The sequence below is a fragment of the Vibrio sp. 10N.222.55.C7 genome, assembly GCF_041473335.1.
Lineage (GTDB): Bacteria > Pseudomonadota > Gammaproteobacteria > Enterobacterales > Vibrionaceae > Vibrio > Vibrio crassostreae_C.
The window spans coordinates 1-55,117 of sequence record NZ_JBFRSC010000003.1; the positions used below are offsets into that span (position 1 = coordinate 1).

A 55,117-nucleotide genomic window follows, 5' to 3' on the forward strand; every position below is an offset into this window, starting at 1 on the left:
CTGATTTGATCAACAACGCCACTCAGAATTGTCCAAACCCGTGTTAATAGGTGCGATTATAATAGCTTGCCAACCAACGAAGAATTCGTGATTGCTCAACAGTCGGTAGAACTTCTGTAATCTGAACTGAAGTCTAAGCAAGAAAAAGACAATCAAAAGCGAGCCCAAGTGGCTCGCTTTTTGTGTCTAGTAAAGATGCGTCTGAATGTTTTAACAGGGGGATAGCCTACAAGGCGATCGTGAAACAGTTTTAGAACAGAGCTTAAATTGCGACTCATCGGGTGATCTGGAAGCGCTAAGGTTATTTAGTCCCTGAGCGGTAGTTTGGATCTGTCCAGCATCGAGGTAACTCTTCCCCTGACATAAACATCAGTTCGGACTTTTTAAACATCTCAGGGTCTTGCTGTTCTTCGCCTGCTTGAAACCGACCTTCGATACTGTCTTGAAATAAGTTGGTTAATTTGGTCATTTCAGTTACATCAACGAGGTCACCGGTTTTTTCTCTTTTAGAAACATTTTTTTGCCCTCAATCTAATCGGTCACCCCAAATTATAATTGCTATTTGGAAAATGAGAGTCTTTTCAATTCCGGCACTTCTTGACTAAGCAGACCCCAGAGCTACGCTTATGATCATCGACAACCCAATCGATGAACAAACTTATCCTCAACAAATAAATGGAGTCGCGATGTCATCCGCCCATATTGCAAACAATCTCAGTGAACTGATTGGCGATACCGATCTTGTTAGAATCAACAGTCTTTCAGAGATATCAGGTTGTGAGATTCTTATTAAGTGCGAACACCAGAACCCGGGTGGTTCGATTAAAGATAGAGCGGCCCTTCAGTTGGTTATGGATGCAGTAGAAGCCGGTAAGCTTAAGCCGGGAATGACAATCGTTGAAGGTACCGCAGGAAATACGGGGATCGGCCTTGCTCTAGTCGCTAAATCCCTTGGTTACAAAATGTTAGTGGTGATGCCAAAAGGGCAGGCACAAGAGAAAGAGCGCATGATCTCGCTTTATAATGCTGAACTGTTATTGGTCGACCCTTGTCCTTTTGCAAATCCTGAACACTTTTACCACACGGCCAAGCGGATCGGTGTCGAAAATGAAAATTATTGGTGGGCAGATCAGTTTGAAAATCTCAGTAATTATCGAGCGCACTATTTAAATACTGGACCTGAGATCTGGCAGCAAACACAGGGGAATATTGATGCTCTAGTTTCAGTGGTGGGGACGGGTGGAACCATTGCCGGAAACTCACACTATCTATCTGAGCAGCAACCCAATCTCGAAACTTGGTTAGTTGACCCAAATGGGTCAGGCATTTATTCGTTTCTACGTAATGGACACTATCAATCAACGGGAAGTTCGTTCACGGAAGGCATAGGGATCATGCGAACGGTTGAAAATTTCAGGCAGGCAAAAATCAATCGTGCAATCACGCTTCCCGATCAGGATTTGGTGACGATATCCCGCCTTGTTGCGGAACATGACGGTATTCTTCTAGGAAGCAGTTCGTCGTTAAACGTAGCAGGCGCGCTATACGCTGCGGCTAGAATGGGGAAAGGGAAAACCATCGTTACATTCAGCTGTGACCTTGCTGAGCGCTCGTATTCGAAGCTGCACAACGAAGCGTTTCTGAAAGAAAAAGAGATACAGCTTAATAAAGAAAACCTTTCTCAACTATGGGCGCGTTATCAAGCAGAAGATGGCAGCATGGTCGTCAACGTATAGTCGTTCTAAGTGAATACTGGCCAGTGGTCTGCCAGCTCTTTCGTTAGCGCTGAATATCCGTTAGCGTTAAGCATCCGGTTAGAGCTAAACATCTGTTAGCGCCAGAACCGGCACTATTGCTTGTTATTAGGGTAGTGAATCACATTATGAAATACGGCGTTTCCTTCACCGATATTTTTGTAGGCATGGGTCTGGTTAGCATTAAAGCGAACAGCTTGTCCTGCGCGTAACGTATGCCACTCATCATCAAACATCACGGCCATCTCTCCTGAAATGCATAAGATGTGCTCAGTGACGCCTGCGTTATGTGGGGCGGATTCATGCTGGTAATCGGGTGCTAGGGTGAGTTCGAATATTTCAAATCCTAGTGCTTCCTCAAAAGGAAACAACAAACTGACGAAAAAGCCAATGTTGTATTCCTCATGTCTTAGTTCGTTTGCGTCTCTGAATAAACTCGTCAGTTCACTGTTTGGGCTAGCAGTGATAAAGCTTGAAAGTGACACCTCGAACCCAGAAGCTATTTGCCAGAGCTTAGCGACTGTCGGGCTGGATTCTCCACGTTCAATTTGTCCTAGCATTGCTTTGCTCACGCCTGTTGCTTTCGCTGTTTTGTCTAAGCTCCAGCCTTTTTGTTGGCGAAGGCGTTTCAAATTAACACCAACTTTAATTTCTGTTTGCATATTTTCTCTAAAAGTTGTTACAAATAAGTTGTGCGTTATAGCGCACAGTGCTAGGTTTGGTCTATGGACGTTATAACGCACGCAAGAAGAGATTAACATGACTAAGCTAAAATTTTCTCACGTCAGTACCGGCTTTATCGCTGTTTTCATTGGTTATGCGAGCGCTGCGGCGATTATTTTCCAAGCGGCAATGAGTGCTGGAGCAACCGAAGAACAAGTGGCGTCATGGTTTTGGGCGTTGGGAATTGGCATGGGCGTAACCACAATACTGCTCTCGTTTCATTACAAGAAGCCTGTGGTTACAGCGTGGTCGACGCCTGGAGCGGCGTTGTTAATCACATCGCTTGAAGGGCTGACAATGAATCAGGCTGTAGCCGTGTTTTTGTTCAGTTCGATGTTGATCACGTTAGTTGGATTAGCGGGGATATTTGAGAAAGTCCTAAAACAGATCCCAACATCGATTGCCTCTGCGATGCTCGCGGGGATTCTATTGCAATTCGGTTTGGGTTTGTTCACGTCGCTAATGGAAGAGGCACAAGTCGTAGCGGTCATGCTCGCTGTATTTATTCTGGCGAAAGCGCGGTTAGGAAATTTACTGATCCCAAGCATTTTCATCATCGCACTGGTCATGTGTGTGGGTTTTGGCAAACTCGATGTTAGTCAGGTAACTATGGGATTAACGACCCCGGTGTTCATTACGCCCGATTTTGAGTTCTTTTCGTTGTTCAGTGTCGGTATCCCATTGTTTATAGTGACGATGGCTTCACAGAACTTACCGGGATTTGCGGTTCTAAAAGCGAACGGATACCAAGTCGATTCATCGAAGATCATTACTACCACTGGGGTGACAGGTTTGATCTTCGCACCATTTGGCGGTTTTGCGTATAACCTTGCAGCGATTACGGGCGCTATTTGCATGGGCCCGAATGCGGATGGCAATCCAAAGACACGTTACATGGCGGGGATCTGTATGGGCGGGTTTTACTTGTTAGCTGGCGTGATGGGGATGTCATTTGTGTCGCTGTTTAGCGCCGTGCCCTCCGAGATTGTCATTGCGGTTGCTGGCTTAGCGGTGATGCCGACCTTGATGAATTGCCTTGCGGTATCAATGGCAGACAGTCATTACCGAGAACCCGCATTGCTTACTTTCTTATTCACTGCTTCTGGTACTAATTTACTGGGAATCGGCAGTGCATTTTGGGGTTTGTGTATCGGGTTGTTTTGTTGCTGGTTACACAATTACAAAGCTAAGTCACGTGGAGCAAGCAAGACTTCGCAAACTTCGTCGTAATGAAACGACTCAAGATTATGATCAGGTTCGCTGTGAATTAGAAACACCAGCAAGTTGTTTGAGTAGTAAGCCCAGTCATACTTGTGACTGGGCTTGCTTACAAAGGAATAAAGCTACTTAACTTCGTATCTCAGTAGCACTTCATTATCGAGAACGACATTTGTCGACCAGATAAAGCTTGCGCCAGCACCACTGAATTTTTCGATAAAGTTCATGTACGCTTTTTTATTGTTCACGCCAATATCGTCTTCTGAGTATACCGATGCTTGAGGCCAAGATGTCGAATCGAACTCTTGGTTCATCCAGTTGGTTGGTGTTTCCCAATGAGCGGCGTAGGCATCTTGACCGTGGTCAGTTCCTTCCGTGGTGCAGCTTTCAGAAAGACGCTTCCCATCCACTTCACTCAAACAAGTCAGATCATAAATCGGTGATGTATAAAAGGTATGTGCTTGCCATTCTGGTCCTGTCACGGTTCCGTCACTGAAGCTCGCGATAAAGCCACCATCACCAGCGTGGTATGCCTTTCCGCGGTTATCTTCACTGCCAAGACCTAGGTTTTCTTCCCAATCAATCACTTTCACCGCAATCGTGTAAGGCTTCTTCACCTTAAATTTGACGATGTTTGAGTTAAACGGTGTGAAAGGAACGGTGTCTACCGCGATTAACTTGCCGTTGATATAAAGTTCGAAATAGTTATCGGCAAAAATATAACCTGTTATTTCCTCACCGTCTTGATCCACAACAGCTACCGGTACAGAGCTTTGATCGACTTCGGCTAGGCTACTTGGCGTGGTGTTTGAGCACTCTTCATAAAGATCAAAGGCTTTTGGCCCTGTCGCAAAGTTGTTCTTGGCTGGAACCGTCCAAACCTTTCCTTCGGAGTCCGTAATTTCCCCGACGCCCGCCACTCGGCTACGTCCGTTTGCACACTCAAAGAGATTCGATTCAACGGTGGTCGCCACACCCTGAGTAATACTCGCTGAGCCTTGGTAATCACTGATGTTGCTGACCGAAGGCGTATCTGATGATGGGGAGCAGCCTGTAGCGAGCAAAGCAACCGATGAAAGGGCAAGGGCTTGATATTTTGTGATGAGCATTGATTGGGTATCCGAGAAGGGCTGATTTAAATAAGCGTGGTTCAAAATAAGCGAAGTGCAAGTAAATTAATTGAAAACAAAGCTATTTCAAACAAATCCGAGCTAAGTAGCTAAGTAGCTAAGTAGTTAAGTAAGCCGTGAACTCATAGCTGATAGCTGGAACGACGAAACTAAGCAAGAGCCAAAGCAATTGTGAGGTACCACGCTTATTATTTGATGAGGCATATATTACCCGTACAAATGTAAACAAGCGTAAATCTGAGTAAGCATAGGTAAAACAGCGCTTTTATCGAATGATCACATCAGCTTGCGCGGCGCTGGTAAAAATACTCAGCATGAAGCGGTTTCAGGTTGTGATTGAGATAGTATTTTGCTACAAAACGCGCATAATCTCGCTATACAACATTTAAAGAAGAATTTACCTATGACTACCTTTCAATACTACTTTCACCAACTGCCTTGCTTCGACTGTAAAAAAACGACAGTAAGTACTGATCTTGGTTGGTTAACGCCTGCGATGAAAGACGATGCTATCGCACAAGTGACAGCGACACTTGCACAAGGCGAGGTTACTCCTGATCTTTCAGCAGACGTGGTTTGTACTAAAGATGAAGCGCGTGAGTATTTACTGCTTAACTTCTTTGGTTATTCAGAAGAAGAATTAGAAAGCGGAATCGAAGCGGATGATGAAAAAGAAGTGGCAGACGAAATCGCAGAGCTACTTGAAGAAGGTAAAGACACCATCACCTTCGAACATGAGATTGCTCTTCAGTGCTGCGCAGACTGCGATGTTGAAGACGAGTCAAACTAAGCTCTTGTATTAAGAGTATTAAACTAAGTACTCTTATTAAGGTTCATCATGCAGCTATGATGTTCTAATGATGAAAGGCGTTAGCGAATTGAAGTTCGCTAACGCCTTTTTTGTCTCTCTGCTTCTTATATAAGCGACATTAAACCTTAAGATGTTGTGCCTTCTGTAATGCCTTGTTTGCTCAGTTGCGAAAGGATCTCAGCGGTTTTCTCTCTGAATAAATCTCTCAGTAGACGCACAGTAGGGGTGATGGATTGACGACTTGGACACACTAACCACAGCTCGGTAGGTGTCGGCTTAAATTCAGGCATAACTTTAACCACTTCGCCTGAAAGCAGGTGAGGAGACATGTCTAGACAAGATTTTATTGCCACCCCTTTACCTGCGATACACCAACGTCTTACAAGGTCTGCGTCGTTCGAAGCGCGATTTCCTTTTAGTTTCACTTTATGATCTTGAGTACCATCGTTAAACACCCACTCGTCTTGCAACATGTCATGGAGTTGGTAAAGCAAACCATTGTGCTGAGCTAAGTCACTCGGGTGTTTTGGTGTGCCCATTTCAGCCAAGTATTCAGGAGCCGCACACAATATCCTCGGCACATCGCATATCTTGAAACCATACATGTTCGCATCGGTCGGAGAGCCGTAACGCAGCGCCATATCGACGGAATCTCGGTAGAAGTCGATATTGCTATCGCTGATGCTAGTGCGAAGCGTCGCCTTTGGGTATTCAAGCAAGAACTCATCTAACCAAGGTGTGATTAGGTTGCGTCCTAGATCTGATGAAAGCGCTATGCGAATTTCACCGTCAAGAATACCAAGCTCTTCGCGCATGTTGAGCTTCGCTTGCTCCAACATCTTTAAGGCTTGTTCGCATTCCGGTAAATAACGCTCGCCAGCTGAAGAGAGCCTTAGGTGGCGCGTGGTTCTTACAAATAACTCCGCACCTAGTGCCGCTTCAACACGTTTTACCGCTGCACTTGCTGTGGCAGTGCGCATATCAAGGTTGGTGGCTGCAGCGGTGATACTGCGAAACTCCGCCACTTTCAAAATGACCTGTAAATCTTCAAGAAGCATGTTATCTACCTGTATTGAATTATGTTCTAAACATGGCGTTGGGATATTTCCCCATCACAATCTGCAAATGGGTTATCTCTACTTATCGCTTCTAAGTTAGCTTCAAATACTTTATTGTCAAAAATAATTTGATAATAATTCAAATATGAGGCTGTTTTTCATTAGTAATTTTCTCACTATCATTTCCCCATATCGACAACGTAGCGCAGTACACATCGTATGGACGAAACCTACGATCTAGGGGGATAAGATGACTAAGAAAATCACAATGGGTGTAACGGATTTGTCGTTCCACCGTACGACCGCATCATTGGTTGCCAATGTATTGAAATCCATGGGTTTTGAGGTAGAGCGTATTTTCTCTCCACATCAGGAGAACTTTGAAAAGCTGAAAGCAGGCCAAGTGGATATGCTTTCTTCTGCGTGGTTGCCATCAAGTCACGGTATCTACAAAGCGGGCGTTGAAGAAGTTGAGCCACTTATCGAGCTTGGGCTTCATTATGAACCTTATGCTTTGTGGGGCGTACCAGACTATGTGCCTGAAGAGGCGGTTTCTGAAGTCTCTGATTTATTAAAAGCTGAAGTGATCGAGAAAATGAACTCGACCATTCAAGGCATCAACCCCGGCGCTGGTATCACACGCTTCTCTATCCAGATGATGAAAGATTATGGCCTGAGCGATGCCGGCTACGAGTTCTTTCCTGGCAGTGAAGACGATTGTTTCAGTGCCTTTGAAAGTGCAGTCGCAAACAAAGAGTGGGTGGTAGTGCCACTGTGGAAACCTCAGTTTTTGCACTATCGTTACGATATTCGTGAGCTCAAAGAGCCAAAAGGCCTACTCGGAATAGTGGACAGAGCAGTGCTTCTTTTAAGAGACGACAAGAAGCATCTGTTCAGCGAACAACAGATTCAGAAGTTGGATTCCCTATGCTTCTCGAACGACATCATCGCAGAGCTGGATTACAAAGTTTGCCGTGAAGGTAAACCACAAGATCAAGTCACACATGATTGGTTGATTGAGAAAGGCCTGATTTAGCCTTTAAGCCGTTGGCAATGCAGTGAGACGTCTGCGTTACTCAGATAACGGCAATACCACTATCAAAAATTATTTGAGAATTATTCAAATATTAGGCGGTTTATCTAGAGTGAGAATTGACTAAGATTAACTCGTCTAATTCAAGGAGAAAGCACAATGTCAGTACCATCAAAAATGAAAGCTATCGGATTTACTCAATCACTTGCGATTACAGAGCAAGACAGTTTATTTGAGTTTGAAACGAGTCTGCCAGAACTAAAAAATAATGACTTGCTGGTAAAAGTGAGCGCGACTTCTATCAATCCTGCTGACGCTAAAATTCGTATTCGTAATGCCAAAGACAAAACTCTTGAGCAGCCAAAAGTGCTGGGCTATGACGCAGTCGGTGAAGTTGTTGGTAAAGGTGCTGACGTTGAAGGCTTCGAAGTCGGTGACCGTGTGTACTATGCGGGTGACGTAACACGCATGGGGGCTAACGCAGAATACCAAGCTGTGGACTACCGTATTACCGCTAAAGCGCCGAAGAGCCTTTCTGATGAAGCTGCAGCCGTTATGCCACTAGCAACGCTTACAGCATGGGAAGCGTTGTTTGACCGCTTGCGTGTTCGTCCTGAAGAGAAAAAGTCTATCCTGATCATTGGTGGAGCGGGCGGCGTTGGTTCAATTACGATTCAACTGGCTAAGCAACTGACCAACCTAAATGTTATCGCAACAGCTTCAAGACCTGAAACGGAACAATGGGTAAGGGATATGGGGGCGGATTATGTGGTGAACCACCGTAACCTTGTCGAGTCAGTGCGAGAGCAAGGCATTCAACATGTCGACTACATATTCAATGTTGCAGACACAAAAGGGCACTGGGATGCGATGGTTGAGCTGATTGCACCGCAAGGCATGATCAGTTCGATCGTAGAGTTTGACGGTGGCATTGACTTATCAGCGCTGCAAGGAAAATCAGCAGGCTTTGTTTGGGAACTGATGTTTACACGTTCACTGTTTAACACTGAAGATATCCAGAAGCAGCAAGACATCTTATTCCAAGCTGCGAACCTGATTGATGCGGGCCGTATTAAAGCGACGCTAACCAAGACCCTAAATGGCTTTAGTGTGGATACAATCAAAGATGCACACCAACGTATTGAAAGCAGTGCCTCGATTGGTAAAACAGCCATCAAATACTAATTGCTGATGTTTTAATCCGCCGTTGTTTTGAATTGTTGACGGTTTAAATAGAAGAAGCCCCTGATATCTGATTGCTAGTCAAAAGGTATCAGGGGCTTTTGTTTGTTTTCAGTTTAGTCAGTTTAGTCAGTTTAGTCAGCTTCTGGTGATGTGATAGGTTGCGATGTTTTGAAGTGAAGCTGTATTAGGTCTAGCTCAAAAGGCGATGGCTGTTTGTCTGCAATCAAAAAGCCGATTTGTTTGATGTCTCGTGCCTTAAGTTCCGGTGCATCGCTCAGTAGCCTACCTCTGAATACCGCTTGAAAATCATTGAAGTGGAACACCTTGTTAAGTTGCTGTCCCTTAAAGGTATCAAAATCGTGTTTGTATTGAACTCGATTGCCGTCCTTCAATGTTGTAAACCTCAGTTGGTAGGTGCGACCATCACCAAAGAATAATAGCTCTGCACTATCTATTTCATGGGCAGGTGATTCAATGGAGCGCTTTACAGAACTGAAACCACCATTGTTTTCTAACGATAGCTCGCCCCTAAATCGACTCATATCATCAAGATAAATGAGCCCGCCCGTTGAGATGCCACCCATTACATCGTCGTTGGTCGCTGTCCAATTCTTGTGTTCGTTCGGTTGTATAAAATCAATCATACCTATGCCTGCTACAGATACTTGAGACCATAAAAAGGAGAGGCTGAGTACTAGCCAAAAAGGGTGTCTTCGCTTAAGTAATGAAGCCGTTTCGTTCATGATTGTCTCCGTTACCCGTTAGTCTGTTCGCGTTTTATGGAGAAGGTTCAGTGGCAAGCATACCCATACAATGCTCAATAAATTCAGAGTAATTTGAAGCGTTGTCGTACTCAATTTTTAGCGAACCGTGAAACATCAGCGTCACCGTGACGTCTTTATAGCTTAGCCAACAGGTGTAACCGTCGTAATCATGCCAAGCCGTCATTTCGCCAACTAGATATTTGTTGTCCCGTTGCTCACCGGAAGAGCGAATAAACTCAAATACTCTGAGAAATTCAATAATGGTGATTCTGTTGTCCATGTGTTACTCCCGCTGCGTCATCTTTGAGAATAGGCTGATCTTTGGTGTTTAGATTGCCTACGTCTTTCTTTCATATCCTTACGGCTTACCTCTGTGCCCCGATCACTGAAAGGGTCTTACCTTCTCGATAAACCGCTGTTTTCTAATATTTCATCATCATTCCATACATCTGTTCAATCCAGAGCGAAGCGTGCGTAACAAACTCGAATAACAACGTTAACCCCCAAGATAAAGACGAGCTTAATTTGCGTTTATGGTGGTTAATTAAAATTAGAGTCGATAGGATAAATAGCATTGGAGCCTTGTTATTGGCTGAAATGGAATCTACAGAAAGTGCGTGTCAACATGATAGAAAAACTGAAAAAGGAATGGTTTCTTGTAGGGATGGTGGTGGCTATGGTCGTTGCTTTTTTTACGCCGGATTGGGGCAAATCGGGTGGGGTACTTCATCTCGATACGGTGACTGTTCTCGGCATCGCTTTGGTGTTTTTCTTACACGGTTTGGGTTTGTCTCCCAAAGCCATTCTTGAGGGGCTTTCGAATTGGAAGCTGCATGTTTTTGTACAAAGCGCGACATTCTTAGTTTACCCACTGCTTTGGGTGATATTCGGGCAAGGCTTTGTCGCTTATATGCCAGCAGCTCTGGCCTTTGGTTTCTGTTACCTCTTCGTATTACCGAGTACGATTTCGTCTTCGGTCGCGATGACGGTGATTGGAAAAGGAAACCTACCGGGTGCGATATTCAATGCATCACTTTCTAGTATTTTAGGCGTGTTCATTACGCCTTTACTGATCCAGCTCTTTATGGGGTTGGAAGGTGCAGAGCTAAACCTGATGGAATCGGTGATCTCTATATCTAAAATGCTGCTATTGCCAATGATTGTCGGCCAGTTGATGCGCCCGTTACTTTTTGAATGGACTCAGAAACACAAGTCAGTGGTCAATAAGTTAGATAAATACGTGATACTTCTGATCGTCTACAGTGCTTTCTGTGACTCTATTGAACACGGTATTTGGAGCGACTTTTCACCAATGCTGTTGTTGCTGTCAGCGGTGATTTGTTTAGTGGTATTGATGGTGATGGTACACGGCATTCAATGGAGTGCCCGAAAGGTTGGATTCAATCATCAAGATGAAGTCGCGGCAGTATTCTGTGGTACTAAGAAGACCTTAGCGGCAGGTATTCCTATGGCTAAGGTGATCTTTGCTCACAACCCTAATCTAGGGATGATATTACTACCAATCATGCTTTATCACCCGATTCAGATCTTTTACTGTGCAGTGCTAGCCAACCGTTACGCCAAGGTTGATACACAATCTAGTTAAACTTGTTTGTTGTTACAAGTACAACAGAAAAACGCCTTTCACTTCGCTGTGAAAGGCGTTTGTATTTGAATCTACTTCACTTTAATTAGAGTGCTTGAATCTGTATGAGCAAATGCGTTGTCGTAGATCTCTAAGCCTGTTGTTTGAGAGTACGTCAGCGTATCGTCTGAAATGCTAATGTTCATCGTGAAGCCCGTGGTGGTTGCGTTGTCCGTCATGTATTCGGACTCAGCGATGCCACGCTTAGACGCAACTAACGTCATTGTATCGCCAGCAGGGCCTTCTGCGGTGACACATGTGGTGCGTGGTACGCAGTAAGAGTTGTAGACGACCTGATTTTTTTGGTCGTAGATGAAGTAGCCACGTTGATCGTGGAACTTAGAGTCGTCGGCCTTTCTGAATACTTCTTGTTTGTAGTACAGAGCAACCAGATATTGATCGCTGGCATTGGTTGCATCTGCCGCAACCTCAAACGTCATTACTTCATAGAATGGTGTAACCGCGGGACCACCTGCACCCACTTCTGTGCCTTCTTGGCCTGGAGAAATATCAACGCCGCCAGTTTCGACTGATTTCCATGTGCCGACTAACTTTGCGAGTGGACCAAAATCCATACCATTGATTGTGTTGTGGTCGGCTACTGCTGGAGCCGAGATTACCGCTGCGATACCAAGTGCTAATAATTTTTTCACTTTAACTTCCTTTTTTGTAATTATCTGACCACATTAAAAGTAAGGTTACTGTGAAGCCAATTTATTAACCCAGATCAGTGTTCTTGGTTAATATGAAAGCGATTTGTAACTTGATGTATCAGTCAATAAGAGAATATTAATGCGGCTAAATATTGAACGAATAGCTGTGATTTGTTCATCGAGGTTTAATTCAAAATTGCATTAGTCTGAGCCTTATTAATTTTGCTATTACACATTTCAAATTCTCATGTATGATGTGCGCCCATAATTGTATGACAAATGTGTAATCTTACTTCTGTATGAATAAAGCTGTTAACCACGCCATTTTGCTTTTGGTGCTCGCAAACCTACTTGCGTCTTTTTCAGACGTATCATTGAAGATACTGAATGGCGAAGTCCCTACGTTCCAGTACGTGTTTATCCGTCAGCTATTGAGCGTGATCTTGTTGCTTCCATTTTGGTTAAAGTTACCGAGAGGGACGCGTATGAAAGGCGGTTGCCGAATCAACTTCTTAAGGGCTCAATTTATCTTAGTGGGGAGTGGCTGCGCGATGATCGCCATTACACACCTTACTTTGGCGACAGCAAACGCGATGTTCTACGTTGGACCAATCCTTATGCTGCCTTTGTCGATCGTGCTGTTGAAAGAAAGGCCGACATCTTCAAAAGTGATCGCGACCCTGATTGGTTTTGTGGGCGTATTAATCGTGTTACGCCCTGAACAATTTCATTGGGCGGCGATTGCTGGGCTAGGCAGTGCGCTTGCGATGGGCGTGGGTAATATCTTGATTAAACGCTTGAATGCAGAGCAACACATCATCTCAACTCTGTTCTGGACCAGCATTATGACTCTGCCACTTGCACTGGCATTAGCGCTGCCAACTTGGTCTGCGCTCGAATGGCGTCATGTTGGTTGGATCATGGCAATCAACTTGTTCGTACTTGGATACCATGCGCTTGTGGTGGTGGCTTACAAAAAAGCACCGGCCAACCAGATTGCGCTCGCCGAATATTCTGGGTTGGTGTTCGTAACATTGTTTGGTGTTATGTGGTTCGATGAGATTCCAGACATCCTGACGCTGGTGGGCATTAGTCTCATCGTTATTCCAATGATGCCGATTAAATGGAAGAAGGTTTTCAAGTGGAGAGACCGAGCCGCTTTAGAAGTTGAGGTTACTCCGCCTAAACCATAGCGGCTTGTCTCTCAGTCATTCTGGATTCCAAATAAACCACATCAGGGAAGGTCGTCTAAACTTATGGTTTGTATCGCTTCAAAATACGACAATTTGGGCTCTAAAAACGTTCTCGAAATAAATGCAAATTAGTGCTTTACCTCAACTTAACTTGAGGTATTAGGATGTGCAACGTTGCTTACGAGAATACTTTAAGGAGAGAAGAATGATCCAACTTGAACATGTGAATTTAGTCGTCAAGGACATCCCTGAAATGCTGACTTTCTATAAAGCGGCGTTTCCACACTGGTACGTTCGTGATGAAGGAAAAGGCGAATGGTCAGGCAAGCCACGTAACTGGCTGCATTTTGGCGACGAGTACCAATACATCGCATTGAGTGATCACGGTGAGGGTGAAAACAGAGATTTGGCAGGGCACTCTGTTGGCCTCGCGCACTTCGCTTATGTGACCAATAATATCGAAAGCGTCACTCAACGTCTTATCGATGCGGGTTTCCCGATTGCTAAACCTGGCGCTGAAGAACCTTATCGAAAAAATGTCTACTTTGTGGATCCGGCAGGCTTTGAAATCGAGTTCGTTGAATACCTAAGTGATGACCCTAAGTTACGAAATGCCACGAGTTAGTTACGTAATACGCCGCTTTGTTAAAGTTGGTTAGCTGAATGAAAGCGCGCTAGAGAGCATTTATAGAAAAGGGCATTGTGGAATAATCCGCAATGCCCTTTTTAGGTCTATGCAATAGCTGATTATTTAGCTGATGTTTAGCTCAGTTGTTGGGTTGTTTATTTAGCCTTAAAAGGCACCAACAGTTGTTTGCCAAACACATTAATCAGCGCGCCAGTCACAATCAGGCCACCGCCTAGATAAGTCCAAACCGATGGAATTTCATTAAAGATCCACACGCCTAACAGTGCCGAGAAGACTATCTGGACGTATGAGTAAGCCGAAGCTTTACCCGCCGCTTGAGTCTGCATCGCTTTGGTCAAACCGTATTGGCCTATCTGAGTGAAAATACCGACTAACACGAGCATCACGGTTAAGAATAGACTTGGCCATACAAAGTCGTTCCAAATAAGGACTGTCGATATTGGCAGAGCAACCAGTGGGAAGTAGAAGATGATGACAGAGCTGTCTTCCGTCTGGCTCAGCTTTCTCACAATCACATAAGCAATTGAGCTACCAAACGCACCACATAACGCCACCATAATGCTGAATAGCGGTAACTCGCTGCTCGCGCCGCTGTTCATGCTTGGTTGAACCATCACCAATAATCCCGCTAGGCAGAATGCAATGCAGATCATGGTCGATTTCTGGACGCGTTCTTTCAGGAACAACACACCGAGCAACGCGGTAAAGACCGGATGTACGTATTGTAGAATGGTCGCTTCTGCTAACGGAAGAGTGGTTACAGCGTAGTAAACACACATCAGTGCTGCAGTACCTACTGCGCCACGAACAAACAACAAAGGTTTGTTATTACCCCAGATCGAAATGCCTTTTCGTTTTACGTCGATGTAGCTGATGATCAAAGACACCAAAGCCCTTGCTGCAACGATTTCGAATACAGGAATGCCATAATTGCTGATGTATTTCACACAAGCTGACATCAGTGCGAATCCAAAAGCGGAGAGGATCATGAATCGAACCCCAACAGGGATTTGTGAAAAAGAGAAAGAAGACATAAAAATATCAATCGGTTGAGGGAACAGGAATCATAACTTAGTTTAGAAGAGCCGACCAAAGTCTTTGTCCCGTTCTATTACACCAAACCATTGATATTGCTGTGCGAGTACTTTCAGCAACTCGATCTCTTTTGTTGTCTCTTCTCTAAGCCATTCAATAAGGTCGTTGATGATAGGCGTGTGACTACGCTGGTGCATGAAGTAAGTCCAAGCACTGTGTTGGATTTTTGCATTTCTAGGGCAGTACAAGAAGCCTCGTTGGAGATCTTGTTGAACTAACAACAGATCCGTGACCGTAACCCCTTCACCGGATAGACAGGCACTGAGCGCCATATCTAAAGACAAGAAGCTGGTATTTCTGACAGGTTTCTTTGGTGGGAATTCAACATCGGCCAGCCACACTTTCCAGTCGTGATGATCTAAGGTTGGATGCAGCCTTGGCAAGGTTAAGATTGAATCAAGGTCGGTGTCTTTGGTGGTTAAACTAGTAGAGCAAACCGGCGCCATGAACTCTTCACGCAAGAAGGTAATGTCAGGTGCCTTGTCATAGCGTTTTTTGAAACGCGTGTGGAAGATCAGTAGATCATACTCACTACTATTAATCGATTCGTCTTCCTCAATCACAGGAACAATGACTATCTCATGATCTTGATAACGCTCGTTTAATTCCCGAACTTTGGAGATCAATACTCGCGTCGCGAAACTCAGAGTCGCTTTGATCACGATACGCTTCTGCTTGGGCTCACTCCAAGAGGCGATAACAGCTTCGATATTACCGTAGCTTTCTCGCAAAGCCACATACAAATCATGACCTTGTACCGTTAATTCTATGGCTCGATGCTTACGAATAACCAGTGATGCGTTTAACTCATCTTCAAGCTGTTTGATCTGTCGGCTGATCGCACTTTGTGTCACATGCAGCTCTTCGGCAGCCAGCGTAAAGCTCATCAGCCTTGCGGCAGCTTCAAAGGCTTTTAAGCCATTATGTGATGATGGCAAGCTAGGATATGGGGTCATAATTCGTTCGCATGAGTTTATGGAATGTTAGAGTCGCAAATTTATCAATTGAACGCTAGCCTCATCGATCGTATTTTGGGCGAAATTACCTGAGGCGCTCATGAAAAAAATACTCACTCTTGCATTCCCTTTGATCATTTCACAGCTGATCTCTATGGCTTTAGTCCTTACTGATGTTTGGATGATGTCGCGTATCAGTGTGTCAGCCCTTGCGGCTGGTGGCTTAGGTGCCTCAATCTACTTTTTCATCTTCATTATTGCGAGCAGCACCGTGGGTTGTGTCGCGAATTTGATTGCGATCGCTTATGGTCAGCGAGTAGCTCGCCCTGAGTTTGGTAATACTCAAATTAGATTGGCGGTGAAAGGCGCAACCATGTTGGCATTCGTGCTCAGCGTGACCTTAATGGCCAGCTTCTGGTTTGCTCCGTTGGTATTAGAAGCAGCCAAACAGCCACCAGAAGTGATCACTTTAGCCATGGAATATGTCCATGCTTTGAAGTGGGTAATGTTGCCTTCGCTTATCTTGTTGGTACTTCGTGGCTTAACCAGTGCGTTTGGCAACGTGCGCTCCATTCTTGTGATGTCGATTATCACCGTAATTCTGAATGTACCAGTGAGCTACTTTCTCACCTTCCAATTAGACATGGGCTTAACAGGTTTAGGGCTTGGTACGGCTATCGCGGCATTTATCGTGATGGTTGGATATACGGTTTGGGTATTTAAGCGTGACGAGTTTAAGCAGTTCGCCCCTTGGCTAAATACAGAAGAGTATTCAATCAAGTTGATGAGCCCATTGTTGTTGATGGGTCTACCTATCGGCTTGGCTGCTTTACTTGAGCATGGCTTGATTTACGGTGGCACCTTGATGGCGGGCACGATCAGTATTGCTTCGTTAGCCTTGCACCAAATCTTGCTGCAATGTTTAAGCTTTACTTGGAACTTCAATTTTGGTTTCTCACAAGCTGCGGCGATTTTGGTTGGCCGTGATTTCGGTGCGGGTAACTACGAAGGAATAAAAAGAACCTCGATTCAAAGCTTCATATTGGTGTCGGTGTTGAGTGTGGCGTTGTCGGCCGTGTTCATTATATGGCCTGAGATGATCGCTTCTATCTTCAAGTTAGACGATGGCACGGGTGCTATGACTTCACTACTGGCTTCTGTGATTTGGGTCGTTGCTTTGTGCTTTATTGTTGATGCTTGGCAACTACTGGCGATTAACCTGCTAAGAGGCATGAAGATTGTCTCTATGCCAACCGTGATGACTGCCATCGGTTACTGGGTATTTGGCTTGCCTGCGGCTTGGTATTTGATGCCTAAGTTCGAATTGGCAGGGATTTGGGGCGGAATCGGTGTTGGCTTAGGCGTGACAGGTATTCTGCTGCTTATCCAATTGATGCGTGTCATTCAAAAGAACAACCAATCTCCAGATTTGTCGAATCATGCTTATACGTGATTTGCTTGTGATGCTCGCCTTTACCATGGAACCTTGAACGATAAACGTTGTATTGCTGACCGAGAACTATCAATTACCAACAATGACCTATAAGCCCTAAATTGCGTACTTCGTAATTTAGACCTTGGTCTTACAGAAACCGAGCTAAAAGGTGACTAGAATGATTTGAGTTGCTCACCGTTTTATCAAGGAATACACAAATGGAAGTTGGATTGTTCTGGGCTGAAAAAGGAATGTTAGTGCTTGGCGCACTGTTTGTTTTGACGAGCATGATGCAGTACGGAAGACGCAGTAGCGATTGGAAAGGCGTGATTACGATGTTCTACAAGCGTATCCCAATGAACATCGCCGAATACAAATGGTATCGCCTGGGGATCGCGTTGTTGGTATTTGCTGTGATCATACGTTTCGCATTACTGATTTTATGGCCTTCATATCAGTTCTAGTTCTCTTGCATTAGCTTTGTGGGATAGCTCTCTATCATGGCTACATAAAGCCGTTCAATGAATGAGTCAGTCGAGCCTTAATAAACCCGCTTGTTAAGGCTGCTGTTAAATATAATAGTGCTATTACTCAACAGCAAGGATTGGCTATTACCTTTGTAGCATATTGTTTTTCATGAAGAATAATGCGAAATAATAGCTTACCCACCTGTTTCATCATTCTTACTAATAATCTGCACATAAATCCATTCACCCCGTACCTGATACCATAATGTTCTGTTACACTCGGTCGAATTAGCTTTAATTTGTCAGTGGTGCATTTATGTCGTTCCCAGTTCTTATATGTGATGATTCTGCGTTAGCAAGGAAGCAGATGGCTCGGTCACTGCCTAGTTCTCTAAATGCAGATATAACTTTTGCTGTTCATGGGCTTAATGCACTTGAAGAGCTCGCTAAAAACCAATTCAAATTGATGTTCCTCGACCTAACCATGCCGGAATTAGACGGCTATGGCACATTGGAAGAGATGCAACGTTTAGGCGATACCACGCCAGTTGTCGTTGTTTCTGGTGACATACAACCAAAAGCACAACAGAAGGTGCTGGATCTTGGCGCCAAAGCATTTTTGAAAAAGCCGATTGATAAAGAAGCGTTAAAAGCGATTCTACGTGAGCATGTTGAGCCACCAAAACAGCCTCAACTTATTACGCCAGCACCGCTAGAGCTACCGATTCTGCGCCGACGTGACATCTATATGGAAGTTGCGAACGTTGCGATAGGTCGAGCAGCCGATGCATTGGCGCGCCATTTTAATGTATTCGTTCACTTACCATTACCGAACGTGAACATCTTCGAAGTGAGCGAATTGCACATGGCACTTCGTGACTTGGCTGACAATGACCAAGTGTCGGGTGTTTGCCAAGGCTTTAGTGGAGAAGGCATTGCAGGTGAAGCGCTAGTTTTGTTGAGTGATTCCAGTGTGAGCGATCTTAAGAAGCTCATGAAGGTGCCAACAGAAAGCGAGCAGCTAGAAGAATTAGAGTTGTTGATGGATGTATCGAACATCTTAGTCGGCTCTTTCTTGAATGGGTTAGGGGAGCAATCAGAAGTTCGTTTCTTTCAGAGCTCTCCTGTGCTGCTAGGTCAACACATCTCGATTGATTCGGTGATTGAAAATACCAGCGGCTCATTTAAAAAGACCATGACGTTCGAAGTCAGCTACAACATCGACGGCACGTCCATCCGTTGTGACCTTCTATTTATGTTTGTTGATGAGTCTCTGCCTCTTCTAGATAACAAATTGGCCTACCTAATGGAGGAGTTTTAATATGTTGAATCTTCCTGCTGAATTTGAACAGTTCCACTGGATGGTAGACATGGTTCAAAACGTCGATATGGGGCTGGTGGTCATTAACCGTGACTTTCAGGTACAAGTTTGGAATGGCTTCATGACGCACCATAGCGGTAAGCAATCGCATGATGCGATCGGTAAGTCGATCTTTGAGTTATTCCCTGAAATTCCTGAAGAGTGGTTTAGGCTTAAAACAAAACCGGTTTATGACCTAGGCTGCCGTAGCTTCATAACGTGGCAACAAAGGCCTTATCTGTTTAAGTGCCGCAACGTGAGGCCAGTAACTCAGCAAGCCGACTTTATGTATCAGAACGTCACGCTTAACCCGATGCGTTCTCCAACTGGGCAAGTGACATCCTTGTTCTTGTCGATTCAAGATGCGACTGCTGAAGCTCTGATGTCTCAGAAAAAGGCTTGACGTACCTTAAGGTGAAAATTGAATCGCCTTATAAGAGCACTCTGAAAACCAAATAAAAATGGCCAAGGTTAATCCCCTTGGCCATTTTTGTATCTGATCCTGTAGTAATGAGTTCGAACTAAAGAAAGGCGTTCCGTGTTCGTTAACTTTAGTCGAGTTGTTGTTAGGCTCTATCAACAGCGGCTTGTATCCGCTGGGTTCTCATAAATAAGCGCATCTAACCTGCCATATTTTGTGGACTTTACCCCGCTCATCCAAGTTTCGAACGTGCTAATCGATCTTGCCTTTGTACTTTATAAATTTCAGGGCTAATGAAAGAGGGCTGAGATCGGCACTCGAAGCGAAAAAAGTCAGAAAAAAATGAAATTATTTAAGAAAAAACGCATTTTTTGATTCAAGAAAAGTGTGATTTTTATGTGATTAAAGGGCACTTTTTTCACAAATTTGCCTTATCGAAGATTTTTTCGCCGAATTTGCAAGGGAAACGTTTGCGCAATAAACCGACAGCGTTTGCGTGAATATGTTGTTAAGTTATTAATTACTATGAATTTAGTAGGAAATGACGGGCGGGAAGCTTTTACCAGATATGGAATCTTTGAGAGGATAGCACAAAAAAAAATGAAATATCAGACTTGCTGTTAGTAAATCACAGCCTATAATGCTGAAAACCGGAGCGTCTGCCAACGCTCCGGTTTTTTTGTGTCCGAAACTCAGTAAAGCGTCTGCCAACGCTTACCGAAAACGCACGACACGTAATATGATTACAGGACAAATTATCATGCGTATCGAACAAGAACTTAAGTTAGGTTTCAAAGATGTACTCTTCCGTCCGAAGCGTTCTACCCTTAAAAGCCGTTCTCAAGTTGAATTAACCCGCGATTTTACATTCAAGCATAGCGGTCGTCAATGGTCTGGTACTCCAGTAATTGCAGCGAACATGGATTCGGTAGCAAGCTTTGAAATGGCAGCTGCTCTAGCAGAGCACGGTGTTATGACTGCAGTACACAAGCACTACACAGTAGAGCAGTGGGCTGAGTTCGCAAAAACAGCAGACAAGAAAACGCTGAACAACGTATTTGTTTCAACAGGTACTTCTGAAGCTGAGTTTGAGAAAACTAAGCAAATCATGGCGCTTAGCGACGAATTCGTATTTATCTGTATTGATATCGCTAACGGCTACTCAGAGCACCTAGTTGAGTATGTACAAAAAGTACGTGCTGAATTCCCGACTAAAGTTATCTCTGCTGGTAACGTTGTAACGGGTGACATGGTTGAAGAGCTAATCCTAGCTGGCGCAGACATCGTTAAGGTTGGTATCGGCCCTGGTTCTGTTTGTACTACACGTGTTAAAACAGGCGTAGGTTACCCTCAACTTTCTGCAATCATCGAGTGTGGCGACGCAGCACACGGCCTTGGCGGCATGATCATCGGTGACGGTGGCTGTTCATGTGCGGGTGACGTATCTAAAGCGTTCGGCGGCGGTGCTGACTTCGTAATGCTAGGCGGCATGCTAGCAGGTCACTCTGAGTCAGGCGGCGAAGTTGTAGAGCAAGACGGTAAGCAATTCATGAAGTTCTACGGCATGTCTTCACAGTCGGCTATGGACAAGCACTCAGGTGGTGTTGCTAAGTACCGTGCTGCAGAAGGTAAAACTGTTTTACTTCCATACCGTGGTTCTGTTCACAACACGATTTCTGACATCCTTGGTGGTGTACGTTCAACTTGTACATACGTAGGCGCAGCAAAGCTTAAAGAGCTAACTAAGCGTACGACTTTTATCCGTGTACAAGAGCAAGAGAACAACGTATTCGGCAAAGAGTAACGTTTAAAACACTTGTTTAAAATTTTAAGAATTGAGCCACTTTAAAGTGGCTCTTTTTTTACCTGAAATTTGGCAAGTGGCGACAAAGTGGCGACAGCCGAGTAAAAAATTTTGTGGCGACAGGTTACAGGTTAGAGAGAGGGTTATGGATAATTGCTTCAGATAGGTGATCAGGTGCGAAGTGGGCATAGCGCATTGTCATGCTGATATCGGCGTGGCCTAGAATATCCCTTAGCACTAAAATATTGCCGCCATTCATCATGAAATGACTTGCGAACGAATGACGCAAAACGTGGGAGGCTTGCCCTGAGGGTAGGGTGATGCCCAGTTTACTCTTCAATATGTAGCAGAAAGGTGTGTAGCATTCTTCAAAGAGCTTCCCTGAGGTTGGTTTGTATATCTCGTTGTAAAGCTCCTCTGAGATGGGTACAGAGCGATTCTTCTTAGTCTTGGTGTTGGTGAACGTAACCTTATATTTGCTTAACTGAGCGCCTTTCAGCTGAGCAGCTTCATTCCAGCGAGCTCCAGTGGCTAGGCATAGCTTCACTATTTTCTGCATATCTGTTCGGTTGTGTTTAGACACGTGTTCAAGCAATAAAGTAATGTGCTCTTTATGAAGAAAAGACATAGTGCGTTCGTGATCTTTAAATGGCTTCACTTCTTCCAATGGGTTTGGTCCTTTCCACTCCCCAATTTCTTTCAATTTAGCAAACATAGCCTTAAAGCGCGCGAGTTCTGAATTTAGCGTTGCGATACTAGGCGCCCCTTTTTGCCAGCGCGCATCAACAAAGCTAATTTGTCCACTCATTCGGTTACTTCTGAATTCAGAGTATGTTTTTGCATTGAAAACTGTCGCTATAGGGTTACCCATCGCGTTAGCCATTCTTAGAAATTTACTATGAATAACATTGCCTTTGGTAAGGGTTGCACCATAGTGTGAATACCAAAGCTCAATAAGTTGAGACAGCCTTCGGTGATCCGGCTTGTCTCCCATCCATGGCTTATCGTCAACTTCCTTCATCGTGTGAAGCTCAAAGGCTTTAGCTTCGCCTTTTGTAGCAAACTTCTTACGAACACGCTTTCCCGCTCGCCCATTTGGGTAACATTCGCAGATCCAAGGTTTGGTAGAGCCATCTTTTAAATTGCGGATAGACATAATAAAGCCTAAAATAACTGTATATAAAAACAGTATAAGTCGAGCTAAAACGGAGAACAATGTTTTATATCGGACAAAAAGCACAGGTTAGATACCTTTCTCAAAGTGCTAAGAAAGCTAATAGGTTTTTGCTATGTACCAATCAATTCATGTGACTGCTGGTTACAGTCATTTCAAAATCAACAGTGATGGTCCAATTGGGGTAAGTAAGAAGAACCAAGGGGTGATTGATGCGCTATTGAAGCTAGGCAATCGCTTTACGGCGCCATTTGGTGGGTTTATAGAAGCAGAGAACGTAGTGGGTTTGAAATGGGTAAAGCTGGTCGATATAAAGTATCTATGCACTGATGAGGAAGCCGAAACTATCGAATACGTGATACAAAAAGACCACTATGTAGTAGGGACGTATCAAGACCGGAAGTTGTATATTTTATTGTTTGGTGGGGAGCCAAAGCACCATCAGATTAAAGGCCTTGAACAAGATGGGAAAAACAATGTGTTTGGGTTATTTTGATGCTTTAATGTTAGGCATACTACAACCCACTAAAATTTACGATAGCTTTTACTTTTTAGACAGTTAGGGGATTTCCCAATCAACAGTTTAGTACATACATCTTTATTGTTTGCGTTCATCTATTTTGGTTTGTATTTACCGGATTTGGACCTTAAATTGATGGGTATATTGCATCATCGCTCCATCATTACGCATAGCCTACTCATTCCATTGCTGCTGTTGTTTGTTAAATCGAACGTAACAAAGCCCATAGTTGCTGGCTTGTGTGTAGGAGTAAGCATTCATTTAGCGGCTGACTTACTGTCACCAATGAAAGGTTTCTCGCTCATCTACCTTCCGGCGCCAATTAAGTCATCAATTGGTGCTTGGCAGTCGTTTGTTTGGCTAGGACTGAACGCGCTAGTTGGTTTGTATTTGGCAGTTAGATTGACGAGTTTTCATAAACTCATCGTTCCAAGTGCTTATGTTTGTGCTTCGCTGTGGTACGCCTTCTACAATGAGCAGAATATCTTTGTACTTGTACCTACAGCGATAACTTTATTTGTGTGTTTTAGATGCCGATTGATAGTACAAACTACTAGCTAAAGTGGCCAGCCAGTTCTAGAATTTTCATATTGTCGGTGAAGCTTACTTCCTGTCCGTGCGGATTCAAACAAAAGTGGTTAGCGGTTAACATCACTGCATTTTCTGCATTGTATCTAGCAACATTTCTATCGACTACTTGTTCCCACCCAGTACTTTGAGATGAACCGAAAAAAGTTTGTAGTATGTAATGAAGACTTTGTTCAAAACCAATTTGGGCGTCTGCGGAAAATTGAATAGGAGGAATGTTCCTATTGCTTGGCAGGTTATAGGCATTTGAGTTTGAGTTAGAGTTAGAACGATATGGCTGTTCTTTATATTTGGTTAAATTTATATAGTGCTTGGGATGCAATCTTTTTAAAACAGAAAGAACCGTTAATGGCAGTATTTTAAATTGTTTTCCACTGGATTTAGCCAACTCTAAATCTTGGATTACTTTATCGATCTCTCTTAGTGATGTCATATTGTGCCAATCAAAAATACTAACCAATATTTGTAAAATGTGTGGGGCATCAAATGAAAAGTCATCACCAATTATTGGTTTTAACCTACTTTTCAAATATTGTTCAGTGCTTGGCGGTGGTAGAGTTACAGTCTTATGAAAGAAACGACTCAAATAAGAGTGGGCATCAAAATTATGACCATAGATTGCTTTAATAGAGTGTTGTAATTGATCAGTGTCAGTAGCGACAATAAATACAAAATTCTTAGTATCAAAGAAGTGCTTAATGTTCTCAATCACTTCAATTGCATAGCTTGGTCGACACCGATCTAATTCATCTACGAGTATATAAATCGGACATGCTTTAGGAGTATCAGAGTCTTCAAGTGACTTGATAAGTGAAACGGCCATATCTTCTAGAGTGGATTTGAATTCCGTAATACCTTCAACCTTCTGCCGCTGCTCAACTAAGCTCTTCAGTACTTCTTTTAATGCCTCACCACATTCATTTTCAGTAATATCAAAGCCTAAAGTTTCACGCGCATCTTCGAATAGAGACTCGTCACCAGGAATACCTGTTTTATGCTTAACGTATCCAACAGCCATTGCTGGTGCAGCTTTACGAATAAAATGGCTGCTTTTGTCTAGAAGGCCTTTAGCAAATTTCTTGTTGTCACTTCGTGGGTTTTTTAGTTGCCCTTGAAAACAATCGACAAGCGCTAACATAGCATCTTTGGAAAAATCGGATTGCCATGCGTCAAAGTAAACCACTGGATGAGTTTTAGATAGTTCGTTATACCAACACTGTAAAAAAGTTGTTTTCCCAGCACCCCATTCAGCGTTTAGATTAAGCACATAACCATCATCAGATTTTGAGTTTAGGAATTTGGTTAAGTGTGTAGAAAATGGTTTGTTATCAATAATTTTATACTTATCGAACGTTTCTGAGTTTGGAACTGGAAGTGTCATACTTAGCCTTATAAATTTGTGCCAATTGAGCTAGTAGCCGTAAATATATCGATGCCTACTTAAATAGTAAGAATGCTCTTCAGTTAAGCCTTCTATTTTTGTTTGTTCACTGATACCTAGGGCATTGAGTGTCGAGATGGATAGCGAAGGACTAATTAGAAGTTGACCAGAATCAGAAAACGAGATCAGTCCTTTGTCAAAGAGCTTGTCGGCGTTTGGAGAAAGTGGAAGGCCGTTGTAGCCGTCAATTTTTTCTTCATCGTCACTTAAAACCCAAGAAACAATATGTGAAGCAATTAATAGTTCTGGGATAGCAATATTAGTAACTGGACAGGTGTTATCCCAAATATCAAGGACTTCGTCTCGGAAAGCTCCTTGTCCGATACGAGCATTTGCCCTTGCTTTTCGAACGCCACCTTTAGTTGCTTTGCGTTTCTTGCGACCCTTTGTTGCAGTTTTAGGTTTTGATGTTTGTTTAAGGTCATCCAAGTTAACGCTATCTAAGCTAGATAAGATAATACCAGCTACACCTTCAGGGATAGAAACCATGTAGTTTTGTGTTGCATTACCTTCAACGTTAAAGAGTTTTGGTTCGCATTGTTCGTTAAATCGTTCAATGATGTGATGTTTAAATTCTTCGGTAGGCACTGGGCGATCTAGTACAATGAGGTTTACGTCGACTTTATTGCCATCTTTCTTCCATTCATCATAGGTTCTGCTTTCAGGCCTAGTCGCTGGGTAAGCATTTTTTAGTGCTTGAGCAACGTATATAACCCGCTTGTTCTCATGGCAAATTATAATGTCATCTTTCCTAATGTTAGGAACATGCTTCCAGCCTGCTTTTACAGTCTTTTCACCCTTTTCTGTATATGTATGAGAGGGGGCCCAAAGAAACTTGTGTTCTTTTACTTCTTCATGTGAGACACCGAGATTTGCCCAGTAATAAGCCATTAGTCACCTTTAATACAATTTCTAAGTGATTGAGTTATCGCATGAAATAACTTTGTAGTAAACTGATGGCAATGAATAAGGAGCCATAAGTTTGAAAAAAATAGATGGAGAATGCTTAAAAGAAGTCCAGGAACGATTCTATGCAGATATAGAAATGTTTGAAGACCTGTTACTGGAGTATGAAGTTGAAGATGATGAGCATAAACGAATGGTTTTGGCTCGAGAGATTGCATTGATAGAACATTTGCAACAAAGTTTCGACTACAATGGAGTTATCGGTGGAGATGGACAACGTCAGTATATACAACAAAAAATACTAGAAGAGTTGTACTCTATGACTGTCCCTAAAGATGATGATGATATTCGGATAGGCTATGGTGGAAGTAAACCTAGAAACCGAGTTAGGAAGAACAAAAAAGCAATCATATTACTCGGGTTGCCTGCTTCAGGGAAATCTACAGTTGCCCAAGTAATGTCCGATATGCAGGGAGCTTATATAGTCGACTCTGACTTTGCAAAACGAAAGTTTCCAGAGTTAGCTTTTCCTAATGGTGCAGGATGGACTCATGACGAGTCGGATGATCTAGTCCATGGTAATGATGATTGCGTCCTTGTTCGTTGTTTAATGAATGATGTAAATATGGTTATACCAAAAGTTGGTTCCAATCCAGACTCCATTCGCCGTGTTTACGATACTCTAAGTACATTCGATTACGATATATCATTAGGCTTAGTTTGGCTCGAACCTAAAGAGGCGCTTAAAAGAGCTATCAAGCGTTATCAAAAATCTAAACGATATGTGCCGATATCAAAGATTATTCAGGGTGAAAGTGAGACTTCTCCAAAGGAAGTGTTCGAATTGCTTGTTAACGAACTGAAACTAGAAAGCCATGTCCATCTATCAAGTGAAGTTGATTATGGTGAGCCATGTGGCATAAATGCGTTGAGTGAAGATTGCATTTGGTGGTAATTAAGGTCTATACTCACGAACATATTGGAGGATAAGTTATGACTAGAGCAGAACGAGTGGCAGCAGCGAAAGAACGTTTGTTTAGCCGCTATCCTGATCGTGATGAGCAAGAAGTTAAGCGTATGGAATCTTTTAAAGGTTTGACAAAAGAACAACTTAAAGAGCGTTTCCAAAAAGCAGCTGAAGAGCGTGGCGTTAGAGTTGCTCAAGAACGTGAAGAGCAGGATACTGCCCACTAATAATTTACTTGCTATTTGATTCAAAAAAAAAGCACCCTTCTGGGTGCTTTTTTTATTTCTTTGGCCCGTAATGTTGGTTTAGACCATTATCAAAATAATATTTACGCTTAACCCAAACAAATCCGTCACCTTTAGATATAACAGCGACATCAATTGGACCACCAACAGTATCACTATCATTCGATACCTTACGCTTGAAGGCCGTTAAGTTAATTAATGATTCTGCCATGTATGCCATTTCATTTTTAGGGAGGTGTTTTATCATTTCGACAACTTTTTTGATGTAGTTGCCCCGAATGAAATCTCTAGTATCTTGAGCGACTTCGGAGTATTTGGTTTGAAGAACTTCAAAATACTCAGCTTTTAAATCGTCTTGTTCTTCTTCGGGATAGGCTTGCTCGATTAACTTATCGATACAATCTAAAGCGCTAAAGTATAAATCTTTAGACTTTTCATTGAAATGCGATCTGATTTGTTTGTTGACACCTTGCATAAAGGTATCAACTTCATCTCGTTGAGCAAATGCTTGTAAACCCGCTGTCTGTTTTGGCGATAACCCCGTTGGCTTTTTATCGTAGTATTTCAATTTGCCTTGATAGACGCCATATACATCAAAGTTATACATTTGAGGTAAGTATTCATCCTCACCATAGCCAGCGAACACAAAGCCAGTTGTATTATCGTAGAACATATCAACTTTAGTTATACGCGAAGCACAAAGTGCTATAAAGCTCTTACATGGCTCCTGTTCAGCTGTTTCTTCTACGTTGAAAAAATTGTTGAAAAGGGCTAGGGCTAGTTCTTTAGTATCTTCTCTAGCTTGCTTTTCATCTTGTTCGCCAAAACCATCATATAACTCAGAGCTTTCCTCAAAGTTTTCTATTATTAAATCTACCGCTTGGTGAAATGCTTGTATTTCATCTGCTGTTACTTCGCCTTCTGGGCGCTGTATCCCCGAAAACTCGACTACTTTTTCAAAAGTGTCTTCAATGATGAAGTCTAGGTAGTCGGAATATTCTTTCTCTACGGCTTCGAAAGGTAGTTTTGTAAAAAACTCTTCGGTAAATGAAAAAAATGACTTAGCGTATTCTTTCAAACTGGAGAATGAACTCTCTCCTAACTTGACTCTGTGTTGCTTAATAATCAATTCCCAAGGGATACCCAATATATCGCTTGAGCCATAAATCATTAGGCCAACTGGTTGATGTTTTGTTATTGCAAATAACTTCTCAGCATTATTATAAATTTTATGTGATGCTTGCCCACGACTGATTGATACTGCCGAATCTGCCGCAAGAGTAATCGCTGAACGGTTATAAATAGCAACTTCTGCTGTCATTACTTCTTCTCCATTACCAGCGCTACTCTACCCACAACTCTCACTTCATCTTCTTCGACTGTTAGAGTCGAACCGTTAAAGCTGATCGCTAGTTTCTTACCTGGTAGGCGCTGAATGTCGTTTAGCGAGACTAGGCCGTCCATATCTACTAAGTACGTACCACTAATTGCTTGTTGATTCTCTTTGTCAACGATGTACGTATTTTCTCCATCACGTATTGCCATTGGATTGGCTACTTCAATGTCATTTAAATAAGACTTATCGAACGTGAGAGTTTGTAGGTTCTCAAGCTTTCCATGCTTAATGTTGAATGAGTCAATATCGAACAAGAATTTTGTCTCAAGGCGTTTTGATTGGTGTTTTTGCGATTCTCTGTTCGGAAATGGCTCCCCCTCTCCAAGAGTTAACCACTTCAAAGATGCACCTGTGTACATATGTGCTCTTAGCACAATCTCGAAAGGGCAAAGCGCACGCTTATGCCAAGTGGCTATTGTAGAAGCAGAAATATCTAGTTTTTCGCCGAGCTCTCTGATTGTCTTGGTTCCTAGGATTTCATGGAGCCTATCTGTGACAAGCTTCCCACCTTGATAATCAAAAGAGGTCAATTTGGCTTGATTTGTTCGCATATACGATCAATAATCCAATTCAAATGGACTGCGAGCTGCAACTCATAAGTCCGGTGTTCAACATTTAGTAACTTAACAGGATATCACTATGCTCTCATATCAAGTAGTCCTAAATACGCCTTTCATGACGTACGACCAATACTCTCAGTTCTCTGGAATGCCTAAGCGTACCATCATGGATTGGGTAGCCGATGGGCGCTTACCTATTAAAACTAAAGCAAAAGGTAAAGAAACTCCCCTCATCAACATGATCGCCTTAGTGGAAATGGCGACTCGTGAAGCTATGGAAAAGTTGGGGTAGGCCGTCATGCGTTTATCTTCCCTAATTCCAACCAAGGAGTATTGCCCGTTGTGGCTCAATGTTCTTGGTTGGGGCTTCGTTTTCGTCCCGTTTGTCTTCAATTGAGTATTGGTTATGAACGAAATTGACTCAATGTGCGAATTCCGTGGCTCTAAACAAAAGGCATTTAACGAAGCGTGTTGTGCATTTGCGAACTCGGAGAACATGACCAAGTTAGCAAAGGCCGTGGATATGAATGCCACAATGCTGCGTAACAAGCTTAACCCAGAGCAGCCGCACATCCTTACCAGTGTAGAACTTGTGTTGATCACCAAGGCAAGTGGCAACTTCACCATTCTTAATAGCCTTTTGCTTGGCCTCGGTGTGGTGACTGCACAAATCCCCAACGATGCGAGTGAAGAAACTTTCATTAAACGCGCATTAGAAAACGCGATGCACTCCGGTGACTTGTCTCGCATGGCTTTAGAGCATGCAGGACAAGATCGCCTTAGTCGCACTAACAAACACGTCATTATCCAAAAGGCACAAGCGGGTATTAGCAACCTTGTGCTTCTTATCAACGATATAGAAAGCCGCACAAAAGGCGTTTCCCCATTCTTAGCTATGAGTGTGGATTTGGTCGCCAATGGTTCGGCTATTCCCGGCTTAAGTTAGAGGAAAATAGTATGTCAGTTGCAACAGTCGAACATTCAAACCTAGATGTACCACCGCTAGAAAATCCATGCCCTGATTTGCCTTGTTGGTCTTTGAACCGTGAGCAAAAAGAACGTGGCCTTTCAGCATTACAGCGCACGCGAAGAGAACTTGGCGAGCGCCAACTAAAGCCACTTCGTTCAAGACGTGAAGAGTTACAAGCTCAGTTTTCCAAGAGTGATTGCCGCGCTGAACAAATGCGTCTTTCACGTGAAATTAACCGAATTGATGCCAACGCGCAGGATGTACTTTCGCGCTGGTCATAACCTCGTTACACCCAAGAAAACCTAGCCACTAGGCGTATGCCTACACCCTTTATCCCTCTTTGATTTAAAGAGGGAGGGTTTTTTATATCCAAAATTTTAGGAATTGATGATGAGTAACATTGAAGAACACCTATTTAGTCAGTCTTTTAACCAAATCGCAGAGCGCTTTAGTGTAAGTAATGAAGAGCAGCAACATCGAGTTTTAATTCAGCTCGATGCTATCGCGAAGAAGCAAGAACCAATTGCTACCCACCGCCCACAAGAAGAAGTGTTAGCCGATATCAAAGAAGCAATGGAAAGCGATCGAGCTCGTGTGTTCTTTGGCTATTCATTTCCAAGTTGGTATCGCAACGGTTCGATTGAACAAGTTTCACAGCTTCACCATTGGGCGAACTTAGATATGAGTAACCGCCATCTGTTTCTTGAAATGCTTGGCCTCCGTGACTTAGGCCACTTTGACGATGAAGCGTTATATCAATTCGAACAGTTCTGTTTATCGGCAGTGGGGGCGTAAGCATGAAATTACATGAAGTAAAAACCCAATCAGAGTTTTTCAACGAGGTTCGTTTAGGTCGTAAAACGGCTGAAATTCGAGTCAATGATCGTAACTATCAAGCCAACGATGTGTTGATACAGCATGAAGTAGACAGCGAAGGCCATAAAACGGGTGCATCCCTGGTTCATGAAATTACGCACGTACTTCAAGGCGGTAAGTTTGGTTTAAGCAAAGAGGTATGCGTTCTTTCTCTTTCAAATTCATCTCATTTAAACAGTGTGATTTTGATGGGGCATCTACGAGATCGTTTAGTGGAAGCTGCCGACTGCATGGAAACCGGCATTGATGTGGTTCGAGAGGCAGGACTCACAACCGCTGATCTAGAAAGACAGATTCAAGACTCACGCTATTTTGCTACAGAGGCAACGACTCTACTTAAAAAGTTAGGGGAGGAGGCTGCATGAGCACTATCTCTGTTTATCAGAAAGACTTGAACCACGCGTTGCGTTCAGAAGGGTTTACTACTCGCAAGATTGAACAGTTCATGCGTGTTTTCAATATCACAGAAACTAGCCAGGGCGATGTGCTGAGCTTGGACTCTACTCGAGCATTACTTGTGAATGTGAACGGTACTGAACAAGGACTCTGCTTGGAGGATTTCATTACCGCTTGGTGGGCTTTTTGGATTGTGGTTTACAACACGGCTTCTGACCGAGATATCGCAAATCAAGCTTTAGGTGCCGTTCGTGCGCTGTTCTTTGTGTCGGCTTGTAATAAATCCACTTCTCAAACTACTCAAATGCAAATGTGGTGGCGTGATATGGCCGATGAACATGGTTACCCAACTGTGGAGGCTTGCTGATGCTGAGTTATGTAGCAGTTGCCCTGAATAGTGGTGGCGGCGTTGTTCGCCATGATGAAACCAATGAAGTGAAGAATGTGTTGCTGGGTGAGTTTGACTCACCAGAGCCAGCGATTGATACGGCTTGCGAGCTGTTCAACTGCCAGCACGTTTTGAACGGGGTGATTATTAAAGGTAATCACACTGGCGGTCATATGATTATGGATACACAGGAGCTAGCTGCGTTATGAGCGAAGCACAGAAAGTTGCGGCTGAAGCGCCTGATTACATTGAAACCCTATTAGTAGAAATGCTGGAAGGTGATCACCCAGATAATGAAGTGTTATTGGGAACTTTATTGTCTGGTGATAGCACTATTCAAGTTCAGTTAAAGATTACCCGTAACCCCGAAGATTTCTTGGATGAGTGTTAATGAAATCAACCTATGCTTCCAAGAAAAACAGGCGCTCACTGCAAAAGGTTCAAACCTCTGGTGAGCGCCTTATTTCGTGGTATCAGGATGTTGATATCAGCAGCATTGAATTTAATGAACAGCAACAAGAGCGATCACATGAAGCTTTCCTTGAATGGGTTGGCGGTGATCAGACTGTTGCTCCAATCCCTAATGACATCGTTTTGTCTTCACGCTCCATGCTCGAGCGTGAGCCTGAAAACCTTTCTGTTGTTGAGCGTAAATTATATGAAGTAAACCCAGCCGATCGAGAATGGCTATCTGGACACTTTTCTGGCCTTCCCCATTACCTGACTAAGTATTTCGCCAATCGCTATGTTTCGATCTTCAAGAAGCAAGGACGTTTTGCTGCGAATACATTTATCCGTGAAAAGATGGTACCCGCGCATAGGCGTGTTCTGTTGGTGCTAGAGCAATACAAACAACTTCCTACTACCTCTAAGGTTGCTTTGCTGAGTGATGCTGTCGATGTCGAAAGCAGCCCTCAGCAAAACAACTTCAAGCAAGCGAATCAACAAGCCAGTTTCGATTTTGAACAGGCCGAGAAAAATCGTAAACCTGTTCGAAGCAAAATCATTGCCGAGCTAGTTGAAGATGAACTTCGAGAGATGGCATTTAAAATCGTGTCTATCTTGATTCGTTATCAAACGGTACTGACTCAAACGATTGAATGTGAAACTGAGAACGGTGAGAACATTGCGGCGCTTATGGTCTACAAGCAGTGTGTTTGTTTGGTGCGTAGCTTTGGGGTAAAAACGCCAAGTGATGACAAGAAGATTACGCCTGAAAATATCATGTCGTTTATTTCTAAGTTGAGTTGTGAAAAGTGGTGGTTTAGACGCTTAAAGCGCATTCGCAAAATTATGCGTGAGCACTTAGCTATTGCTATGGGGCAAGTATCGGCGAAGGCGTCACCTTATGCTTCATGGGATTGCATTCAAGAACATAAAGTTCAGCAAAAGAAGAGCTGGGACTTTATTCAAGGCCACTTACTTCAAGAAGAAACCACTGGCGAAGAAGTTGAAATGGAAGACATGGTATTGAAAAGCATGTCGAACCCTGCCATTCGTCGTCATGAGTTAATGGTTCGTTGTCGTGGCTGTGAAGATATCGGCAATGAACTTGGCCTACAAGGTTTGTTCTTAACGCTGACAACACCATCGAAATATCATAATAGCTATAAGAAAGGCGGTTTCATTCCACATTGGAACGGGGCGAGCCCACGTGAAGCGCAAACCTATTTGAATAAGGTTTGGCAGCGCATTCGTGCCAAGTTAGGCCGTGATGAGATTCGTTGGTTTGGTATTCGCGTTGCTGAGCCACATCATGATGGTACTCCGCACTGGCATTTGCTGATTTGGGTTAAGCCTGAGCATGTGGGCAAGGTACGTGACGTATTTATTCGCTATGCAGTTGATGAAAATAAAGAAGAGCTTTACCCGTTCTTCGATCGCAACGAAAAACGTGCAGCCAAGAAGCAGTCTATTCAAGGTCCATTCAATTATCAGCCTCGTTGTGACTTTGGGTATATCGACCCAGAAAAAGGCACAGCAACGGGCTACATCGCTAAGTACATTTCTAAAAATATTGATGGCTATGCCATGGATGAAGAGGTTTCAAAAGAGACTGGGCAATCTGTGCAAGCGATGGCCAAAAACGTCAACGCTTGGAAGAGCCGCTGGGGTATTCGTCAATTTCAATTTTTTGGTGGTGCACCGGTCACGACTTACCGTGAGCTGCGCCGCCTAGCAAGTCAAAACAAGAAAGCCTTCATGGAATACGTGTTCAAGCAAGAGCGTGAAGATCTGGCTTCTATCTATCTAATGTCTATGTACCGTTTGGTTGGTCCCTTTAAGCCCGCGCATGTCATGACGAATGCAGAGTTAGTGGGTGTGATTGCTGAGAACTACGAGGCGAGGGCTGATACAGATCAAGTGAATGTCGCAGGAACAATGAAAGCGGCCGACCATGGCAACTGGCAAGGCTACATCATGGGGCAGGGTGGCCCGTTCGTTAAGCGTGAGGATTTGCTGATCACGAACTCTTATGAAGTGCTGCCGTTTGCCTCTCCGCATGGCGAAGACGTTCGCAAGATAGAAGGTTTTATTGCTGCAGGTGAGTTGGTTAAGACTCGTCTTAAGACCTGGCAGATAGTAACAAAAACTGAAAAGAACGATGACTCTGAAGCGGGGGCTTTTGATCTTGCTCTTTCTGGAATCTCTGATTCCTCTCGGAGTTCTGTCAATAACTGTACGCGATCGCAGAAAGTACAGGTCAGCGATCAGCTTAAGCGATTATTAGAACCTTACTCTGTAGGTGGTGGATTACCGCCAAACATTGATGGTTCCGCTCTAATCGCGCTGCAACAAGGTAGCTCAATTCGAATAGATGATGAAACGAGTATAAGAATCCGTCCTGCGGAGCACCTGCCATGTGGCACGGTTCGCCCAGCCCAGCTCGTTGAAGAGTACCAACCCAAGCCAGATTTAAGCTGGTTAGATAAATTGGAGGTAAAACCCTCTGGACCACTAACCGGAGAAGATGACGATTATGAATATGAACAGCCTAATTTATCGTTCTTTCCTGAAACCAACGAGTGGCCGTTGATATAAGGTTCAAATTAATTATCAGAGTGACGGGGGATCTCGGTTCATAAAAACACGGTATGAATACTTACAAAAGTACTGTATATTCATACAGTCTTTTGGTTTGGAGTAGAGCTATGTCATTAAAACAACGGGACATATTTTTACATGCGATGGAGTTCATTATTGATGCTGTAGCACTCAGCACTGAAGGTGAAAGCAGAGCTGATGTAGGTATTTATTTGATGGGTTTATTGGTTGCAGACCAAAGAGAAGAGTTGAAGCCTGAAACGTTAGCCGCAATGAAGCAGCTAATTGAAATGGCTGATGGTGGAGATAGCCCGGAATTTAAACTTTAGAGGATTGATAGCTGTTGTTTTAGTTCTTGGCGCTGATCGGGTGCCAGGGCTTTAACCATTTCAAAAGCTAACTGAGAAGTCGTTTTAGCTGAAGGGCTAAGAGTATGGCTGAAGGTTAGGTTCATCACGAAAGAGTGGCCACATTCGGGGTCACTACAACTACAATATAAGTCGCTATAACCCGCTGAAATACGGTTTGATTTTTGTATGCGGGCTTTCTCGCCACACTCGGGGCAAACTACTCTCATATGACACCATAAACCTATCTAAATGATAGCTCCATACTACTAAAATATGGTGGTGATTTATACAGTTCTACCGTTTTAGAGGTCGTCTTTTTGTCTTTCACGATGGGAGTGTTTACCTAGAGTGAACTATAACGGTCTTACTGCGTATACATATTTTAAATTTTGTGAAGCGATCAGGCACCAGTGAAAGGTAAGTTGTTGTTTATTAGCTTGATAAATGTGTATTCTTCTTTCCATAAAATTTCCCAAATAGAAAAATTGTGTATTTAAATACAGAGTTTTTCTGTCTAAACAAAGCTATTAGGCTTACTTCTTACGATTAAGGAAGATTTATGAAAATTAGAACTACTTTATTATCATTACTTTTTATCTCATCTCCATCCTTTTCTGGAGATCCTGGGTTTATAGATTTTGCATTAAAACAAGCTCATGAAAGAGGGTTTACTGGTTGTGATACGGCAATAAGAGAGATATTCAAGAATGCCGGCGGGACTGATATTCGCATTAATACTAGTACACATATTGACAACCCAAAGCAATTTACAATGACTAGTACTTGGGGAATCAAAGGAGATTCAATTTTTAAAAACGTTACGTTATTTAAAGTTGGGACTCAATGTACATATGACCTTACTTCAATAATACAATCTTCAAAATCATGTATGGCATACTCTAAGGAAATGTCTTCGTTTGATTATGTTGCGGAAACAGGAGATTACATCTGGATGAAGAATAAAGGGGGAGTAAATATGCTTCTTCACCCTACAGGAGCGGGTTGCACGTCTGTGTTCACGCTTGATCAAAAATTTTAGCATCGAGCTTGAACTGCAGCACTTCCCATAGCCACCGCTCATGGTGGCTTTTTTATGCCTGTCTCACAGCCCCACGGAAAGCACGCCCAACCCACGGGAAACGCACTCCTCCTACCCGCCTGCGACGTTTTTGATCTCATTTTTTCGCAATTCTATTTCAGTGAAATTCTGCCGCCGCTATGAAGCCCTAACAAGCCGCTAGCCCTTTAGGAATAACAGGGCTTGCGGTGAATCAGCAGCGCTCAAAACGGCTTACAGAGCGCCTAATAAAATTGCGAAGAGTGCAAGAAATTGCAAGGAATTGAAGTTCTGATGATCAGTATTGATCTGATTGGTTTTGTTAAGTGGTTGAAAATATGTTGTTTTTGTATTTTAGGTCAGTTTTTTAATGATCGTTTGTGCTTTGTGAGGATCATTTTCGGTGTTGTTCAGCCCTTATGGAACAAGGGCTGAACGCAAATGACAGACAAAAACAAAATTGCAAAAAATGTCACGCTACTTAGGCCGCAACATTGTTCAAATTGAAGGTTAAATGGAGATGTTTGGGTACTTCTGGGTCGCGGTTCACGGCGTCCATGAACATTTCACAAGCGGGTATCACTTCATTTTTGCAGTAAACGTAATCAAATTTAATAGGGTCACCACGCGTACCACCATTTGGAATGATAGCAGCCAGTTCGACAGGGAAGCGATGGCCGGTGATCACCTCTTGTGCGGTGACGTTCTTAATTTTCTCGTACTCATCTTTGGTCGCAATGTCGCCAACGGGTATGAGTTGAATCCCTTTCTCATTGCCGTTTGGAATATTGATGAACATAGAACGGAAGTTACCCACGCCACGGCTTGAAGCCATCTTCTGCTTTAGGTCGTCTTCATCTTCTTTACTTAAGTTCGGGTCGGTAGCGTAGAAGATAAAGCCCATGTGCAAACCGTTCTTATAGTAGCGGCGGCGGAACGTGGTTGAGTCTTGACTAAGTAACGCTGATTGAACACAACCAAGGTAATCTGGTCCACCATAAACTTGCTGGACTGGGTCATATTGTTTGATGAATATGATGTCTTCTTTCTTGTAACTCTTCTGTTTGTCGCCACGCTCTAAGAAAGCAAAATTACCATTCTTACGTTTGCGTAAATACATAGTAGGAATGGGCCATAGCCCAATGACTTTGCCAAAGTAATTACGCAGCTTAAGCAGGGCCGTGTCACCAAATTCTAAGAAGTCATGCACGGCCGATTGCATTTGTTGCTTCTGCATTCCGCCTTGGGTGTAACGACCTGAGATCATATTGCGGCGAGCCATTAAGATAGAACCGTGATAAGCGTTGGCTCTAGTGAGTTTGTTTAACCCAACTCTATCCAAAGGTGGTTCCCAGTAGTCACCGTCTTCGTTGTAGTAAAGCTCGTTGTAATCGTAGTTGGTGAAATCACGATCCATGATTTCAGGCTCACCAAAGCTAAACATCAAGCTTTCATCATTAGCGGATTCTTTTGTGATTATCTCTGTTGTCTGTTCAGTCATTGATTTACATCTGCCATGTTGATTTACGTTTTTCAGAGTGATCGAGCGGTTCATTAATGCAGGCATGAGAAATCGCCCAGAATGCATCGGCATGTCCGGTTAACTCGCTGCGCTCTGCTTTGAAGGTCATGTTGTTACCGCTATTGGTGGTCGCTCGCTTGATGGCCATGAATGCCATGGCGATATCTTTGTGTTCGGCATCAAATTGAATGCGGTTGGCTTCGACCACATCTATCATCTTCATCACCAACCGGTTCTTACTCTCATTGCTGTATTGAATAGCCACGGTTTCACGTGGGTGTTTCTTGTTAATCAGGTCATAGACACCCGCGCCAATGCCCGTTGTATCGATACCCAAATAGCTCACGTTATAACGTTCAAATACCTTTGAGACTTGCTGCGCCTGATACTGAAAGTTCAACCCTCGCCAGTAGTGCTTTTCAAGTACTCTGAATTTTTCAACGGCAACAATGGGCGGTGCTACGACAACTAAACAAGCATTGTCTCGAGTTCGGCTTGGGTCGTACCCTAGCCAAACTTCACGGCGATCGAAGGGGTCTTTGTCATTGGGCTTGAAGTCTTGCCACCGACTAATGTCTACCATGGCTTTTTCAAGGGCTGAGAACTTGAAGACGGAGCTGGCGCCATCAACGAAAATACACATAAACAGGTTATCGAAATCGTCTTTGCTGTATTCGTCGCGCAGTTCATCAATATCAAAAAGCTCACAACCACCTGCAGCTGCATCTTCAATCGTGACTACGTAACGCCACTGCTTATCCGGGCAAAGTCGACCGCCGTTTCGATATTCGTCAAAGATAGGAAACTCAATATTGGCGCGAGTATCACGACCTCTACGCCATTGGTCACCGGTCCAAAATGTATAAGCCTGGTGCGTTTTTGCGGAAGGGGTCGAGAAGTAGGTTTTACGCCAGTTCTTATGGGTCGCCATGGCTGACGCAAGTTTGTTGAGTTCATCAAATTTCGGGATCCAGAAATACTCATCCACATAAACGTGGCCATGATAACTTTGCGCGGTTTTTGAGTTGGTCGATAGAAAGCGTAGCTCGGCACCGTTAGACAGAATGATCGGGTTGCCCGTCAATTCAACACCTAAGAACTCTTCACCAATCGCAATAATGTAGCTTCTAAAAACTTCTGCCTGTGCACGAGAAGCGGACAAGAAGATCTGGTTGTCGCCAGTCAAAATCGCATCTTCTAACGCTTCACCACTGAAGTAATAGGTGGCGCCAATCTGACGGGACTTAAGAATATTACGCGTGCGTTGGTGCAGGTTGTTACGCATCGTGTGCTGATATTCGAAGAGCGATTCATGCCAGGTCGCGAAGTTCTCTTTGGTCAGCTCTGCAATGTTGTTCTTCTTTTTGCTCTTCTTTTTCTGCTTGTCGTCAGACTTATTAGAACGTGAGCTTTTACCGTTAGTTTTAGCTACAGGTTCAGTTTCGTTAGATGAGTGTTTCTCTTCAACTGGCTGAGCTTGAGCATGGAATTTTTTAAGTTGTACGTGGTGCTTGATGAGCCTATCAAGCATGTCGAGCTGGCCTTTGGTTGGGTTTTCCAGTTCAAGCAGGGTTTCAATTCTACGCGCTATCGATTCATCAATCGTTTGCTCGCGCAACATATCACGCCATCCAAATTTGTCAGCCCAGTGATAAATGATTCTGGTGCTGTTCAAACCTAGTTCGGAAGCGATTTCATTGGGCGTCCAAGCCTTTAAATAAAGGGAACGGGCCGCGTGTCGTGTTTCAGGAGAATATGCCATGAACCAATCATACGCCGAGGTAACAGCCTAAATTGCATAGCAAAATTCGGATGGGTTCGGATACGTCCTGTATCCGAATTGGTCGGAATTGAAGTGGCTGAAACAGGTAAATCAAAGGCGTATTGTGAAGACCTGAAGCACCTAACTGACAAATTAATACTAGGTAAAAAACTCAAATGGCAAAAACCAGTGATTGGAAAATTGTAGCAACAGAAGGGCCGACGGTTGATGGTCGTAAGATCACCCGAGAATGGCTCATGCAGATTGCAGAAAATTATGCCTTGAGTGAATACACCGCTTTGATTTGGCCTGAACACAAACGCTTTGCTGGTTACGGAAGTAACTGGGGCAAAGTGCTTGCGGTAAAAGCTGAAGAAGTGGATGGGAAAATGCGCTTGTTTGCCAAACTTGAACACAATCAATATCTACTTGAAGCCAATAAGCTTGGGCAGAAGCTGTTTACCTCCATAGAACCAAACCCAGACTATAAAGGGCAAGGAAAGTGCTACCTGATGGGATTAGCCGTGACCGATTCCCCTGCGTCGTCGGGTGTTTCATTACTTCAGTTTTCGCGACAAGAAGGTCAAACCACAGAGCTGAGTTGCAGCCAACTGGAAGAAATCAGCCTTGATGAATGTTACTCAAAAACAGACCGATTCTTTGCCTTGTGTAATGCCTTTTTCAATTCTGGTGATGAACAACCAGAGCCACAACCTGATCCTGAACCAGAGGAAGAAGAAGTGACCGAAGAACAATTCAAAGCTGCGATGAAAGAGCAGTTCGGCATTATGAAAGGTGAGCTAAAGGATGAACTCAAACAAGAGTTTAACCTGCAAACGCAAACACCTAACGAACCCGAAGCCAAACCCGAAGGTGAAGTTCAAACGTTCTCTTTGGAGCAGTTCTCTAGTGAATTAGAGAAGCAGCTTGCTCCTGTAGCCGAGAAAGTACAAAACCTTGAAACCCAGTTCGCAGAGCTAAAGCAAGAAAAGCCAGGTCAAAAGCCAGGTGAAGAAGGCAATGGCGGCGAATCAACTGTGGAGGTCGTGTAAATGCTCAATGCAGTATCGACTCAATTTTTAGATGAATATTGCCAAGCCGTAGCAAAAGCGGGCGGTGTTTTAGATGCGTCTAAGCAATTCAACATCACGCCTGTGATGGAAACGAAGCTTCGCCAAGCCATTGTTGAATCTGACTCTTTCTTAAACCGTATTTCGAACATCTCGGTTGACCAAATTAAAGGTCAAGTGATCGATGTGGGTGACAGTGGTTTACTGACAGGTCGAGTTAAAGACGGTCGATTCATGGGCTCTCTTGACCAAAGCGGCAATACCTACGAGCTAACCGAAACGGACTCAGGCGCCCATATCAACTGGATTACGATGACAATCTGGGCGAACTCGGGTGGCAAAGGTCAGTGGATGAAGCTGATGAATAACGCCATCACGCGTAATTTTGCCTTAGATAAGCTGCGTATTGGTTTCCACGGTACTTCGATTGCTGGTGAGAGTACTGACCCCAAAGCTAACCCTATGGGGCAAGACGTAAATAAGGGGTGGTTACAGTTAGCGAAAGAAAAGGCCCCAGCTCAAGTCCTTCCTGCTGCCAAGCTTGATTCAACAGGCGTAACTGTTGGGGCGTATAAAAACCTCGATTCGCTAGTGAATGATTTAATCAATACAACTATTCATGAGGTTCACCAAGGTGACCCTGACTTAGTCGTACTGATTGGCCGCAACTTAGTGGCTGCAGAGCAGCATCGCTTATTGGAATCCGCGGAAGTACCGACTGAGCATAAAGCAGCTCAAAGCTTAGCGAAGACCGTTGCAGGTAAAACGGTGTATACACCGCCATTTTTCCCACCAAATATGATTTGGGTAACGAACTTAACCAACCTGCAGATCCTGACTCAAAAGGGTACGCAGTGGCGTAAGTCTCGCAATGAAGAAGACCGTAAGCGCTTCGAAACGTCATATCTTCGCCAAGAAGGTTATGCCGTGGGCAACTACAACAAGTTTGCAGCTATCGAAGACGTAACTGTTGTTGAACCAGTACCAGCGTAAGGGTGAATCATGGCAAGTCCATTAGCTAAGTTACGCCAAGAAGCATTGGCAAAACAGCAAAAGAAATCGACACCTGAGAAGCAGTTTGTCGCTAACCCAAACAGTTTACACCTGCTTCTAGCTGAACTCGAAAGTGATTTGAAGGTGCTTAAAACCTTCAATCGAACGGATGAAAAGGTTAACCACAAGCGTGAAGTTTTGGTCCCTAAATACCGTGAAGCGATTGAAGCTTACCTTGCTGGTGACGAGCAGTTCGATAACCCGTTATTTACTCAAATGGTAATTTGGCTCTTCGATATCGAAGATCTAGAAACCGCCATTGAGTGGTGTGACATTGCTATCGAACGCGGGTTAGATACTCCTGAGCGATTCAAGCGAGACTTTGCCACATTCTGCGCTGATGAAGTGTTGGCTTGGTCAGAGCGTATGGCGGGTAAAGGCCAATCCATTGAACCGTATTTCTCCCTGGTGTTTGAGAAAGTGACCAACGAGTGGAGCATCAACGAAAAGCCCACGGCGAAATGGTTGAAGTTCGCAGGTTTGTATCTACTTCGTAACGATGAAGGTAAGCCTCATGCGGCTTCTGTCGGTGATATTGAAACACTTCAGAAAGCTCGTACACACCTTGAAGATGCGCATGAGCAATACAGTGCCATTGGTGTTGGAACCATGATCGATAACATCGACCAACGTATTCGAGCATTAGAGAATGGCGACAACCTCTAATTAACAGCTCCTAAGCCGTCGCGCCTCGGCTGACGAGGAATAACAAGTGATTTATCCCCCTGTTTATTCCGTCGAATCAGTGGCTAGAGGCGCACCTATTTAAAAGGGATTAAGCATGTTTACGGGTTCTTCAGATGCGCGTTATCAAGATACTGAAATCACTAATGATGGTTTCTGGCCCAACTTAAACGTCGGTGATTTTGAAAAGCGTAGGGGAATACCAGCAGCGCAAGATCCTGATCGCATCACGATTGCTTTAGTGAATGCAATGGCAGAAGTGAACAGAGCTCTCGCAAAATTAAAGACACAGTATCTAGAGCAAGGTTATGGGAGTGCAGCTGATGTACCAGTAACCCCCATTGTAAATGGGAAAAACCGCTTAGTGATTCAGTATGAATCTGCGGTTAATTCGAGGGCTAAAGCTGATCTACTTCCAGATATTGCAACGGTTCATACCAAAGATAAAGGCGACCACCTCGCTGATAGATCAACAGACACACGTGACGACCTAATGGCAGAAAGCCAACGAGTGATTAGAAATATGCTGGGTGTTTCTCGTTCGTCGGCTGCTTTGTTGTGAAAGGAACTGCGATGAGTACTCAGTATCAAGCCGGTTACAAGTTACGAGACTTAAACGCATTTTTATCCAGTGTAGTGGGCGACAAGATAGCCAAGCGCATGGAATGTGAAATGGGCAAGGTGGAATTGAAACTGGAAACGAAGCACATGGGGCAAGGTTTCGACCTGCTTTATCAACGTTATGTTGCTGACTTTTACTTCGATAAGTTTCCTTTTAAAGAATATGACCCAGCGGTGTTGTTCGCGAATGTTGGAGCTTGGTTGATGGATAACGATTCAGGCCGTTTCCGCATTGAAGACCTAGACGACCCAGACGTCGACATAGTGCTAGAAGATGAGAGCAACGCCGAAGTGCTGATCTCAGTCATTTTTGAAGAACCTGTCAAAGTGAAGGCAGATCCAAGCGGACCAATCTATTGGAATGGTCAACGCTGGAAGATTGAAGAGTATGAGATTTGGCAAGCGGAAAGACTATCAAATGTAGTTATTCGGAATGCTTGAGATACGGGCCGATAAGCGTAGCTACCTGCGAGTTCAAGAGCAGTTCGAGCTACTAAAACTTAATAAAAAAGCCAGATCTAGAGTGCTGAAAGAGCTTGGTAAATACATCACCAAGACGACCAAAAAGAACATTCGAGCGCAGCGTGACCCAGACGGCACTCCTTGGGCGAAGCGTAAGAAAGGTCGAAAGAAAATGCTTAGGGGCTTTACCAAGCGGCTAAAGCATTTTCAAAAAGACAATAACCGGACTCTGGTTGTTGGTTGGCCATCAAGACGAGGTTCCGTTGCGTTGGCTCACCATACTGGTGAAGCAGAGCAAAGCGGACTGCAGCAGAGGTTCAAGCAGGCAAAGAAAGCCAAAGAGCCAAAGAAAACAGACCCGGCAACGAGAGAACAGGCGAAAGAGCTACGCGATTTAGGTTTTAGGCTACCGCCTCAAGGACGGCAGAAACGAGGCAAAAAGCCGACGTTAAAGTTTATTACTCAAAACATGACGGTGGCAGAGGTCGCCAAACTGATTAGCGACTTGGAAAACAAGCAGCCTGCTCGTAAGTGGGCAGTCGATAGAAAAGAACGCCGGTTGATAGGCATCAGCCCCAAACGGGCAGCAATGATTATCAAGCGCGAACTGAAACGAAACAGGAGCAACTAAACATGGCATGGCCTACCGTCATTATTAACATTCTAAACATGATGCGCGGACCTATTCCGGGCGTTGAATTTCACTTTCTGTTTGTTGTGTACGGCACCGTTGCGGGCTCTGAGCGCAACCTAATCATGGTAGACAACACCACAGACTTTGCTGATAGCACGTTCGATAACATCGACCCAGTGCACATGCTCACACTAAAAGCGGCCCAGTTAAACGGGAAACAAAACTGGACTGCAGGTGTGATCGTTTTAGACCCTGCAGACAGTTGGCAAGCCGCAGCTTTTAAAGCCAATGAAACATCGAGCTTCGAAGCTGTTGTGCTTGATAAACCCGATACTGGCACATCAACCCTAGAAGCCGCTGTAGCTTTCCGAACTGAACTCAAAGCCAAGTTAGGTCGTGAGGTGCTCATGATCTGCACCTTGCCGGGTATCAATGATGATTCGGTGTCAGGTGAAACGTGGGCGCAGTGGTTGGCAGCAACAGTCGCGGTACCAAAAAGCATCGCAAGTGAGTACATCACCGTTGTTCCTCAAGTCCACAAAGAAAACTCAACGGTAGGTATCTACGCAGGCCGCTTGGCAAACCAAGAAGTATCGATCGCAGATTCCCCGGCACGAGTAAAAACAGGCAGCGTACTGGGTAGCATGGCTCTGGCAACGGATAAAGACGGCAAGCCTTTGGAGCTGGCAACCCTTAAAGCACTGGAAGCGGCTCGAATTGCTGTTCCAATGTGGTACCCAGATTATCCAGGGCAGTATTGGACGACTGGCCGCACCTTAGATGTACCGGGTGGTGACTTTCAAGATGCTCGCCATATCCGCGTCGCGATGAAAGCCGCGCGTAAAGTTCGTGTACGTGCGATTGCTCGAATTGCTGACCGTGAATTCAACTCGACACCAGGCAGTGAAGCAAGTGCCAAGCTCTATTTCACTCAAGACCTGCGCGAAATGGCAGTGGTAAAAAAAATCGGAGACTACGAGTTTCCTGGTGAAATCAAACCGCCACAAGATGAAGACATCACTATCACTTGGGTTAACAGTGAAGAAGTGGAAATTTTGCTCGCGGTTACGCCTTATGAATGCCCAGTGAAAATTACCATCGGCATCATGCTCAACAAACGACTAGGAGAGTAATCAATGCATTCTCGTTATACAGGTCGAAGCTTCGACGTAAACATGCTGGGTGTTCTGGTTCATGTGGAATCAGCAACCGCCACCATCAATGATGAATCAGCCGTTGATAAAGAGCGTGGTATCCCAACGGGGTTTACTCACGGCGCTGTTGGCTGTGAAGTGGAATATGAGTTGGACTTGAACAACTTTCGTAAGTTGCAGCAAAAGGCACGTGAAGCAGGTAGCTGGCGTGGTATCAAACCTCACGATTGCATGTTCTATGCAAATACGGGTGACGACGAAGATAAAGTAGAGCTATTCGGTGTGAAGCTACAGATTGCAGATTTGTTAAGCATTGACCCTAACAGCAGTGACAAGACCAAGCGCAAGCTGAAAGGCTTTGTGACAAGTCCGCTCTTTGTTCGCATCAATGGTATTTCATACCTAAGCAAAGACGACACTCGCGGTCTTCTTTAAGCCTAACTAGAGAGATAACGAATGCCGGATTTTATCGACCATGCCAGTAGTAATGAAGCCAAATTCACCGAAATGGCAATTGCAAGCCAACTTAAACGGTCAGTGCAGACAGGCCAACAAGAAAGCGCGAAAGAGTGCTACGAGTGTGGCGATGAAATCCCAGAAGCGCGTCGAGTTGCTATAGCGGGGTGTCGTTACTGTGCATCTTGCCAAGCAGAGCGGGAGTAACGGAATGAAAGACTGGTACGACAAAATAACCAGCGGAATTGCTTACCTAATGTCACTGGCAGGTATGACTTTCAGCAAACTGACATTTGAGCAGTGGTACTTCATCTTATCGCTTGTCATTGGTCTGGCAGCTCTAGGGTTGAATTACTGGCATAAACGAGCGATGCAGCGTATTGCAAGCGAAAAAGGAGTGGCACTAAGTGAAACTGACTAAACGAATTATTTGTTCTGTCGCTGCTGTGATCGGTTTGGTTACAGGTGGTGTGACACTGAACAGTTCAGAACGCCCAACTGGTACCGTGACGATTTCAGGTGTGCAAGTAGGCGAGCTAAGAACTAGCCCAATTGGTTTGGAAATTATCGGTGATGCAGAGGGGTGCCGACAAGACCTGTACACATGCCCTGCAGGACTGGCAACTAATGGCATTGGTAACACTCACGATGTAAATGACCAAGTGGTGTCTTTGGAGCAAGTTGCAACCGACTGGGTGAAGAACTTGCAGCAAGCTGAACAATGTATCAGTCGTGCAGAGGCAGATTCTGGCAAACAGATGTCGCAAGGTCAGTTCGATGCATTCACTTCTTTTAGCTTTAACACTGGCTGTACTCGATTTATGCGAAATCGTGATGGTAGTGAAACGCAGATTTATCGCTTCATCAAACAGGGCGACTTTACGAAAGCCTGTCATGAGTTGCCAAGGTGGGTTTATGGCGGTGGTGTGAAGTTGAAAGGTTTAATTGACCGTAGGGATAAAGAGCATGATCGCTGCCTTTCCATTCAAAAACATCAAATGGGTTAAGTGGCTATTTATTGCTGCAGTGGGGGTTGCCATGGTGTCGATGTGGTTAATGTTGAAAGCAAGCAAGTCTGAGCAGGCCGCTTTAAGGGCACGTTTAGATAATGCGTTATCAACTAATCAAGTTAGCCAAGCAACCATTGACACACTCACCCAAGAAAACAGTGATGCAAATCAGTTACTGGTAGATAGAACAAGGCTGCACAGCACTATAGAGGGAAAGCTCAATGAAGACATTGAAATGCTTCGACGTCAATTGGCCGATGATGAGTGTTATCAAGAGCCTTGGCCTAGTGATGTTGCTAACAGGTTGCGCGAACCGTACTGAGTTGATTGCAACTCAAGTCGTCGTCAAGTTACCTCCTGCTGGGCTGATTGTTCCGTGTCATAAACCAGAAATTAAAGGTACTAGCCCGTTAATAACTGCTAGTGAAGATGTACCCAAACTAAAAGCGGCCCTGAGTAAATGCGCACAGCAGGCCGAAGATTATTTGCAATGGCGTGCCAAGCACGAACAAACCAAGAGAGAAGAAAATGACTAAACCTGCTTTCACATCAAAACCTGTAGTAGTGGCTATCGGTGGTACTGAATTCGAATTCACTCCAACGGTGCAAGATGCGAACAACCATACCAATGACATGATGCCGAATAACAAAGTGGCTCCTGCATACACGTATTTGACTCGCACTGTTAAACCAGAGCAGAAAGATGCGCTGATCGAGTTACTTGATAGCGTGCCCGGTCTAACCATTGAGCTGTTCGCAACGGTGAGTAATGCCTCTAAAGGTGGCATTGAAATCTCACTAAAAAAATAACTGATAGGGCAAAGCGGATTGAAGATAACCCACTTGAACAAGCCTTTGCCCTGCGTCGTCATTTTCTACCCAACGAACCAGACGATGAACAAAGTTTAAGCCGCGCTATCTGGCTGGATAAACACCAGTTCGAACGCGAAGAAAGAGCAGTAATGAGCGCAATTAGCCGATTGTTCAGTAAATAGTAGAAGTAAAGAGCGGGTAAGCATTACGCAATGAGTATGGAAAAGCTATTGATGCACGTGGCACTGGTTGATCAAATAACCAAGCCACTGCAAGGCATTACCAAGCAAGTGCAATCTTCCATGGAAGCAGGCAAACAAGGCATGCAGAACATGGCGACAGGTGGCGCGGGTTTGGTTGCAACTGGCTTTGCTATTCAAAACGCGTTGATGCCTGCGATTGAAATGGACAGAAAGTTGGGCGAAGTGAAATCACTGGGTGTACTGGATGAGGATCTTACCCAGCTTTCAAAAACGGCACTCTGGACATCGGTTCAATATGGTAAGTCGGCGACAGATATTGTCGGTGCCTCATACGATATTAAATCGGCATTTGGTGATATTAGCGGTGCTGAGCTTTCAGATATTACCAAAAGCTCGGCAGTACTCGCGGCCGCAACCAAAGCTGACACGGCCACCATTACCAATTACATGGGCACTATGTACGGCATATTTAAAGATAGTGCCGATGAAATGGGAACTGGGATTTGGTCTAAGCAAGTCGCTGGCATGACCGCTCAATCTGTTGAGATGTTCAAGACTACGGGCGCAGGCATGAGTAGTGCTTTTACCAGTGTTGGAGCGAATGCAACGGCGGCAGGTATTGCCATGGAAGAGCAAATGGCGATTCTTGGTAAGTTACAAGCGACAATGAGTGGCAGCGAAGCGGGTACTAAGTATCGCGCTTTCTTGGGTGGGGTAGCAAAGGCTCAAGATGAACTAGGGCTCAGTTTTACGGATAGTCACGGCAATATGCTTCCAATGCTGGATATCCTTGAAAAGCTCAAAGGTCAGTATGGCGATACGCTTAGCGTAGCGGAATCGGCAGAGCTAGATAAAGCGTTTGGCACAAAAGAAGCCACAGCCATGATCAAGTTACTCATGGCTGATACCGAGGGGTTAGCAGGGAGCATTGAAACACTTGGCCAAGTACAGGGCATGTCAAAAGCTGAACAGATGGCAAGCGACATGACCGACCAATGGGAACGCTTGCAAGCCGTTTGGTTTGCCGTTCGCGCAGCCGTGTTTGGTGCCATTCTTCCATCTATCAATGCAGTTGTTGGTTCGATGGCTGACGGGTTGATGAAGGTTGTCGGTTGGACAGACGAGTTTCCTTTTCTCGCCGAGATTCTGGGTTATGTCGCAATTGCAGGTTTATCCCTTGGTGGTGTGGTGGCAACACTGTCACTCGCAATGGGAATCGGACAAATGATGTCTGCAGGTTGGGCTGTCACATTGGCTAGCTTAAACGGCATCATGAAGTTACTGCGTGTCAGTGCGATGGCAAGCACTGCCGCCGCTTGGTTGTTCAACGCAGCGTTATGGGCGAACCCAATCACTTGGGTGGTGGCGGGTATTGCGCTACTCATTGGTGGACTTGCAGCGGCAATTTATTGGTGGGACGACTTAACCGCCGCATTCAAAGACGCTTCTTGGTTTGATGTGATAGCAGGAGCAATTGAGGGGCTTGTTGATTTACTCAATATGATCCCTGGTGTTGATATTGAGCTGGGTAGCAAGATCGAAACACCGGAGGTAAGCGCCGCGGTGGAAGCTGAGCGCCATGCACCTAAGTCAATTGAAGCGGTGCCGTTCGACGCTCCTGAAATTGCATTTACAAATTCAGAGCCTCATCCCGCTGTTGATATGGCAAACAATCCGTCACTAGTGCCTGATAGGCAAGAAGTACCAACGTCTAACGGTGGCAGCATTGCTGACTATAAACAGCCGGGCACAATGCCAACGCTACCGCCTAATATGGTTCAGAACGTCACGACTACACATAAACCGCAAGGTAGCAACATGACTTCATACGGTGACGTTTACATTACTGCGCCGAACGGAGTTACACCAGACCAATTAGCTGAATGGGATGAACTCAATGCCGGATAGCGATTTGTCAGAAAGCAAAAAATACATCGACATCAAAGTGATTGATGGTGGTTGGAATATGGACGCGGGCCAACAGCCTGCCGAGTGCAGCGATTTATACAGTATCGCGCAAGATATCAAACACGCCATTATGGAGTCAGGTTTGGTGCGTCAATTGGTAGCGGAGCGTAACCCTGCCTTGCGCAGTGATGTAATGGTGCAGATAGAGCAGTTAGCCGAGCGTGATGTGAGAGTCGTTCCTGGCACTGCCACCGCAACAGAATTGGAAGCGGGTGACATCACCTTAACCGCAACCGCTTATGAATATGGTGATCTAGAACTTTCTGTCGGAGGTAACGGGGCATGAGCAAACGACCAAGTGCAAACTTTATCAAGATTTTAAGTGAGTCGGGTGTACCGGTTACCGAAGATGAATTCGAGGCCAAACTAAAACTAGAAGTGGTAGGCGCTGGCAGCAAGGTGTCTAACGACTCTGAAATGTCACCGTTTTGGCGATGGGTTCGCGCAGCCGTGGTTACCCCATGTGTATGGCTAATCAGAACATTATTAGCCGAACACGTCATGCCGAATATGTTTGTAGCGACAGCAGAGCGTTGGGCCTTGGAATTGAAAGCTTGGGATCATGACATTGAGCCGAAAGACGCTGAGAAAACACAAGGCAATATCACTTTAACTAAGGTGAACGCTGCTGATGCCGTAACGATAGATGCGGGTAAGGTGGTGCAAACCCTGCCGATTGATGGTGTGGTGTATAAAGTTCGAGTGCTTGCTGAAACCGTGATTGAAGCTGGTCAGCTAACGGGCAAAGTATTGGTTGAAGCATTCGAAGCTGGCGCAGCTTTTAATTTACCTGCTGGTTACTTCAATATCATTCCAGAAGAGATCCCTGGCATTGTCGATGCGGTTAACGAACCTGACTGGATAACCCAATTAGGCGCAGATGCTGAAAGCAATGAAGAACTGGCACTGCGCATTCAGAACGCTTTCACCAGTTCAGGAGAGTGGCATATTGATGATGTTTACCGTTCCATTATTTCCAGTGTTGCCGGGATTCGTAGCGATAACATCTATTTCAACAATACAGGTGAAGTGGAACCGGGTACTGCAGAAGCGTTGATCTTGATGGAAGTCGGAGCAACACCACAGCCCGTTCTTGACCAGTTAAATGACCACGTTATGGCTAAAGGGCATCACGGCCATGGTGACGTGCTGACTTGTAAAGCCATTCCAGATACTGAGCACGACGTGATTGCCGATGTTGTCTTGGTGGCGAACTTGGACGAAGCAACCAAAGTTAACGAACTGTTGGAAGTCGAAGACCGTATCAGGGCGGCATTTCGAGAGACGGCAGCTTATCCTGAAATGACCCGCGCCAAACCTGAAAGCCGCTTTAGCCTTTCTCTGCTTGGTACTGAGATCCACACCAATATGGCGCAAGTCGAGTCTGTAAAGTTCACCGTAGGCGGGAAGGTTCAAGAGGATATTATCAGCGACCTAGATCAACCACGTTTGAAAACGCTAACGGTAAGGTCGTAAGCCATGTCTGAACCTCAAAGCGATAACCAAGAGCAACATGCACCAAAGTTACCGGAAACGGTAGTTCCATGGTGGCAAGACGGAAGCACCACGTCGGAAGAAATCAAAGAGCCGCACTTTCTATCAAAAGGCGTGTTCGCATTCTTCCAAATGGTTTGGAGTTGGTTGCTGTTCCCGCTTCGCCAAATGGATGCACTGACATGCAGCGAAAACACCTTGGAGTTAATGGCGTGGGATAGAGACATCAAACGCTTTGAGGGGGAGCAGCTTTCGTTGTTTCGTAAACGAGTGAAATACGCTGCTGTGAATGCCAAAGACGCAGGCAGCGTTGCAGGGTTTAAGCGAATTTTTGAAAGATTGGGCATTGGTATCGTTGCGTTTAAAGAGCGTGAAGATGCAGTGCAGTGGGATGTTTGCACTATTGAGCTAACAGATGGTGATATTTCCAATAACACCAAGTTGGTTCAAGCACTGATTGAACAGTATGGCCGGACGTGTCGCCGTTACCGCTTTCAAGTGACGTTCCTGACAACCTTAACCGTTGCCAGTGGTGAGTTCTCACACAATTTCAGCCTGTTTTTAGCAGAGACTAAACAAGCCGTTGAAATGAATGTAAAACCACAGCCAATTGAACATCAACAACAAGTCTTTATTGCCAGCCTTTAGGTTGCGACCTTTGATCGGTATCGAGGAGGTACCCAATGAGCCAAACGGCAATCCCGCTCGAATTTGAGCGTTACCTGCAAAATCAGATAAGTGTCGGTAATGCTCCTGACATGAACGAAATGATTTTTGCGCACATTCCGGGGTTAGACCCAAGCCAGGCAATTAACCGTGGAAATGGTTTGCCTGATGTTTCGCTATGGGTTCACCAACAAGACATAGACCAAGTGGGCAAACTTGGTGACAACGCACTGGCATATTCAGTTGTGATCCCCGGTACCGTTGCTGAGTTCACCTTTAACGCGATTTATCTACGTGACAAGAATGTGCCTAGTTCTTGCGGAATGGTGGTGCACAAAGCCGAAGAAACCAAAGAAAACGGAATGGCTAGCACAAAGTCATTGGTGCAAGCCTATGACGGAGCCGCGAAAATCGCTGGAATTACCGTTGATGCTTCGACTTGGCAGATTGACTATCAAGCACGTTTGAAAGGTATTGAAGAAGACCACCGTTTGGCCTGCTTAGATAACTACGGTCACACGGCATTTGTTGATGGGTTTGATGTGACTCAAGAAGCTGACCCGAACAAATACAAAGTGACTCCTGGTGTTGTTTATATCGGTGGTTTACGTGGTGTGTTATCGGGAGAAGTGCTGCAAACCATCACCACTAACCCCAACGGTTTATACGTGGATGTCGTTCGCCAAGGTGCTGCGCTTTCAGTATGGGAAAACAAAGTCACCATTGCAGTTTCTGATACTGAGCTGACCGATTACGTGGACGGCAACGGTGATCAGCACTATGTCGCAAAACTAGCTGGAATTAATGCCGACGGTTCAGTGGTTGATTGGCGGGTCAAAGGTGGCTTGGATGAGCATGAATTGGTTTCGCAGTTTATGCCATATAACCCAGAGCGAATTTACACAACTGGTGAGATTTGCTATTCCAGAGACCAAGCAACTGGCGAATTGAGTTATTGGCAATGGTATTCCAATATCGAGTCATTGGCGGGTAAGTCACCATTATTAGAAGCTAATCGACATGTTGGCTGGTCAGATAACACCAAGCCGTTCTATTGGGTACCGTACACTGGCGATCAGGTTGGTATGCCGTTTTATTGGTTGGATACCTCTGCGCCAGAATGGGCGGTTATGGAAATCAATGTCGATCTACCGATAGCTGTTTACTGGCGTTTAGCTCGTCGTTATCCGCATCTAGTCAGTGGTGACACAATTAACACGGGTGAAATTCGTGGTGAGTTCTTGCGTGTTCTTGATCAAGGCCGAGGGGTTGATAGTAATCGTCAGATTGGATCTTATCAGGCTGGTACAAAAATAGCGGGTGAAGTTGGAATTACGTCAAGTGCTAATGGTCACACGATACACAATATCGACAACGTATTTGGTGATCCTCTTTACGAGTCGACATCACAATTTGATTCGGGTATTCAGTACTACGGCAGCAACTTACTTTACGCCCAAGGAATTGCATCATACTGGCGCACTGTACGTCCACGTAACGTCGCGCGACCAATAGCCATAGCGATTTAAGGTGATTAATATGAAAGATAAGATTTACTATCCAATAGATAATAAAACTCAAGAAGTACTAAACCCAGTAAAAGCTGAATATCGCGGTGGCTTGTATCACATACCTAAAGATGCCTTGGAGTCTGAACCTTTACCACCAAAGCAAGGTTTTGCTGTTGTTGCTGTTTTGGATGAATCAGGCAAGGCTATTGATTCTGAATACATCGAAGACCATCGTGGAAAAACGATTTACGATGAGTCAGATTGTATAAATTCAGAGTCGGTTTTTGAGCTAGGGCTAATCAAAGCTGGTTTCACGATAGAGCAGCCGTCAACCCAATTTGACGAATGGATTAACGGCATTTGGGTAACCAACAAAAGCAACAAATACATTGCTGAATACGACCAAGTGGATAGTGCCCGTCGAGCTGCTTATCGAGAAGTTAGTGATCCTCTATACATGGAAGCATGGCACAAAGAGTCTAAAGGATTAGTTGATGAAGCGGCAGCGTTCAGACAACAAGCTGATGCTGCAGTAGAGCTAATCCAAGCCGAAAACCCTTGGCCGACTCCGCCAGAGGTCTAATGTATGTGGAAACAATCCCCACTAAGTTGGCCTAACAGTTCACAAGCAATTCAAACCAGTGCCGAGCAGGTAACAGACCAAATCGGCACAACGATGAATGATGCAGTTAGCCGCTTAACTAACCTTGAAAGTGACGCCAGTTATGGGCGTCACTCTTTAAGTGAAGGTGCAAGTGCGTTACTTGGGTTACGTGGTGATCTTGAATCTTTGTTGAGAACAGGCACTGTACTAACCGCCACTCCTTACCAGTTTCAAGTGGGTACCAAGTTGGATTCGGGTTGTTACCTGAACCCACAGGCAGCAGTCAAAGTGCTATCTGGCAAACTCCGTGATCATGCTGACAAGTACCGACCTTCACCCAAAATAAATGGCGGCAATCTTCATTGTGTCGCACTTATGGTGACAGCTTCACAATTAGCACAGTTCACTAATCAGTTGGCGGATCTTGTTTCCGTGTTTCCTTTACCAGATTGGTGTCAGGTGGCTAGGCAAACTAAGGCACTAGTGAACAATGAAACCGATAAGCTTCACCAATCTGCTGCAATCGTCCAGCCTCGCTTCAAACCTATGGCGAAACTCAATGCCAATCCATTGCATGACGCTTTGCATTGGCAGGGGGCACAAATCGCCACGCTCGAATCGTTAGCTGATGATGCAAACCATGTGATCGGTAAGTTGCAGGCACTGGCAGCAAAACGAGCCAGTAAGTTGGGCGATGTCAAAGCCCAGATAAATGCACTTAAAGACCTAAAGGGTAGTGTTTTCGCTTTTTCTGTTTCTGGTAGTGCTGAAAGCATCGCAACGCAGATTAGCCAAGCAGGTGCGCCAAACAATCATCAATTCACCGTGGCGAGTCTATTGCTTAGCCATGAACCCATGACCTTTTTTGAGGAACTTCTTTGTTAAAGAAAGTTTTGGTAGGAGATAAGTTATGTTAGCTCTCGATGGTGTGCCGGTTAACTTGGATTCGATGAAAGTTGAAATGTCGATGGAGTTAAAAGACCAAGACATGAGCGGTCAATCATCGGGTACCGATACGGCAGAGCAAGGCGATAAAGGCAAGAAGCTGACCTTCAGTGGCCGTATTCCTTTCACTCGTATAGATACACTTACTCAGTTGTACTCGTTTGCTTCAGATAAAGATGAAACCAACACTCGCCGCGTTTATCGAATCGGTAGTGACATCGCGCTAGCACTCAAGATTCGCAATGTGAAATT

The 55,117-nt window shown here is 44.4% G+C and carries 66 protein-coding genes (1 of these 66 cut by a window edge); 49 read left to right on the forward strand and 17 right to left on the reverse strand.

All coding sequences use genetic code 11. The annotated features are described in order from the left end of the window. Positions 1 to 301: 301 nt before the first annotated feature. Entirely contained in the window at positions 302 to 469 is a 168-nt protein-coding gene (locus AB4482_RS00200) for a hypothetical protein (protein WP_017062447.1), read from the reverse strand. Positions 470 to 686: 217 nt separating this feature from the next. Here AB4482_RS00200 and AB4482_RS00205 point away from each other — a divergent pair, with 217 nt between their 5' ends. Then, on the forward strand, positions 687 to 1,736 hold the full coding sequence (locus AB4482_RS00205; protein WP_102567402.1) for a cysteine synthase A: 1,050 nt from the start codon (positions 687 to 689) through the stop codon (positions 1,734 to 1,736). Between the two features lie 113 nt (positions 1,737 to 1,849). On the opposite strand, the gene AB4482_RS00210 is transcribed toward AB4482_RS00205, so the two are convergent. Next, positions 1,850 to 2,416 (reverse strand): helix-turn-helix domain-containing protein, encoded by a 567-nt coding sequence (locus tag AB4482_RS00210; RefSeq protein ID WP_372090487.1) that lies wholly within the window; start codon positions 2,414 to 2,416, stop codon positions 1,850 to 1,852. A 97-nt stretch (positions 2,417 to 2,513) separates the two neighbouring features. Here AB4482_RS00210 and AB4482_RS00215 point away from each other — a divergent pair, with 97 nt between their 5' ends. Continuing rightward, the gene (locus tag AB4482_RS00215; protein ID WP_372180330.1) at positions 2,514 to 3,707 is read left to right on the forward strand and encodes a benzoate/H(+) symporter BenE family transporter; all 1,194 of its coding nucleotides are present in this window, start codon (positions 2,514 to 2,516) and stop codon (positions 3,705 to 3,707) included. 113 nt (positions 3,708 to 3,820) lie between these two features. Here AB4482_RS00215 and AB4482_RS00220 read toward each other — a convergent pair whose 3' ends face one another. Beyond that, a complete protein-coding gene (locus tag AB4482_RS00220; protein WP_372180332.1) occupies positions 3,821 to 4,804 on the reverse strand; it encodes a hypothetical protein in 984 nt (327 codons plus the stop codon). A gap of 424 nt (positions 4,805 to 5,228) precedes the next feature. Between AB4482_RS00220 and AB4482_RS00225 the strand changes: the two genes are divergently transcribed. Then, positions 5,229 to 5,615 (forward strand): hypothetical protein, encoded by a 387-nt coding sequence (locus AB4482_RS00225; protein ID WP_017064374.1) that lies wholly within the window; start codon positions 5,229 to 5,231, stop codon positions 5,613 to 5,615. A gap of 146 nt (positions 5,616 to 5,761) precedes the next feature. Here the strand turns inward: AB4482_RS00225 and AB4482_RS00230 are convergent, their stop codons facing one another. After that, positions 5,762 to 6,694, reverse strand: coding sequence for a LysR family transcriptional regulator (locus AB4482_RS00230; protein ID WP_137002266.1), 933 nt, complete (start codon positions 6,692 to 6,694; stop codon positions 5,762 to 5,764). 268 nt (positions 6,695 to 6,962) lie between these two features. Between AB4482_RS00230 and AB4482_RS00235 the strand changes: the two genes are divergently transcribed. Both AB4482_RS00235 and AB4482_RS00240 read left to right on the forward strand, forming a co-directional pair. Next, on the forward strand, positions 6,963 to 7,730 hold the full coding sequence (locus AB4482_RS00235) for a glycine betaine ABC transporter substrate-binding protein (RefSeq protein WP_372074320.1): 768 nt from the start codon (positions 6,963 to 6,965) through the stop codon (positions 7,728 to 7,730). Positions 7,731 to 7,886: 156 nt separating this feature from the next. Further along, positions 7,887 to 8,912: a zinc-binding alcohol dehydrogenase family protein gene (locus tag AB4482_RS00240; protein ID WP_372113136.1), complete on the forward strand. Its 1,026-nt coding sequence runs from the start codon at positions 7,887 to 7,889 to the stop codon at positions 8,910 to 8,912. Between the two features lie 131 nt (positions 8,913 to 9,043). Here the strand turns inward: AB4482_RS00240 and AB4482_RS00245 are convergent, their stop codons facing one another. Both AB4482_RS00245 and AB4482_RS00250 read right to left on the reverse strand, forming a co-directional pair. After that, on the reverse strand, positions 9,044 to 9,655 hold the full coding sequence (locus AB4482_RS00245; protein ID WP_017068431.1) for a CIA30 family protein: 612 nt from the start codon (positions 9,653 to 9,655) through the stop codon (positions 9,044 to 9,046). Between the two features lie 34 nt (positions 9,656 to 9,689). Then, positions 9,690 to 9,956: a DUF3081 domain-containing protein gene (locus AB4482_RS00250; protein ID WP_017068432.1), complete on the reverse strand. Its 267-nt coding sequence runs from the start codon at positions 9,954 to 9,956 to the stop codon at positions 9,690 to 9,692. A gap of 345 nt (positions 9,957 to 10,301) precedes the next feature. Between AB4482_RS00250 and AB4482_RS00255 the strand changes: the two genes are divergently transcribed. Further along, complete coding sequence (locus AB4482_RS00255; RefSeq protein WP_372113138.1) at positions 10,302 to 11,282, forward strand: bile acid:sodium symporter family protein; 981 nt, start codon at positions 10,302 to 10,304, stop codon at positions 11,280 to 11,282. 71 nt (positions 11,283 to 11,353) lie between these two features. Here AB4482_RS00255 and AB4482_RS00260 read toward each other — a convergent pair whose 3' ends face one another. Further along, positions 11,354 to 11,974 (reverse strand): heme-binding beta-barrel domain-containing protein, encoded by a 621-nt coding sequence (locus AB4482_RS00260; RefSeq protein WP_017062436.1) that lies wholly within the window; start codon positions 11,972 to 11,974, stop codon positions 11,354 to 11,356. Positions 11,975 to 12,273: 299 nt separating this feature from the next. On the opposite strand from AB4482_RS00260, the gene AB4482_RS00265 reads away from it, so the two are divergent. Further along, positions 12,274 to 13,167 (forward strand): DMT family transporter, encoded by an 894-nt coding sequence (locus AB4482_RS00265; protein WP_372113140.1) that lies wholly within the window; start codon positions 12,274 to 12,276, stop codon positions 13,165 to 13,167. A gap of 205 nt (positions 13,168 to 13,372) precedes the next feature. After that, a complete protein-coding gene (locus AB4482_RS00270; protein ID WP_017065925.1) occupies positions 13,373 to 13,792 on the forward strand; it encodes a VOC family protein in 420 nt (139 codons plus the stop codon). Positions 13,793 to 13,950: 158 nt separating this feature from the next. Here the strand turns inward: AB4482_RS00270 and AB4482_RS00275 are convergent, their stop codons facing one another. Continuing rightward, positions 13,951 to 14,850, reverse strand: coding sequence for a DMT family transporter (locus AB4482_RS00275; RefSeq protein ID WP_017068434.1), 900 nt, complete (start codon positions 14,848 to 14,850; stop codon positions 13,951 to 13,953). Between the two features lie 42 nt (positions 14,851 to 14,892). Continuing rightward, the gene (locus AB4482_RS00280; RefSeq protein ID WP_372113142.1) at positions 14,893 to 15,867 is read right to left on the reverse strand and encodes a LysR family transcriptional regulator; all 975 of its coding nucleotides are present in this window, start codon (positions 15,865 to 15,867) and stop codon (positions 14,893 to 14,895) included. Positions 15,868 to 15,967: 100 nt separating this feature from the next. On the opposite strand from AB4482_RS00280, the gene AB4482_RS00285 reads away from it, so the two are divergent. The 5 genes from AB4482_RS00285 (at position 15,968) to AB4482_RS00305 (ending at position 21,354) form a co-directional block, all read left to right on the forward strand. Further along, positions 15,968 to 17,320 (forward strand): MATE family efflux transporter, encoded by a 1,353-nt coding sequence (locus AB4482_RS00285; RefSeq protein ID WP_017062432.1) that lies wholly within the window; start codon positions 15,968 to 15,970, stop codon positions 17,318 to 17,320. Between the two features lie 200 nt (positions 17,321 to 17,520). Then, on the forward strand, positions 17,521 to 17,766 hold the full coding sequence (locus AB4482_RS00290; RefSeq protein WP_010430578.1) for a hypothetical protein: 246 nt from the start codon (positions 17,521 to 17,523) through the stop codon (positions 17,764 to 17,766). Between the two features lie 319 nt (positions 17,767 to 18,085). Further along, positions 18,086 to 19,090, forward strand: coding sequence for a response regulator (locus tag AB4482_RS00295; protein ID WP_372138361.1), 1,005 nt, complete (start codon positions 18,086 to 18,088; stop codon positions 19,088 to 19,090). Between the two features lies 1 nt (position 19,091). Next, positions 19,092 to 19,532, forward strand: a complete 441-nt coding sequence (locus tag AB4482_RS00300) for a PAS domain-containing protein (RefSeq protein WP_017062430.1) — start codon at positions 19,092 to 19,094, stop codon at positions 19,530 to 19,532. Positions 19,533 to 20,310: 778 nt separating this feature from the next. Then, on the forward strand, positions 20,311 to 21,354 hold the full coding sequence (locus tag AB4482_RS00305; RefSeq protein ID WP_065584791.1) for a GMP reductase: 1,044 nt from the start codon (positions 20,311 to 20,313) through the stop codon (positions 21,352 to 21,354). Between the two features lie 124 nt (positions 21,355 to 21,478). Here the strand turns inward: AB4482_RS00305 and AB4482_RS00310 are convergent, their stop codons facing one another. Further along, entirely contained in the window at positions 21,479 to 22,510 is a 1,032-nt protein-coding gene (locus AB4482_RS00310) for a tyrosine-type recombinase/integrase (RefSeq protein WP_372180333.1), read from the reverse strand. Positions 22,511 to 22,643: 133 nt separating this feature from the next. Between AB4482_RS00310 and AB4482_RS00315 the strand changes: the two genes are divergently transcribed. Beyond that, positions 22,644 to 23,024 carry a hypothetical protein gene (locus tag AB4482_RS00315; protein ID WP_102350666.1) on the forward strand — a complete coding sequence of 127 codons (381 nt, stop codon included), beginning with the start codon at positions 22,644 to 22,646 and terminating at the stop codon, positions 23,022 to 23,024. Positions 23,025 to 23,601: 577 nt separating this feature from the next. Here AB4482_RS00315 and AB4482_RS00320 read toward each other — a convergent pair. Together AB4482_RS00320 and AB4482_RS00325 are read right to left on the reverse strand one after the other, a co-directional pair. Beyond that, positions 23,602 to 25,017, reverse strand: coding sequence for a P-loop NTPase fold protein (locus tag AB4482_RS00320; protein WP_372180334.1), 1,416 nt, complete (start codon positions 25,015 to 25,017; stop codon positions 23,602 to 23,604). Between the two features lie 30 nt (positions 25,018 to 25,047). Beyond that, a complete protein-coding gene (locus tag AB4482_RS00325; protein WP_372180335.1) occupies positions 25,048 to 25,968 on the reverse strand; it encodes an HNH endonuclease in 921 nt (306 codons plus the stop codon). A gap of 91 nt (positions 25,969 to 26,059) precedes the next feature. Between AB4482_RS00325 and AB4482_RS00330 the strand changes: the two genes are divergently transcribed. Further along, positions 26,060 to 26,938, forward strand: a complete 879-nt coding sequence (locus tag AB4482_RS00330; protein ID WP_372180337.1) for a zeta toxin family protein — start codon at positions 26,060 to 26,062, stop codon at positions 26,936 to 26,938. A gap of 38 nt (positions 26,939 to 26,976) precedes the next feature. Beyond that, on the forward strand, positions 26,977 to 27,177 hold the full coding sequence (locus AB4482_RS00335) for a hypothetical protein (RefSeq protein ID WP_372180338.1): 201 nt from the start codon (positions 26,977 to 26,979) through the stop codon (positions 27,175 to 27,177). A 52-nt stretch (positions 27,178 to 27,229) separates the two neighbouring features. On the opposite strand, the gene AB4482_RS00340 is transcribed toward AB4482_RS00335, so the two are convergent. Together AB4482_RS00340 and AB4482_RS00345 are read right to left on the reverse strand one after the other, a co-directional pair. Further along, the gene (locus AB4482_RS00340) at positions 27,230 to 28,516 is read right to left on the reverse strand and encodes a hypothetical protein (protein ID WP_372180339.1); all 1,287 of its coding nucleotides are present in this window, start codon (positions 28,514 to 28,516) and stop codon (positions 27,230 to 27,232) included. Next, entirely contained in the window at positions 28,516 to 29,142 is a 627-nt protein-coding gene (locus tag AB4482_RS00345; RefSeq protein ID WP_372180340.1) for a helix-turn-helix domain-containing protein, read from the reverse strand. Before AB4482_RS00345 ends, AB4482_RS00340 begins: the two co-directional genes overlap by 1 nt. An 88-nt stretch (positions 29,143 to 29,230) precedes the next feature. On the opposite strand from AB4482_RS00345, the gene AB4482_RS00350 reads away from it, so the two are divergent. The 10 genes from AB4482_RS00350 to AB4482_RS00395 all read left to right on the forward strand — a co-directional run bounded on the left by AB4482_RS00350 (position 29,231) and on the right by AB4482_RS00395 (position 35,155). Then, positions 29,231 to 29,443 carry a hypothetical protein gene (locus tag AB4482_RS00350; RefSeq protein ID WP_004742462.1) on the forward strand — a complete coding sequence of 71 codons (213 nt, stop codon included), beginning with the start codon at positions 29,231 to 29,233 and terminating at the stop codon, positions 29,441 to 29,443. A gap of 114 nt (positions 29,444 to 29,557) precedes the next feature. Then, entirely contained in the window at positions 29,558 to 30,097 is a 540-nt protein-coding gene (locus tag AB4482_RS00355) for a phage regulatory CII family protein (protein WP_372180341.1), read from the forward strand. 11 nt (positions 30,098 to 30,108) lie between these two features. After that, positions 30,109 to 30,402, forward strand: coding sequence for a hypothetical protein (locus AB4482_RS00360; RefSeq protein WP_086051197.1), 294 nt, complete (start codon positions 30,109 to 30,111; stop codon positions 30,400 to 30,402). Positions 30,403 to 30,511: 109 nt separating this feature from the next. Beyond that, on the forward strand, positions 30,512 to 30,916 hold the full coding sequence (locus tag AB4482_RS00365; protein WP_372180343.1) for a hypothetical protein: 405 nt from the start codon (positions 30,512 to 30,514) through the stop codon (positions 30,914 to 30,916). Between the two features lie 2 nt (positions 30,917 to 30,918). Further along, entirely contained in the window at positions 30,919 to 31,362 is a 444-nt protein-coding gene (locus AB4482_RS00370; RefSeq protein WP_372180344.1) for a DUF3850 domain-containing protein, read from the forward strand. Beyond that, complete coding sequence (locus AB4482_RS00375) at positions 31,359 to 31,760, forward strand: hypothetical protein (RefSeq protein WP_016788132.1); 402 nt, start codon at positions 31,359 to 31,361, stop codon at positions 31,758 to 31,760. Before AB4482_RS00370 ends, AB4482_RS00375 begins: the two co-directional genes overlap by 4 nt. After that, positions 31,760 to 31,990, forward strand: coding sequence for a hypothetical protein (locus tag AB4482_RS00380; protein WP_016798823.1), 231 nt, complete (start codon positions 31,760 to 31,762; stop codon positions 31,988 to 31,990). The genes AB4482_RS00375 and AB4482_RS00380 overlap by 1 nt, the downstream gene beginning before the upstream one ends. Further along, positions 31,987 to 32,172, forward strand: a complete 186-nt coding sequence (locus tag AB4482_RS00385; RefSeq protein WP_372180346.1) for a hypothetical protein — start codon at positions 31,987 to 31,989, stop codon at positions 32,170 to 32,172. The genes AB4482_RS00380 and AB4482_RS00385 overlap by 4 nt, the downstream gene beginning before the upstream one ends. Next, entirely contained in the window at positions 32,172 to 34,823 is a 2,652-nt protein-coding gene (locus tag AB4482_RS00390; RefSeq protein WP_372180347.1) for a replication endonuclease, read from the forward strand. The genes AB4482_RS00385 and AB4482_RS00390 overlap by 1 nt, the downstream gene beginning before the upstream one ends. Positions 34,824 to 34,933: 110 nt before the next feature. Beyond that, complete coding sequence (locus tag AB4482_RS00395) at positions 34,934 to 35,155, forward strand: hypothetical protein (RefSeq protein ID WP_372180348.1); 222 nt, start codon at positions 34,934 to 34,936, stop codon at positions 35,153 to 35,155. Here AB4482_RS00395 and AB4482_RS00400 read toward each other — a convergent pair. Beyond that, the gene (locus tag AB4482_RS00400; RefSeq protein ID WP_016788138.1) at positions 35,152 to 35,403 is read right to left on the reverse strand and encodes an ogr/Delta-like zinc finger family protein; all 252 of its coding nucleotides are present in this window, start codon (positions 35,401 to 35,403) and stop codon (positions 35,152 to 35,154) included. The two genes, AB4482_RS00395 and AB4482_RS00400, sit on opposite strands and share 4 nt — an antisense overlap. Before the next feature lie 332 nt (positions 35,404 to 35,735). Between AB4482_RS00400 and AB4482_RS00405 the strand changes: the two genes are divergently transcribed. Next, on the forward strand, positions 35,736 to 36,215 hold the full coding sequence (locus AB4482_RS00405) for a hypothetical protein (RefSeq protein WP_372180349.1): 480 nt from the start codon (positions 35,736 to 35,738) through the stop codon (positions 36,213 to 36,215). 499 nt (positions 36,216 to 36,714) lie between these two features. Here the strand turns inward: AB4482_RS00405 and AB4482_RS00410 are convergent, their stop codons facing one another. Both AB4482_RS00410 and AB4482_RS00415 read right to left on the reverse strand, forming a co-directional pair. Then, positions 36,715 to 37,734 (reverse strand): phage portal protein, encoded by a 1,020-nt coding sequence (locus AB4482_RS00410; protein ID WP_372180350.1) that lies wholly within the window; start codon positions 37,732 to 37,734, stop codon positions 36,715 to 36,717. Between the two features lie 4 nt (positions 37,735 to 37,738). Beyond that, positions 37,739 to 39,517 carry a terminase large subunit domain-containing protein gene (locus AB4482_RS00415; RefSeq protein WP_372180352.1) on the reverse strand — a complete coding sequence of 593 codons (1,779 nt, stop codon included), beginning with the start codon at positions 39,515 to 39,517 and terminating at the stop codon, positions 37,739 to 37,741. 176 nt (positions 39,518 to 39,693) lie between these two features. Here AB4482_RS00415 and AB4482_RS00420 point away from each other — a divergent pair, with 176 nt between their 5' ends. The 22 genes from AB4482_RS00420 to AB4482_RS00525 form a co-directional block, all read left to right on the forward strand. Beyond that, positions 39,694 to 40,569: a GPO family capsid scaffolding protein gene (locus AB4482_RS00420; protein WP_372180354.1), complete on the forward strand. Its 876-nt coding sequence runs from the start codon at positions 39,694 to 39,696 to the stop codon at positions 40,567 to 40,569. After that, entirely contained in the window at positions 40,570 to 41,580 is a 1,011-nt protein-coding gene (locus AB4482_RS00425) for a phage major capsid protein, P2 family (RefSeq protein WP_017071446.1), read from the forward strand. A gap of 9 nt (positions 41,581 to 41,589) precedes the next feature. After that, entirely contained in the window at positions 41,590 to 42,306 is a 717-nt protein-coding gene (gpM, locus tag AB4482_RS00430) for a phage terminase small subunit (RefSeq protein WP_372180355.1), read from the forward strand. 115 nt (positions 42,307 to 42,421) lie between these two features. Then, a complete protein-coding gene (locus AB4482_RS00435) occupies positions 42,422 to 42,886 on the forward strand; it encodes a head completion/stabilization protein (protein WP_086051185.1) in 465 nt (154 codons plus the stop codon). An 11-nt stretch (positions 42,887 to 42,897) separates the two neighbouring features. Further along, entirely contained in the window at positions 42,898 to 43,386 is a 489-nt protein-coding gene (locus AB4482_RS00440; RefSeq protein WP_372180357.1) for a phage tail protein, read from the forward strand. Then, complete coding sequence (locus AB4482_RS00445; protein WP_102518594.1) at positions 43,379 to 44,038, forward strand: phage virion morphogenesis protein; 660 nt, start codon at positions 43,379 to 43,381, stop codon at positions 44,036 to 44,038. Before AB4482_RS00440 ends, AB4482_RS00445 begins: the two co-directional genes overlap by 8 nt. 2 nt (positions 44,039 to 44,040) lie before the next feature. Beyond that, positions 44,041 to 45,174 (forward strand): DUF2586 domain-containing protein, encoded by a 1,134-nt coding sequence (locus tag AB4482_RS00450; RefSeq protein ID WP_372180358.1) that lies wholly within the window; start codon positions 44,041 to 44,043, stop codon positions 45,172 to 45,174. A 3-nt stretch (positions 45,175 to 45,177) separates the two neighbouring features. Continuing rightward, a complete protein-coding gene (locus AB4482_RS00455) occupies positions 45,178 to 45,630 on the forward strand; it encodes a phage protein (RefSeq protein WP_102350959.1) in 453 nt (150 codons plus the stop codon). Between the two features lie 21 nt (positions 45,631 to 45,651). Continuing rightward, a complete protein-coding gene (locus tag AB4482_RS00460) occupies positions 45,652 to 45,858 on the forward strand; it encodes a TraR/DksA C4-type zinc finger protein (protein ID WP_076653592.1) in 207 nt (68 codons plus the stop codon). Positions 45,859 to 45,862: 4 nt separating this feature from the next. Continuing rightward, complete coding sequence (locus AB4482_RS00465) at positions 45,863 to 46,072, forward strand: HP1 family phage holin (RefSeq protein ID WP_132941690.1); 210 nt, start codon at positions 45,863 to 45,865, stop codon at positions 46,070 to 46,072. Then, positions 46,059 to 46,658, forward strand: coding sequence for a lysozyme (locus tag AB4482_RS00470; RefSeq protein WP_372180359.1), 600 nt, complete (start codon positions 46,059 to 46,061; stop codon positions 46,656 to 46,658). The genes AB4482_RS00465 and AB4482_RS00470 overlap by 14 nt, the downstream gene beginning before the upstream one ends. Before the next feature lie 224 nt (positions 46,659 to 46,882). Beyond that, complete coding sequence (locus tag AB4482_RS00475; RefSeq protein WP_372180361.1) at positions 46,883 to 47,197, forward strand: hypothetical protein; 315 nt, start codon at positions 46,883 to 46,885, stop codon at positions 47,195 to 47,197. Continuing rightward, entirely contained in the window at positions 47,190 to 47,471 is a 282-nt protein-coding gene (locus AB4482_RS00480) for a putative phage tail assembly chaperone (protein WP_372180362.1), read from the forward strand. The genes AB4482_RS00475 and AB4482_RS00480 overlap by 8 nt, the downstream gene beginning before the upstream one ends. 50 nt (positions 47,472 to 47,521) lie before the next feature. After that, the gene (locus AB4482_RS00485) at positions 47,522 to 47,656 is read left to right on the forward strand and encodes a DUF6890 family protein (protein ID WP_372180391.1); all 135 of its coding nucleotides are present in this window, start codon (positions 47,522 to 47,524) and stop codon (positions 47,654 to 47,656) included. Positions 47,657 to 47,686: 30 nt separating this feature from the next. Beyond that, a complete protein-coding gene (locus AB4482_RS00490) occupies positions 47,687 to 49,585 on the forward strand; it encodes a phage tail tape measure protein (protein WP_372180363.1) in 1,899 nt (632 codons plus the stop codon). Further along, positions 49,566 to 49,931, forward strand: a complete 366-nt coding sequence (locus AB4482_RS00495; protein ID WP_372180365.1) for a DUF2590 family protein — start codon at positions 49,566 to 49,568, stop codon at positions 49,929 to 49,931. The genes AB4482_RS00490 and AB4482_RS00495 overlap by 20 nt, the downstream gene beginning before the upstream one ends. Continuing rightward, on the forward strand, positions 49,928 to 51,121 hold the full coding sequence (locus AB4482_RS00500; RefSeq protein WP_372180366.1) for a baseplate J/gp47 family protein: 1,194 nt from the start codon (positions 49,928 to 49,930) through the stop codon (positions 51,119 to 51,121). The genes AB4482_RS00495 and AB4482_RS00500 overlap by 4 nt, the downstream gene beginning before the upstream one ends. Positions 51,122 to 51,124: 3 nt before the next feature. Further along, positions 51,125 to 51,787 (forward strand): phage tail protein, encoded by a 663-nt coding sequence (locus tag AB4482_RS00505; protein ID WP_372180367.1) that lies wholly within the window; start codon positions 51,125 to 51,127, stop codon positions 51,785 to 51,787. Between the two features lie 35 nt (positions 51,788 to 51,822). Next, positions 51,823 to 53,334: a phage tail protein gene (locus AB4482_RS00510; RefSeq protein ID WP_372180368.1), complete on the forward strand. Its 1,512-nt coding sequence runs from the start codon at positions 51,823 to 51,825 to the stop codon at positions 53,332 to 53,334. Between the two features lie 10 nt (positions 53,335 to 53,344). Beyond that, on the forward strand, positions 53,345 to 53,899 hold the full coding sequence (locus AB4482_RS00515) for a hypothetical protein (protein WP_372180370.1): 555 nt from the start codon (positions 53,345 to 53,347) through the stop codon (positions 53,897 to 53,899). Positions 53,900 to 53,902: 3 nt separating this feature from the next. Next, positions 53,903 to 54,805, forward strand: a complete 903-nt coding sequence (locus AB4482_RS00520) for a hypothetical protein (RefSeq protein WP_372180371.1) — start codon at positions 53,903 to 53,905, stop codon at positions 54,803 to 54,805. 25 nt (positions 54,806 to 54,830) lie between these two features. Then, positions 54,831 to 55,117, forward strand: partial view of a DNA-binding protein gene (locus AB4482_RS00525; RefSeq protein ID WP_372180373.1) — the 5' portion only. The gene runs 187 nt beyond the window's last position; the window shows 287 of its 474 coding nt (coding positions 1-287); it begins with the start codon at positions 54,831 to 54,833; its stop codon lies off the right edge, out of view.

Coding starts and splice junctions, on each gene's coding strand:
- AB4482_RS00200 (WP_017062447.1), bottom strand. CDS start 469: ATGACCAAATTAACCAACTTATTTCAAGACAGTATCGAAGGTCGGTTT.
- AB4482_RS00205 (WP_102567402.1), top strand. CDS start 687: ATGTCATCCGCCCATATTGCAAACAATCTCAGTGAACTGATTGGCGAT.
- AB4482_RS00210 (WP_372090487.1), bottom strand. CDS start 2,416: ATGCAAACAGAAATTAAAGTTGGTGTTAATTTGAAACGCCTTCGCCAA.
- AB4482_RS00215 (WP_372180330.1), top strand. CDS start 2,514: ATGACTAAGCTAAAATTTTCTCACGTCAGTACCGGCTTTATCGCTGTT.
- AB4482_RS00220 (WP_372180332.1), bottom strand. CDS start 4,804: ATGCTCATCACAAAATATCAAGCCCTTGCCCTTTCATCGGTTGCTTTG.
- AB4482_RS00225 (WP_017064374.1), top strand. CDS start 5,229: ATGACTACCTTTCAATACTACTTTCACCAACTGCCTTGCTTCGACTGT.
- AB4482_RS00230 (WP_137002266.1), bottom strand. CDS start 6,694: ATGCTTCTTGAAGATTTACAGGTCATTTTGAAAGTGGCGGAGTTTCGC.
- AB4482_RS00235 (WP_372074320.1), top strand. CDS start 6,963: ATGGGTGTAACGGATTTGTCGTTCCACCGTACGACCGCATCATTGGTT.
- AB4482_RS00240 (WP_372113136.1), top strand. CDS start 7,887: ATGTCAGTACCATCAAAAATGAAAGCTATCGGATTTACTCAATCACTT.
- AB4482_RS00245 (WP_017068431.1), bottom strand. CDS start 9,655: ATGAACGAAACGGCTTCATTACTTAAGCGAAGACACCCTTTTTGGCTA.
- AB4482_RS00250 (WP_017068432.1), bottom strand. CDS start 9,956: ATGGACAACAGAATCACCATTATTGAATTTCTCAGAGTATTTGAGTTT.
- AB4482_RS00255 (WP_372113138.1), top strand. CDS start 10,302: ATGATAGAAAAACTGAAAAAGGAATGGTTTCTTGTAGGGATGGTGGTG.
- AB4482_RS00265 (WP_372113140.1), top strand. CDS start 12,274: ATGAATAAAGCTGTTAACCACGCCATTTTGCTTTTGGTGCTCGCAAAC.
- AB4482_RS00270 (WP_017065925.1), top strand. CDS start 13,373: ATGATCCAACTTGAACATGTGAATTTAGTCGTCAAGGACATCCCTGAA.
- AB4482_RS00275 (WP_017068434.1), bottom strand. CDS start 14,850: ATGTCTTCTTTCTCTTTTTCACAAATCCCTGTTGGGGTTCGATTCATG.
- AB4482_RS00280 (WP_372113142.1), bottom strand. CDS start 15,867: ATGACCCCATATCCTAGCTTGCCATCATCACATAATGGCTTAAAAGCC.
- AB4482_RS00285 (WP_017062432.1), top strand. CDS start 15,968: ATGAAAAAAATACTCACTCTTGCATTCCCTTTGATCATTTCACAGCTG.
- AB4482_RS00290 (WP_010430578.1), top strand. CDS start 17,521: ATGGAAGTTGGATTGTTCTGGGCTGAAAAAGGAATGTTAGTGCTTGGC.
- AB4482_RS00295 (WP_372138361.1), top strand. CDS start 18,086: ATGTCGTTCCCAGTTCTTATATGTGATGATTCTGCGTTAGCAAGGAAG.
- AB4482_RS00300 (WP_017062430.1), top strand. CDS start 19,092: ATGTTGAATCTTCCTGCTGAATTTGAACAGTTCCACTGGATGGTAGAC.
- AB4482_RS00305 (WP_065584791.1), top strand. CDS start 20,311: ATGCGTATCGAACAAGAACTTAAGTTAGGTTTCAAAGATGTACTCTTC.
- AB4482_RS00310 (WP_372180333.1), bottom strand. CDS start 22,510: ATGTCTATCCGCAATTTAAAAGATGGCTCTACCAAACCTTGGATCTGC.
- AB4482_RS00315 (WP_102350666.1), top strand. CDS start 22,644: ATGTACCAATCAATTCATGTGACTGCTGGTTACAGTCATTTCAAAATC.
- AB4482_RS00320 (WP_372180334.1), bottom strand. CDS start 25,017: ATGACACTTCCAGTTCCAAACTCAGAAACGTTCGATAAGTATAAAATT.
- AB4482_RS00325 (WP_372180335.1), bottom strand. CDS start 25,968: ATGGCTTATTACTGGGCAAATCTCGGTGTCTCACATGAAGAAGTAAAA.
- AB4482_RS00335 (WP_372180338.1), top strand. CDS start 26,977: ATGACTAGAGCAGAACGAGTGGCAGCAGCGAAAGAACGTTTGTTTAGC.
- AB4482_RS00340 (WP_372180339.1), bottom strand. CDS start 28,516: ATGACAGCAGAAGTTGCTATTTATAACCGTTCAGCGATTACTCTTGCG.
- AB4482_RS00345 (WP_372180340.1), bottom strand. CDS start 29,142: ATGCGAACAAATCAAGCCAAATTGACCTCTTTTGATTATCAAGGTGGG.
- AB4482_RS00350 (WP_004742462.1), top strand. CDS start 29,231: ATGCTCTCATATCAAGTAGTCCTAAATACGCCTTTCATGACGTACGAC.
- AB4482_RS00355 (WP_372180341.1), top strand. CDS start 29,558: ATGAACGAAATTGACTCAATGTGCGAATTCCGTGGCTCTAAACAAAAG.
- AB4482_RS00360 (WP_086051197.1), top strand. CDS start 30,109: ATGTCAGTTGCAACAGTCGAACATTCAAACCTAGATGTACCACCGCTA.
- AB4482_RS00365 (WP_372180343.1), top strand. CDS start 30,512: ATGAGTAACATTGAAGAACACCTATTTAGTCAGTCTTTTAACCAAATC.
- AB4482_RS00370 (WP_372180344.1), top strand. CDS start 30,919: ATGAAATTACATGAAGTAAAAACCCAATCAGAGTTTTTCAACGAGGTT.
- AB4482_RS00375 (WP_016788132.1), top strand. CDS start 31,359: ATGAGCACTATCTCTGTTTATCAGAAAGACTTGAACCACGCGTTGCGT.
- AB4482_RS00380 (WP_016798823.1), top strand. CDS start 31,760: ATGCTGAGTTATGTAGCAGTTGCCCTGAATAGTGGTGGCGGCGTTGTT.
- AB4482_RS00385 (WP_372180346.1), top strand. CDS start 31,987: ATGAGCGAAGCACAGAAAGTTGCGGCTGAAGCGCCTGATTACATTGAA.
- AB4482_RS00390 (WP_372180347.1), top strand. CDS start 32,172: ATGAAATCAACCTATGCTTCCAAGAAAAACAGGCGCTCACTGCAAAAG.
- AB4482_RS00395 (WP_372180348.1), top strand. CDS start 34,934: ATGTCATTAAAACAACGGGACATATTTTTACATGCGATGGAGTTCATT.
- AB4482_RS00400 (WP_016788138.1), bottom strand. CDS start 35,403: ATGAGAGTAGTTTGCCCCGAGTGTGGCGAGAAAGCCCGCATACAAAAA.
- AB4482_RS00405 (WP_372180349.1), top strand. CDS start 35,736: ATGAAAATTAGAACTACTTTATTATCATTACTTTTTATCTCATCTCCA.
- AB4482_RS00410 (WP_372180350.1), bottom strand. CDS start 37,734: ATGACTGAACAGACAACAGAGATAATCACAAAAGAATCCGCTAATGAT.
- AB4482_RS00415 (WP_372180352.1), bottom strand. CDS start 39,517: ATGGCATATTCTCCTGAAACACGACACGCGGCCCGTTCCCTTTATTTA.
- AB4482_RS00420 (WP_372180354.1), top strand. CDS start 39,694: ATGGCAAAAACCAGTGATTGGAAAATTGTAGCAACAGAAGGGCCGACG.
- AB4482_RS00425 (WP_017071446.1), top strand. CDS start 40,570: ATGCTCAATGCAGTATCGACTCAATTTTTAGATGAATATTGCCAAGCC.
- gpM (WP_372180355.1), top strand. CDS start 41,590: ATGGCAAGTCCATTAGCTAAGTTACGCCAAGAAGCATTGGCAAAACAG.
- AB4482_RS00435 (WP_086051185.1), top strand. CDS start 42,422: ATGTTTACGGGTTCTTCAGATGCGCGTTATCAAGATACTGAAATCACT.
- AB4482_RS00440 (WP_372180357.1), top strand. CDS start 42,898: ATGAGTACTCAGTATCAAGCCGGTTACAAGTTACGAGACTTAAACGCA.
- AB4482_RS00445 (WP_102518594.1), top strand. CDS start 43,379: ATGCTTGAGATACGGGCCGATAAGCGTAGCTACCTGCGAGTTCAAGAG.
- AB4482_RS00450 (WP_372180358.1), top strand. CDS start 44,041: ATGGCATGGCCTACCGTCATTATTAACATTCTAAACATGATGCGCGGA.
- AB4482_RS00455 (WP_102350959.1), top strand. CDS start 45,178: ATGCATTCTCGTTATACAGGTCGAAGCTTCGACGTAAACATGCTGGGT.
- AB4482_RS00460 (WP_076653592.1), top strand. CDS start 45,652: ATGCCGGATTTTATCGACCATGCCAGTAGTAATGAAGCCAAATTCACC.
- AB4482_RS00465 (WP_132941690.1), top strand. CDS start 45,863: ATGAAAGACTGGTACGACAAAATAACCAGCGGAATTGCTTACCTAATG.
- AB4482_RS00475 (WP_372180361.1), top strand. CDS start 46,883: ATGAAGACATTGAAATGCTTCGACGTCAATTGGCCGATGATGAGTGTT.
- AB4482_RS00480 (WP_372180362.1), top strand. CDS start 47,190: ATGACTAAACCTGCTTTCACATCAAAACCTGTAGTAGTGGCTATCGGT.
- AB4482_RS00490 (WP_372180363.1), top strand. CDS start 47,687: ATGAGTATGGAAAAGCTATTGATGCACGTGGCACTGGTTGATCAAATA.
- AB4482_RS00495 (WP_372180365.1), top strand. CDS start 49,566: ATGAACTCAATGCCGGATAGCGATTTGTCAGAAAGCAAAAAATACATC.
- AB4482_RS00500 (WP_372180366.1), top strand. CDS start 49,928: ATGAGCAAACGACCAAGTGCAAACTTTATCAAGATTTTAAGTGAGTCG.
- AB4482_RS00505 (WP_372180367.1), top strand. CDS start 51,125: ATGTCTGAACCTCAAAGCGATAACCAAGAGCAACATGCACCAAAGTTA.
- AB4482_RS00510 (WP_372180368.1), top strand. CDS start 51,823: ATGAGCCAAACGGCAATCCCGCTCGAATTTGAGCGTTACCTGCAAAAT.
- AB4482_RS00515 (WP_372180370.1), top strand. CDS start 53,345: ATGAAAGATAAGATTTACTATCCAATAGATAATAAAACTCAAGAAGTA.
- AB4482_RS00520 (WP_372180371.1), top strand. CDS start 53,903: ATGTGGAAACAATCCCCACTAAGTTGGCCTAACAGTTCACAAGCAATT.